Genomic DNA, 46,537 nt, shown 5'->3' on the forward strand with positions numbered 1-46,537 from the left:
GTGGCGGATTGATAAAAATCCGGCCCTGATGTGCATCGACAATCATTTCGACATCATCCAGGGTATTAATCGGCAGTTCGGTTACACCGACCACGGTTGGAATGCCGAGTGCGCGTGCCACAATCACCATATGCGAGTTCATTGCACCTTCGGTGGTAACAATTGCGGCAATTTTATCCACCGGTAATTCGACCAATGCTGCCGTGGAAATTTCTTCACCAATCAGAATACTTTCATCAGTCAGTTCCCGATGACTAGCATCCGCTTCTTGCAAGAACGCTAAAATACGGCGTCCGAGATCTTTGAGATCGGAAACACGTTCGCGTAAATAGCCATCTTCCATTTGTGCAAACAGGGCAATATGCTTGTCGATCACAATACGAACCGCACCTTGTGCCCAGTTGCCATCCCGAATTTCCGCTTTAATCTCGGCAGGCAGTGCATTTTCATCCAGCATGCGTAAGAACACACTAAATAAAGCACGTTCATCCGCCATTAAGGCATCTTGCATTTTGTCATCAAGAGATTTGATTTCTTCACGCACAGAACCAATCGCATGATCCAGCAGATCCAGTTCTTCACTGATATCATCTGCTTCACGGTCCGGTACAGAAGACAAGTCGGCAGGAGGATACAGAATTACAGCACGCCCTAGGGCAATGCCGCCAGAACCAGACACGCCTTGGAAGGTCTTATAAGCTGGCAGGTTGTTGGGTTTACGGAACACATCAATATTTCCGACCGCATGTGCGTGAGCAATCACTCCGGAAAGCTGTGCACACAAGGTGACGAGAAAAGATTCCGCCGCTTCACTAAAATCTTGCGATTCTTTATTTTGAACGACCAATACGCCCATCACCTTACGACGGTACATGACCGGAACCCCAAGAAAAGAATTATAAATCTCTTCACCGGTTTCCGGCAGATATAAAAAGCGTTCGTGCTTGGGGGCATTGTCTAAGTTGACGATTTCTTCACGTTGCCCGACTAGACCGACCAAACCTTCCCCAGTATGCAATGAAACGTGGCCTACAGCTTCCGCCTTTAAACCTTTAGAAGCCATGAGCAGGTAACGCTGGTTACGTTCGTCAAGCAGGTAAATGGAGCAGACATCAACCTGCATGGCATTTGCCACCTGATTGACCATAATGTCGAGTGATTCATGCAAACTGGTGGACGCATTGATTTCTTGTACAATGCGTCTTAAGGTGTCCAGTTGCATATTCGACATAAAATCTGCTCCAAAAAAAAGTATAAATCCATTTTATTTATAACAACATACTAATAAAAAATCTGTATTTTCATACGATTTTTTTATGCTTCTATGGAAGGTAACTGGTTACACAGTTCCACCATCGCTTTTCGGTATACATCGCGTTTAAAATTCACGACCTGTCCTAATGGATACCAATAACTTACCCATTGCCACTGGTCAAACTCGGGTGGATCAGACAAATCCAGCTGAATATTTTTTGCTGAAGCTGTCAGTTTGAGTAAAAACCACTTTTGTTTTTGACCAATACACACCGGGTCTGAATCCGAGCGTATATACCGTTGAGGCAAACGATAACGTAGCCAACCTTTTGTTTGTGCTACGATTTGAACATGTTCGGGCAATAAGCCAACTTCTTCTCTCAGCTCACGATAAAGTGCCTGTTCAGGGGTTTCTCCATACTGGATACCTCCTTGTGGAAATTGCCAAGCATTGTGTCCAATGCGTTTTGCCCATAAAACTTGTCCAACGTCGTTTGCCAAAATGATCCCGACATTCGGTCGGAAACCTTCTGAGTCGATCATTTGGCTACCTAAATCATATGTAATGTATGGCTTTATTTTCGGGGACTGTTATTTCTATATCCATCTCGAAAAAAAACACAGCTTAAATGTTAAAAATTGCTATGATCTTAACGAATTTCTATCGACTAGCGGAGATAGATTTACAATTTTTTTCTTAAATTGCAGTTTTTACGAGTATTTTCATGAAATTGGCTTTATTTGACCTCGATCACACCTTGCTAAACACCGATTCGGATTATTCATGGGGTGAGTTTCTTGTTAACGAAGGTTTAGTCGATCCAATCCGACATCGCCAAATGAATAACAAGTTCTATGAAGACTATAAAGCCGGGCAACTTGACCCGATTGCTTATAACGAATTTGTATTTGAGTTTTTAACCCAACATGAAAATGATTACTTAACTGAATTACATGAATTATTCATGAAAAAAGTGATTCGTCCACAAATGCGTCCTGCAGGTTTCACCGCGATTCGAAAACACAAAGAGGCAGGGCATGAGTTAGTCGGTATTACGGCTACTTCTGATTTTATTACTGCACCGATTTTTCATGAGTTTGGCATTACTGAAATTATTGCTACCAATGCAGAAGTCATTGACGGTAAATATACCGGTAAAGTCATCAATACCGCGTGTTATCAAAAAGGTAAACTGATCCGTTTGAAACAATGGCTTTCGGGGCGAAAGGTGGAAGAATCTTGGGCTTATTCAGATTCAATCAATGACCGTTTCTTGCTGGAACATGCCGACCATGCGATCGCGGTCAATCCGGATGAGCGGTTGGCGGTTTTAGCCAAAGAACAAAATTGGGAAATTCAGGACTGGTCGATTTAAGCATCTAAATCGTTCAAATCTGTGCACATATAAAAGCACAACTCAGGTTGTGCTTTTATATGTGCACAGATTCAAAGTGAAAAATCACCTATTGTCACATTACCTTGCTTCAGCTCATGCTAAGCTTAATTTGAATAATGAGAACAAGGGAAACTCAGAGGTAGTTGAAATGAACAAAGTTAGACCACGCATGACGCACCTATTTGAACAGTTGGGCCTGGATGCCAGCGAAGAAGGAATTGCGGCCTTCATTAACGATCATCAGCTGCATAAGGATTTTAATTTGCTGGATGCACCGTACTGGTCTGAAGCACAGCGCCAGTTTCTCGCTGAAAAAATCGCATCTGATGGTGAATGGGCCATCGTGGTGGACCAACTGAATGAATCCCTGCATGAGGATGTGATCAGCGAAATCTGAATGCACCTTAAAACCTAAAAAGCCAGTTCGATGATCTGCACCCCGAAAGTTGGATACTTCGTCTAATTTGGAGGGTGCTTTTCTATGGCTAAATATTCGAAAGAATTCAAACTTAAAGTTGTTCAATATTACTTATCAGGTTTTGGATCAAAAACAAAAACTGAAAGAGTTTGCTGGAAATAATGATGATTACGATGCAGATATTTTTCAGGAATTAGATGAAGGTGCTCCAGTTGTGTTTAATGGAGCGGTATTTCTATTTGGATCACTTTGGTTTTTTTACCGAAAAATGTTCCTCTTGGGCAGTATTATTCTGGTATGGCCGATGATCGCATTCGGGGTAATTTTATTTTCTCCTCACCAATATTCCGGTGAACTATTGTTTATTTTCTATATTGTATATGCTCTCAGTCATATCTTGCTGGGATTTTTTGCGAATACCCTGTATTGGAAAAAGTGGTCTGCCTATTTAAATTACATCTTCCTATGATCGACCCTCAAGCATAAGGTTAGGTACAACGCGAAGTTTGCCTGTATTCATTAGTATCTTTATCTATATTTATATTGTGGGTATATCTATTATTTTGCTTGCCGGGATGCAGCATTAACAGCCGTAGCCTATTTTACCCGCCGCCATAAAGTCACTTGCGATAAGGTGTGTTGATATTTACGTGCTGTTTCACGAATAACAAAGGCAATATCTTGAGGCTCAGCAAGCATTTCAAAATGCGCCTGTAATAATTCACGAATTCCATCCAGCGTGCCAAAATTTTCCCCGTTTTTTTTAAAGCCACCCAGCCATTCACTATACGCAGTATGTTCCTCTAACCAGGTATAAGGTGAACTCAGCATTAAAATCCCACCCACAGTTAATCGGGTGTGAATCTCGGCTAAAAAATCTTTTGGATGATGCAGGCGATCAATCAGATTCGCTGCAAGAATAAAATCATAGCCGCTAAAATGAGCTTTCAAGTTGCAGGCATCGGCCTGAAAAAAATCCACACGATTGGCATAGGCATCTAGCCCCAGTTTTTTTAAGCTGCAAGCTTTATAGTCGACCAGTTCGCCTTCGACTGGAAGGGTATAATGTAACGTTTCACCTTGTGCCAACTGTACCGCTTGCTGAATAAAGCGTGCGGAAAAATCCAGTCCGGTGACTTGATCAAAATAGCGTGCCAATTCAAAGCTGGCAAGGCCTGTAGCGCAGCCGATATCCAAGGCTTTATGGGCCGTAAGATGCTTGAAATAAGGTTGGGCAAGCTCAACCAGGCTTTTGGTGAAATTGGGAACATTAAAATATTCCACACCGTACTAAAATTCTAGATACTGAGAGATCAGCTGGTCAGTTTCATAGTGGGAGTGGAATTGCTTCAATTCTTGTGATGCAGCGACATAACGGAATCCCGCATGCTGGAAGAAATGCCGCCGAAAGGCATAACGTGCACTATGCAAAGCCTCATTGCCGGCAGAAATCCAGGAGCCGCCTTTGATTAAATTATGTCGTCCATCAAAAGTGGGCGTGCTGAAGTCATCATAAATGGGATGCACCTGAAAACCTTCAAAGGGATAAATTGGAGTTTCAGTCCATTGCCAGACATTGCCCTGAATATCGAAAAAATCACCTTGCTGAAAATAGTCCACCGGACAGGGCTGAGGTCCATATTTCAGTTCAATATTGGCCTGTGCAGGACTGGGCAGCTCAGGATCTAAACCGGCGACGTCATACAAACGGTACCATTCATCTTCGGTAGGCAAGCGAATACTTTGACCGGTTTTCTGTGCTTTCCAGTTACAAAAGGCTTTGGCCTCATGATAGTTAACTTCTACTGGCCAATTCCAAGGCATCGGAATCTCTTCCAGCATGATCCGGAGTGACCAGCCTAAAGCGGTTTTACGCCAAAAACTGGGATGTTCGACTTGGGTAAACTGTAACCAGGCTAGTCCTTCTTCTGTCCAGTAGCGGTCAGTTGAATAACCGTTATCTTCAACAAAACTGAAGAATTCCTCATTGGACACCAGATATTGCGATGCTGCAAAACTGGGTACTTCAGCTTGGTGTTGACCATATTCATTATCCCAGCCATAAAAGCAGCTGTCTAAACTCTTATTTAAGTTGATTTGCCCTTCGGGAACGGTAATTAAGCTGTTTTCTGGTGCAATACTGGTGGTGATATTGGCACGCCATTGAGGATGATTTTGGACATGCTCCAGTTGCTGCTGGCGAATCAGTACTGATGAGGTTTCAAGATGAATCCGTTCATGTTCAATACTCATGATGATGGACCACTAGGGATGCTGCCAGTTGATGGGCAAGCTCAATGGCGCATGTTCAATCACATTTAGCACTTCTGAACGAACCCGATGCCGATAAGTGCGAACCTGTTCTACACTTGGCCACTCATAATGGGCATCATTTAAGTCATCCCAGCTCATTTCATCGACACCCACCGCAAAAATATTTTCTAGCTGCGGATTTACACGTTCACTCATCAGTTTGCTTAACAGTAGTTTATTAATAAAAAAAGTCGCCGTATGACCAAAATAGAAAATCAATGGATGTCGTAAATTAATCGGTCTAAGGGAGTAAGCTTCCTGATTTTTCAGGCATTCAAACAACAGTTCATAGGTATTAAAAGTATTCAGGAAATATTCACGCAATGTACACCGTGCAGTCGCTTCGTCTGGAAAGTTTAAACTCGGGGCAGGCAGTAGCGAGGCATGGGCCGTTTGCCAGAGATCGGGATTGCGCTGTGAGCTTAAGGCTTGGCTTTTCTTGCAGGTTACAGATAATGAATCCATCCACATATGGCCATACTCCGTTGAGTTCTTTTTCTAGACTTGAAACTACATTCTTCATGTCTTCTGTCTAAAAGTACTCGAAAGCAAGCTGTCTGTTCTCAGGATTTAGGTAACAAAATGCTGCATCAGCTCAGATGCAGCAATAACAATTTAGATTTAAATCGTTTGTTGCATCATAGTAACCAGCTCTTGAGCTGCACGGGACTGGGTACGACCCGGATGCCAAACCATGCCGAGTTTGCGATTCATTTCAAAGTTGATATCCAGTTGCTGTAAATCCTGATTCAGCAAAGTTTTGGGCAATACAGACCAACCCAAACCAATGGAAGCCAGCATTCGAATTGATTCGAGTGGGTTATTACTCATGCTGATTTTTGGCTTCAAACCGCGTTTTTCAAATTCAGCCAAGGTAATTTGACTGGTATAGGTCTGCGCAGCCGGTAATAAACTTGGATAAAGCGTCAGATCTTCCAGTTGTAAATCTTTCTGATTGGCTAAAGGATGAAAAGGCGCTGCCACAAAAACCAGAGGATCGTTCCAGATGGTGACATAACTGAGACGAGCATCGCCCTGTGGGGGAAGGGTTAAAAATGCCAGTTCCAACTCACCGGCAAGCACTTTTTCATGCGCCTGTTCTGAATCGACAAAATGCACATCCAAAGTTACATTTGGAAATTCCTGAACATAATTCCGCAGATGGTTGGGTAAATGATGCAAGCCAATATGATGACTGGTGCCAATTTTAAGTTTGCCTTGAACCTGTCCTTGTTCATGACTTAAGGTATGGTGAATATCACCCAGTTCATTTAACCAGTTTTTGACTTTGGGTAACAGCGAATGCGCAGCATGAGTCGCTTGAACGCCACGACCTGCAGATTCAAAAAGTTTCACCCCGAAATATTCTTCTAGACTATGAATCCGTTTGGTCACTGCCGGCTGGGTAATAAACAACAGATCGGCCGCCATGGAAATCGAGCCGGTTTCCATGACTTTAACAAACGCTTCAAAAGCAGCAAGATTCATAGTAATAGTCTGGTTATGCAATAATGAAATAATTATAAAATATTTTTATACTGAAAGTGAATGAAATGATAAAAATCTGTACATAAAAATGTATAAAGATGTAAATTTAACTCGTAGAAATAAAAAATTACCCTAATTTGTTAGAGTGATTTTGATAAAGATGAGAACACCAGAACCCAAGATTTATATGTTTTAACCTCGGTTTAGCTGAGCATATTCTTGCTTTTCGGTATTCTTGGATGTTTTTGCTTCCCAAACTTTTTCATGGAAAAAGAAAGCAATGGCCTGAATAGATGGTTCAAGCAAGCTCAAGGTGAGGGCCATCCAGATACTTCCTGTCACGAAATAGCCCACCAACATGGCAATCGTGATGTGCATAATATAATAGCTAAATGTTTTCTTAAACATACGTTGGTTGTTGTCAATGAATTTTTGAATATACGCCATAGGGCAAGGTCTCAATCTTTACTCGGGATATGGATAAATGATAATCAGTCTTATTTAACTTGTAAAAACAAATATTTTGGATTTTTTAATCGGTTTTATAAATTGGAAGTGAGTTAATTAAAAACATAAATAAACAGTATCTACTACTGATGTACGACTAAAAGGATGTGAATGATGGATATTAAACATATTAAATATTTGCTGGATAGTTTTGAAGAAGCGGTTGAAAAACGCATGGGTGTCTATGAACTTGCAGATGACGAAGGGGATGAAAACAGAGCCGCTGCTGAGTGTAGCCAAGCCAAGGCTAAATTAATCAGGGCGATTGAACAGCTGGCAGAGAGTAAAGAGCAGTCTTCTAAATAGATGAGCTTTGTTAACGTATCTATTTTATAAAAGTTAAGTTTTTTCTATGAAGAAATAATCGATCTCAAATGGATCAAAAATCATGTGTAATTAGGGTTTTGGCTGGAAAAGTATGGATATGAAATTTTGCAGTAATGCAGGCTTTTATAGACTAAAAACAAATTCCAAAAAGTTTTCAAACTAATAAAAATGATAAATTAGATTTATGTTAATACGTGGTTATAATCGAAGTTAATGAAAGCATTACCCAGTTCTATGGAGCGCGTCGACATGGCAGGCAATACCCAAAAAGCAAAGACTTTGTATGACAAATTGTGGGATGACCATTTAGTAAAACAACGAGATGATGGCTCAGCCTTACTTTATATCGATCGTCATTTATTACATGAAGTAACGTCGCCCCAAGCTTTTGAGGGTTTACAGCTTGCAGGTCGTAAACCTTGGCGTTTAAGTGCCAATGTCGCAACTCCAGACCATAACGTGCCAACATCAAAAGCTGAACGCGATCAAGGGATTGCCGGGATTGAAGATGCAACTTCACGTATCCAGGTACAAACTTTGGATGACAACTGTGAAGCTTTCAATATTGTTGAATTTAAAATCAATGATATCCGCCAAGGGATCGCGCATGTGGTTGGGCCTGAACAAGGTTTGACTTTGCCGGGTATGACCGTGGTGTGTGGTGACTCACATACCGCGACGCATGGTGCATTTGGTTGCTTGGCACACGGGATTGGTACTTCAGAAGTTGAACATGTATTGGCGACTCAATGCTTGGTTCAAAAGAAAATGAAAAACATGTTGGTTCGTGTTGACGGTAAATTAGGTCAGGGCGTCACTTCAAAAGATGTCGTATTGGCGATCATTGGTAAAATTGGTACGGCTGGCGGTACAGGTCACGCAATTGAATTCGGTGGTCAGGTATTCCGTAACATGTCGATTGAAGGTCGTATGACCGTGTGTAACATGGCAATTGAAGCCGGTGCGCGCGTGGGTATGGTCGCTGTCGATGACAAAACGATTGAATATGTAAAAGGTCGTAACTACGCACCCAAAGGTGAGCAGTGGGATCAGGCAGTTGAATACTGGAATACCTTGCATTCGGATGAGGGCGCACACTTTGACACTGTAGTGGTAATACAAGGTGAAGAGATCGAACCGCAAGTGTCATGGGGTACATCACCTGAAATGGTGATTCCTGTTTCAGAAGCTGTACCGACTTTAGAACAAGCCAAAGATGACGTACAACGCAATGACTGGACCCGTGCTTATCAATATATGGGTTTAAATGCAGGTCAGGCATTGGCAGACATTCAGTTAGACCGCGTATTTATTGGTTCATGCACCAACTCTCGTATTGAAGATATTCGTGCTGCCGCTGAAGTGATTAAAGGTCGTAAAGTTGCCGCTTCAATTAAACAGGCGATGGTGGTTCCCGGTTCTGGTTTAGTGAAACAGCAAGCTGAAGCTGAAGGCTTGGATCAAGTATTTTTGCAGGCTGGTTTTGAGTGGCGTGAACCCGGTTGTTCAATGTGTTTGGCGATGAATGCTGACAAATTGCAACCGGGTGAGCATTGTGCCTCAACCTCTAACCGTAACTTTGAAGGTCGTCAGGGTAATGGCGGTCGTACGCACTTGGTGAGCCCAGCTATGGCAGCAGCAGCAGCCATTGCCGGTCATTTTGTTGACGTGCGTTCATTCTAAGTTTAAGCCCTCATTCCAGCCTTCGCCCTGAGCCATGAATGGCGCAAGAGAAGGGGTTTCCTCTTCTTGTAGGAGAGGGCTGGGGAGAGGTAACGGATTCATTGGGAAATAAACATGAAAAAATATACTGTTGAACAAGGTATCGTTGCACCATTAGACCGTGCCAATGTCGATACAGATTTAATTATTCCAAAACAGTTTTTGAAATCGATCAAACGTACCGGTTTTGGTGAAAATCTGTTTGATGAATTGCGTTATTTGGATGAAGGTTATTTGGGTTTAGATAATTCTAAACGTCCCAAAAATCCAGATTTTGCTTTGAATCAACCGCGTTATCAAGGTGCTTCTATTTTGATTTCACGTGCCAACTTTGGTTGTGGTTCAAGCCGTGAGCATGCGCCGTGGGCACTTGAGGAATACGGTTTCCGTACGGTAATTGCGCCAAGTTATGCAGACATTTTCTTTAACAACAGCTTTAAAAACGGAATGTTGCCTGTAATCTTATCTGAACAGATTGTGGATCAGTTATTTAAAGAGTGTGCTGCAACTGAAGGTTACCAGTTAACTATCGATCTTGAAGCCCAAGAAGTACGTACACCATCGGGTGAAAGCTTTAAATTTGAAGTTGATCCGTTTCGTAAACATTGTTTATTGAATGGTTTGGATGATATTGGTTTAACTCTTCAGGCAGCTGATGATATTCGTGCCTATGAAGAAAAAACCAAACAATCGCGTCCTTGGGTATTTCAGGAAATTCGCGGTTAATTGCTTGAATTTTCAGCCCTAGTAGTATCGGAGCCTAACTCTTGCTAATATCGAGTCCATAAAAATATCTCGTTGGCTTTAATTGGTGAGGGGGGACTCGAACAATGGCAAAGGTTTATGGTCGGCTTGCTGTACTTGGGCTTATGGTCGCATCATTAAGTGCATGCCAAGCCATTGATACAGCGCGTATTAAAAATGTGAAAGAAACAAAATCGACAGAATTGAATGCCTTGATTTTCTGTACCGGTACAGAACAATGCGAATTTGAGCGGTTGAATCAAATTCACATTGTTGATGCACAGAGTCATCGGGTGAGTCGTGAAGCCATTCAGCAAGGTCTGGTCCGTTTGCAGGCCAAGTCCTTAAATGAAGCGAATCCTTTATTTCTGTCAGTACCCGCAGGGCAGCATGAATTGGTGATTCGTTTCTATCCGATATCCAAGGATCGCGCTGAAACTTTGCATGTATTCCACAATTTCACGTCGCAAAAACCCTATACCTTTAAGATGTATCGTGACCGAACCCATCATAAAGGTAATTTGTTGAATGCATCTGCACCAGATCCACTCTGTGTTGAACTTCATCAAGAACAAAAGACCATTCGGCGTTTCTGCAAACCGTATAATGTCCTGAATGGCTTAGGCGAGTTTGTGGAACAAAAAAATTTAAAATCCCCCTCAGTCAAATGACTGAATTGAAAAATGGAAAATCTCATGTCTAAACATATTTTGATTTTAGCTGGTGACGGCATCGGTCCTGAAATTGTTAAAGCCGCAGAGCAGGTACTCACACGAGTAAATGAAAAATTCAATTTAGGTTTGACTTGGGAACAGGGTTTATTGGGCGGTGCAGCGATTGATGCACATGGAGCACCCTATCCTGAACAGACATCCGAACAGGCAAAAAGAGCAGACGCAATTTTACTCGGTGCGGTCGGTGGGCCTAAATGGGATGCCATTGAGCGCTCAATTCGTCCAGAACGCGGTCTGTTGAAATTACGTAGTGAACTCAATCTTTTTGCTAACTTGCGTCCTGCAATTTTATATCCGCAATTGGCTGATGCTTCAAGTTTAAAACCGGAAATCGTATCTGGCTTGGATATTCTCATCGTTCGCGAATTGACGGGTGGCATCTATTTCGGTCAACCTCGTGGTATTCGTGAACTCGAAAACGGTGAAAAACAGGGCTTTAACACTGACATTTATTCAGAGTCTGAAATCAAGCGTATTGCCAAAGTGGCGTTTGAGCTGGCAGGTCTGCGTGGCGGTAAAGTATGTTCTGTCGATAAAGCCAATGTGCTTGAAGTGACTGAGCTTTGGAAACAAACTGTGACTGCAATGAAAGAAGCAGAATATCCAGAGATTAACTTGTCACACATGTATGTGGATAATGCAGCAATGCAATTGGTACGTGCCCCTAAACAGTTTGACGTGATTGTGACCTCTAACTTGTTTGGCGATATTTTGTCGGATGAAGCGGCGATGTTGACCGGTTCAATCGGCATGTTGCCATCTGCATCACTAGATGAAAATGGTAAAGGTATGTATGAACCTTGCCATGGTTCGGCACCAGACATCGCAGGTCAAAACCTGGCGAACCCACTTGCAACGATTCTTTCGGTTGCCATGATGCTTCGTTACACTTTCCGTGAAGAAGCTGCAGCACAGGCCATTGAAGATGCAGTAGGTCAGGTCTTGGATCAAGGTTTGCGTACCCCAGATATTATGTCTGAAGGCATGAATAAAGTCGGTACGGTTGAGATGGGTCAAGCGGTAGTTACTGCATTGAACTAAGTTGGTTTTGATTAAAAAACGCAGCCTTGAGCTGCGTTTTTTATAGCTGGAATTTCGAATCTGAAAATGATTAACAGGTTCGACCTGAAGTACGGACAGCTGTTGCAATATTATTTTTTAATAAAAAAGTAATTTTACACTGTAGATCAATGTCATAGCTGTCTGCAGGACTGATAGGGATGGGGGCAGGTCCACTCCCTGCCGAAGGCAAAGGAATAGAAATAGGACGTTGTACCACATAGCTTAATTGCTTGGCGCTAAGTTTGGGGCCACTGACCTGTTGATAACCTAGGTGTTTCAGATCCAGATTTTGATCGATGAACTGGCTACTTTGTCCAATAAACTGTTGCAAGTAAGCTTCCCGTTCAGTTGGGGTAGTGGTTGGTGAATGTGTACAACCGGTCATGCCGATAAATATGCCCAAGAGACTCAGGGATACTCGATGAGATAACAACATAATTCACTCCTGCACAGGACTGACTGAAGACCAGTTTAGGCAGAAAATAGCAGGGTTATTGTTGTAATTTGACACGCGGTAGAGAGGACTATAATGAGTTGGGTCCCTCATTTAATCCAAATACAGGCTCTGAACTTCACTGAATGCAGTTCAGCAAGCTCTACCGGTATAACGAATGTCTTGAACAATTTCATCTTTCAAGTCAAACCAGATTTGGCATTTCATCTCAATATTATAACCCCCATTCGAGGGTGTCGGCATTGGTGCACCTATCGAGATGCTTTGACTAATATTAGGCGTACCCATCGGAATATTCATATCCCGGAAAATAGTGTAGCTGAGAAATTCTGTTGTCTGAATCGGTGTCTGGGAGGTTTTGAATCCCATTGCACGAAGATCAAGCTGGCTGCGAACCTGTACTGCAGTTTGACCGACATAGGGCTGTAAAGACTGATACAGATGCTGATTTCCGCCTGTGGCACATGCAACGAGAAACAAGCTGGGAAATAGGGTCAAGCACTTCATATTTATTGTTTTTATACAGGTTGTTTTAATTAAATGAATAGTCGTGAAATTATCGCCCTGTGTCAAATTGTTTTATTCATCGGTAAATAATTAAAGTCATAAAAAAAGCCACTAAAAGTGGCTTTTGCTTGCGCTAAAACTTAGCGTGCACGATAGGTGATACGACCTTTAGTCAAATCATAAGGTGTCATTTCAACCTTCACACTGTCGCCAGTTAAAATGCGGATATAGTGTTTACGCATTTTACCAGAGATGTGGGCAATCACTTCGTGACCGTTCTCTAAACGTACACGGAACATAGTATTAGGAAGCGTCTCGGTGACAACGCCTTCGAACTCGATGAGTTCCTCTTTATTGGCCATAGCCTACCTGAATGAATAAATTGGAAAGGCGCAAATTATAGTCAATTTTTTTGCATAAAACAAGGCACAATGCGGCTTTGCTCGATCATCTGTCAGTTAAATAAGCGAACCGTCGGTTTAAATTTTTTCTACAAAAAATTGTATTGTTCTGTTGTCAGTTTGGTCAATCACAGTTAATCTAAAATTAATCTTTTTAAATATAAATGAATAATATATAAGGAAGGTCTTTGCGTGGGTCAGTTAACTGATGCATCGGTTATTTTACGATTGGGTTACCAGGCCATTCGTCGTTCAGGTTTGCCAACTGAAGAAATTTTAACGAAAGCTGGTGTGGCATTAAATCAGGTCGAAACGAATGATCGTACTCCGCTCAGTGCCCAATATGCATTTTGGGTGGCTGCAGAGGAGGTGAGTAAAGATCCTGACATCGGGCTGCATTTAGGTGAACACCTGCCTTTATATCGCGGACAGGTGATTGAACATCTGTTTATTTCAAGTGAAAACTTTGGGGAAGGGCTAAAACGTGCCTTGGCCTATCAACGACTGATTAGTGATGCATTTCATGCAAAACTGATTATTGAAGATGACCGTTGCTATCTTACTAATGGTGAGCAGGGTGCTTGGTCGGACAATTTGGTCAATCGCCATTTTTCTGAATGTGCGATGTCTGGGGTATTGCGCTTCTTTAAATTTATTACCGAAGGTCGTTTTCAGCCGATTTATATTGACTTTAATTTTAGCCAGGGTGCATTCGATGAAGAATATTTTCGGGTTTACGAGTGTCCGGTGAGTTTAGGACAAAAGGAAACACGTTTATATTTTGATCCTGCCATTTTGGATTATCAATTATGGCAGGCAGAACCTGAATTATTACAGTTGCATGAGCAACTGGCGCTTGAAAAACTGCAAGAACTTGCACGTTATGATTTGGTCGGTGAGGTTCGCCGTGCCATCGGTTCAACCCTAGAAAGTGGTGAAACGACTTTAGAGACCGTTGCAACGCATTTGAATATTACACCGCGCCGTTTACGTACCCAGCTGAGTGAAGCCAATACAAGTTTCCAGCAAATCCTGTCCGATTATCGCTGTCGTTTGGCAAAAAAACTGTTAGCCAATACAGCGGAAAGTGTAGAACGGATTGTATATCTCACCGGTTTTTCCGAGCCAAGTACTTTTTATCGTGCCTTTAAGCGCTGGACCAATGAAACGCCAGTGGAATATAGAAAGCGTAAGCAGCGTTAAGATTAATATTTAAAAGAACCCTCCTAACCTACCTTTTTAAAAGAGAGGAATTCCCCTCCTTTCAGGAGGGGTTAGGGGAGGTATATATTCTAAAAAATGTAAGCTAAGCCTTATTCCGGCATATTTAACCAATGTGGTCCAAGTGGTGTTTTGGGTAAATCAAACTGTTCTGGGTAATGGGCTTGGATAAAATAAAGCCCATCGGGTGGAGCAGTGATCCCTGCAGCTTTACGATCTTCAGCTGCAAAAATTTCGTCAATATGGTCAATTTCATACATCCCCTGACCAATTTCAAGCAAGCATCCCATAATGTTGCGTACCATATGATGTAAAAAACCGTCTGCCTGAATATCTAATACCAAATAACAACCGTGACGGATTAAACGGCAATGGCTGACATGACGAACTGGTTGATTCGATTGACAGGATGCAGCACGAAAGCTCTCAAAGTTATGTGTACCTTCAAATTTCTTTGCAGCCGCAATCATCTTGTCGACATCAAGCGGGTAATACACGTGCGTCACTTGTTTATAGAGCAGTGCAGGGCGACTGGGCGAATTGTAAACGACATAGCGATAACGGCGTGATTGTGCTTTAAAACGGGCATGGAAGTCCGTATCCATCTCTTTAATCCACTGGATGGCAATGTCTTTAGGCAAAGTACTATTTGCGCCCATCAACCAACCCCGCAGTGGACGAATGGCAGAGGTGTCAAAATGTGCGACCATATTGGTGGCATGCACACCTGCATCTGTACGTCCAGCGCCATGTAAAATAATGGGTTCGTTGGCAATTTTGCTGAGGACGGTTTCAATCGTTTCTTGCACGCTACGCACGCCAGTTTGCTGGGTTTGCCACCCTCGATACTCAACCCCAGAAAACTCAATACCGACCGCAAAACGCTGCATATTTACCTCTATTTACACTGAATCATGCCAGTGAGCATGCCACTGGTCTACGCTGTCGTATTGTAAATACATTTTCAGTGCTTTTGCATAAAGATCTGCATGACCTAGGCAATCGTTTATCATAATATTGGCATGCTTTATCCATTCACTTACCGCATAGCGCTGGTCCATGGTGCCAAAAGGTACTTGAGTAGTGAGAATAATGGCACAGCCTTGTGCGTGTATATCATGAAGCGTCGCGAGCAATTCTTCATTCACCACCAAATTACCTGTACCAAAGGCCTGCAAAATCAGAAAATGAGGAGGATGTTGTTGTAAGTTTTTTAAGTTTTTAATCTGTTGTTCGATGGCGATGGGCTGTGCCATTAGGCTTAAACAGTTAAATGAGTATGCTTTCTCAATATCATGTTCATGAACGAGATAGCTTTGCTGATGTGTAATTAAGATTTCTTTGGCGTTTAATCCCGTGAATGCATCTAATTCAGTTGTATGCTGTTTCAATGCAGTTTGAGCGTGAATAAGCTGGTGATGAAAAGCCAAATAGACCCCGACAGAACTTTTTGCCACCGCATCGAGGGAAAAATTAAGGTTATCGATGGCATCAGTAAATTCACGGCTATTCGTTCCATTTAAGTTCAGTAATGGATATTGGCTACCGGTCAGTACCACATGCGCAGAGTGCCCGATAAAGCGTGCAAGTGTTGCACTGGCATAGCTGAGGGTATCAGTACCATGAATCACGACAAAATGTTGATAATTTTTAAGTTGTAAATTTTGAATTAGCTGAATCAGTTGCAACCAGTCAGTTGCAGTACAGGCACTGCTGTCTTTTATGCTGGGCGCAACAAAACATTGAATATTAAGATGCAAGGGAAGAATGCGTTGTAACTGGGGGATAAAATTTTCAGCAGGCATCGGACTCAGTGGCTCGCCAATACAGCCAAATGTACCGCCCATATAAATTAAAGCTATTTTTTTCATAATAAAAAAGCAGTCAATGATGACTGCTTTATAGTAGAGCGAAATAACTCAAGAAGCTATCTGGTTGCGTAACTGATTGGCTTGCTGGCGTTGTTCAGCTGTATATTCAGCTTCTTGCTCTGTTAATAATTCACGTGCTGACTCAAAAGCACCCAATTGAATATATTGCTGTGCAAGATCTAAATTCAGACTAATTTCATTGACTTCAACCAGTTCCGGAAAGGATTGAACCAGTGGATCATTTTGGTCTGCTTTAGAGGTAGATGAGCTGATATTGCTAATATCAAAATTCACACCTGAAGCTTTGACTGAAGCGGGTTCTACAGATTGTTGCTCGGTTGTCGTTGCTGGCTCTAAATTAAAGTCTAAATCTAAACTTGGTTTGGTTTTTTCAACTGCAATTTTTACTTCAGTCGGTGCAACAGCTTCTGCAGCTGAAAAATCAAAGTTAAATTTAGGTTTCTCATCAAGCACCGGTTCAGCCGTAATCGCTGCATCAGCTGTGGTGGTTTGTTCTGCTGCTGGAGTATCTAGACTAAAAGAGAAATCTAAAGGCTTGATTTCTTCTGCTATGGGAGCTGCTTCTTGCGTGGGAGCTGCTGCCGCAGGATTAGGTTCTAAAGAAAGTGTACTGAAGTCTAAAGGTTTGAACTCTTCAACTGTAGAGGCAGGTGCTTCTGCTTTTGTGTTATCTAAGGCAAAGGTATTGAAATCTAAGGGCTGAATTTCTTCAATTGCTTCGGTTTGGGTTAAAAGCGATTCTTGCTGTAATTGATCGAAAGATTGAGAAGGTACTGTCGCAGTTGGTACAGTAGTCTTCATGAGCGCATCAAAATCAGCCGTATTTTTTGGTTCAGTCGGTGCTGTATGCGTAGGCGCTGAAAACGAAACTTCTGGTTTGAAATCAATGGTATCTCTAGAACCTTCTGCTTCTTTGTCATGGGCTGCTTTTTTAGCGAGCGCTTGTTCTAAAAATTCATCTAGCTCTAATGAGCGGAGATGGTTAATCAGTTGGCTAATTGCAAACTCATCTTTTTGCAAGATGTGAATTTCGAGTAAAAGTAAATACAACTCATGCTGTGAATTGTCTCTGTTTAATGCCTGATTAATCTGTGCTTCAGCAGAAAAAAAGTTACGCTCACGGATTAAAGCTTCAATTTTATTGCGTATATCAGCAGCTAAAGGGGTGGTTTTTTTCTTTTCAACAACCGTATTTGCCACAATTTGAGTTTTTTGCGGGGTCTTTTTTGTTGAGTTTACTTTTTTAGCTTTGGTCTTAGATGTGGACGTTTGCTCTGCCTGTTTATTTGTGTCACGCTTTTTTAATACAATTGCGATCACTAATAATAATATAAACGGAATCACATAAAGCAGCATGTTGTTACCCCTTACAGGATTGAGTTTTTATCAATGAAACTCATCCAAAAAATCAAATTGTATAACACCTTAGTGTGTTGGCTTTTTCTCTACTTGTTGTGCTTTCAATTGTTGTTGCAATTGCGCAAGACGAGTATTTAATAATTGAATTCTGTGATCCTTGTGACGTAATGCCAATTCTAACTGTGTTACGTTTCTCTGTAATTTAACGGTTTTTTCACGCGATGTCATAACTTTTAATGATAACTCGTTCGATGTTTGATTTTTTTTTGTGTTCTTTTTAGCAGAACCACTGACTGAATCTTGTTCTTTCTCTGCAACCAGACTCATCTCCGCCTGATTTAGGCGGTATTTGGCTTTACCCGATTGGTTAGACGGCGTTTTTGCCAAGTGTGCAACACTGACTTTCTTGTCTTCTTTTTGACTATGGAGGGTATTTAGACTCAATGCCGCACCACGACGTAAGCGATTCATATCTCCCTGAATAAAGGCGTGTTCATTGTTCGCTTTAATCTGCTTCATGACTTCGCCGATTGGACGGTTCTGCTCAGTTGCAACCCGTGAAGCGATCGCCCAAAGCGACTCATTGGATTGCACCACATGTTTTGTGGTTTGAGCTGTAACTACATCTTCATTTTGCTGTTTGGGTGGCTTAGGAGCAGGCGCAGGTATTTCCGGTTTAGTTTTTGCAGCCGCTTGTTCTGCTGCTTTACTCGTTATTTTATTTTCGGCTATTTTTTGAGTGGGTGATTCTGCAAATTTCTTCACTAATGGGTCTGCAGAAGACATTGTATTAGACGTTGTTTTATTCGATGCAAGAGGCGTGTCTTTAATCTGATTTTTTGTCGTGATTTGTTCGGGTGCTGATGTTTTTATTTCAGCTAAAGCCGTGGTATTGGGTTGCGCAGAAGGCATATTCATTGATGAGATGACCACAGGTGCTGGAGTCATGGCATTTAAGCGAGGCGGCGCTGCTTTTTGCACCATCAATGGGGCTTCAAAGGATTGATCAGCTGCTGGTTGTGCTTTTGCAACCTGATATTGAGTGCTTTCAGGCAAGTGCAAGGCAATATCTTTTTCACTGACAATGGTAATGGGAGCTAAAGGTTTTTCATTGCTGGCAATACGTGCCTGAGTAGGGGTGCTGCCACGTTGTAACGGTGTTTTAATATGCTGTAAGCGCGTGGCATTGCCTTGCTGAATTTTGATAATAATATTCAGTTCAGCTTCAGTCAGTGGACGGGAAGAGGTAATGGTAATTACACCATTGCCAGAACCATCACGACGAGTAAAAAAATTAAGATGTCCAGGTGGTTGGTGTGCTACGCCTAAAGTGGAAATATCATCTGAGCTGGCTAAGCTGGCTTGTATTTGTGAATTAGGATCAGCTTGGCGGAAATTCATTTCTGCATAGAGTAATTCGCCTGGTGCAGATTGAATTTGAATAGGGTCAAGAGTAATCGCATGAATATGCTGTGAAGTAATAATGGCTAAAATGGCAATCTTTAATTTGTTATATGCAGTCATCTTAATTTTTAGCTCAATTTTGTATCGCATTGCGAAAGTTGTAGATTAACGAGATGTTGAATAATTGTAAAATACTAACATAAAGAATACATAAAAAAAGCCGGTCAAGGGTGACCGGCTTTTCGTTTTTTTAAACTTTAACAATTAAGCATTTTTATAATCAATAAGAATGCGAAGCATACGGCGTAAAGGTTCCGCAGCGCCCCACAGCAATTGGTCACCTACAGTGAATGCACCCAGGTATTCTTTGCCCATATTCAGTTTACGCAAACGACCCACTGGAACAGACAATGTACCTGTTACCGCGACAGGAGTCAGATCCGTCATCGATGCTTCACGGGTATTTGGAACCACTTTTGCCCATGGGTTGGATTGTCGAATCATGTCTTCAATCTCATCCAAAGGTACGTCTTTCTTAAGCTTCAAAGTTAAAGCCTGAGAATGGCAACGCATTGCACCAATACGCACACAGTGACCATCAATCGGAACAATTTGTTGGTTGCCCAAGATTTTGTTGGTTTCAACTTGCGCTTTCCACTCTTCTTTTGACTGACCATTATCAAGTTGTTTGTCGATATATGGAATGAGTGAGCCGGCTAAAGGCACACCAAAGTTGGCAGCAGGGAAGCCTTCACCACGTTGCAAAGATGCAATTTTAGAATCGATATCTAAAATTGGTGAACGCGGATCATCGAGCAAATCTTTGGTATTGTTATATAAATACCCCATACCCGTGATCAGTTCACGCATGTTTTGTGCACCTGCACCTGATGCTGCCTGATATGTCATTGCAGTCATCCACTCTACCAAATTGTTTTGGTAAAGCGCGCCCATGCTCATCAACATCAATGAAACGGTACAGTTACCACCGACAAATGTTTTAGTGCCATTCACCAAGCCATCTTTAATCACGTTCATGTTGACTGGATCAAGCACGATGATCGCTTCATCATCCATACGCAGTGTTGATGCCGCATCAATCCAGTAACCGTTCCAGTTTTCCCCTTTTAATTTAGGAAAAACTTCAGAGGTATAATCACCACCTTGGCAGGTAATAATGACATCCATCTGCTTCAGACTGCTAATATCTGATGCATCCATAAGTGCTGGGGCAGTCTTACCGCCAAACGCAGGCGCTTCACCACCGGCATTACTGGTAGAAAAATAGAATGGCTCAAAATGAGCAAAATCATTCTCTTCAACCATACGTTGCATAAGGACAGAACCAACCATCCCGCGCCAACCGACCAGACCTACTTTCATGTCGCTTTGCCTCGGTGCGTAAAAAATAAAAAGGGGGCTTGAGTGTATCAAAAGCGACCACAACTGCAAGTACTACACAATGAAAACATCAATATTATTGAGCGAAATATCTTGTTTATGTTACATAGAAAATTGATAAAGTTATTTCATCATAGAAAAACTAAAAGCAATACAAGAGCAGAGACTTATGATTTGGGTGGAGTTAATTTCGGTTTTTGTCATCTGGCTGACATTTTGGTCATTAATTCCGCGGGATGAATGGTGGATTCGAGGGACCGATTTTCCACGCTTGCAGATTTTAGTTTTAGGACTGATTTCTTTTGTGCTGTTATTGATCTGGGATCAGCCTTGGGATCTATGGCGTGAAATTGTCTTTATTGCGTTGATTGCGGCACTCGCTTATCAACTTAAAATGGTGCTGCCTTATACCTTTATCTGGAAAAAGCAGGTTAAAAAAGTCCGTAGGCATCAACTTCATCCAGATAAGCAAATTTCTTTGATTGTTAGCAATGTACTGACGCCAAATGATAAATACCATTTGCTGATTGAACAGATCCAGAAACATCAACCTGATCTGGTACTGACATTGGAAACGGATCTAAACTGGCAAAAAGCACTTTCCGTGATTGAAAAAGATTATCCTTATCGCGTGCCTGTGCCTTTGGATAATCTGTATGGGATGCATCTCTACAGTAAGCTTGAACTGAAAGATACTGAAGTGAAATTCATTTTAAGTGATGAAATTCCTTCCATTTATACCACAGTGATTTTACGTTCCGGCCAACCGGTTCAACTCTATTGCTTGCATCCTAAACCGCCAAGCCCAACCGAAGCCAAAGATTCCACTCTCCGAGATGCGGAACTTTTAATGGTCGGTGATCAAATTAAAGATTTGGATGAGAGCTGTATTGTAATGGGGGACTTGAATGACGTGGCGTGGTCAAGAACCACACGATTATTTCAGCGGATTAGTGGGCTGCTTGATCCGCGTGTAGGGCGACATTATATCAATACCTTCCATGCAGATTATCCATTGTTGCGCTGGTCTTTGGATCATATATTTCACAGTACCGATTTTGCCTTGGTTCATATGGAACGGTTGCCGCATGTCGGTTCAGATCATTTCCCGGTGTATGTCGTACTACAAACCGGTCGTGTTTTTGAGCAAGTTCAGGATGAGCTGGAACAAACCGATGCAGATGGACAAGAAGCTCAAGAAGCGATTCGGGAAGGCATTAAAAAAGCTGAAAAAGAAGGAAAGTTAGTCACCGATAAAATTGCCCAAGTTTATAAAAGTAATGCTCAACTACATTAAGGGAGTTAGGGGAAAAGTGTACGAAAATGCTTACATGGATAGAGGTCAGTTACGAATAGTTCTTTTTTCTATTTTAGCCTAACCTAGACTTATCAGCCAAGGAGTTGGGAACGGAAAATCCCATTATGGAAGGTGATATTGATAGGCTGAGGGATAGCCATCATGGATGATGCAGCAATGGATCGCACTAAAAAATAACAATACTAAGATTTGAAAGCACAACCTTATACACCCGAGTTTTGCAGGATGCAGAACTCGGGTTTTACTTTATAGAACATTCTAAAAATAAAATTTCAGCTCTGTATTTATTCAAATTCCAAGCACTTAAATTTTAATTGCTCAATTTACTGATTTGTCACGTGATGCTTTTGATATCTATGCAGGGTTATTGATATTTTTTTATAGGGACCTTTTTTCATTATCGTCAGTTGCAATTACACTTTGCCATTTGGGCTGGGGTGATTGTTGCTATCAGTGCAGAATTGTTTGATGCCCGAGATGATTTAATCAATCATGGGTTTTTGCGTATTGGAGCCAGTATGAACAATATTATAAATACCATTTTCTGGCCTTTGGCGAGTGGGTTAATGGTGAGGTTTAGAGCGTGGAAGGACTAATCACGTGATGACTTTTGAAATATCAATGCATGATCAGATTCCTGAAGCAGAAGTTTTAGAAATTTATCGGGCAAATGACTGGTCATCAGCGCAAAAGCCAGTTCAGCTGATGGCAGCATTACGTCATTCACATAGTCTGGTCACAGCCAGACAGGATGGACAGCTTATTGGTCTGGGAAATGCAATATCTGATGGGTATCTGGTGGTGGATTTTCCGCACCTACTCGTGCATCCCCAGTTTCAAAATTTGGGTGCGGGCCGCTTAATGATGCAAGCAATGTTGTTTAAATATAAAGATTTTCACCAAAAAATATTGGTTGCTGAACATCAAGCCATAAAATTTTATCAATCAATGGGCTTTGTTCGCGCAGGACAAACCGAGCCTATGTGGATCTATGCAGGAACAGAACATTGATCATTTTTAGATGATTTATTTAAGCTTGTATTTTATGCCCAACCTGTTTTTGTATGTCACGAAGACGTCATCCATAGACTGAGCTGAACAAATTTAATTTGAACTTAAAACCTGTTTATATAAATCAATGGTCTGATCACACATTTCTTTTAAGCTAAACATCGTGACTGGCTTAACTTCTTGAGGCTGATCAATATGATGCTTTACGGCATTTAAAAGTGCAGATTGATCATCTACCTCAATTAAGCCTTGCGGATAAACCTGGGATAGAATCTCTGCCACACCGCCACGATTCCAGCCAATCACGGGTGTACCTACCGATAATGCTTCTAATGCGGTACGACCAAAGGTTTCCGCCTGATTTGAAAGAGAAAGGACCACATCACTAAAGGCTAGCCATTCACGAATATCCGAACGATGACCAACAAAAGTGATATTGTCGCGTAAACCTTTGCTCTGAATGGTGTCTTGCATTTCTTGTAAGTAAGCAACCTTTTTCGAATCCGCGCCACCCACCACTACCGCATGCAGATTTGGATATTGGTTTTGCAGCTGTTGCATTAATTCAATTAAAGTTTCATGGCCTTTTAAACGGGTAATACGCCCAGGCAGGCAAATTAAAAACTTGTTTTCCAGTTGAGGGAAATCTTTAAAGCTTTGATTAATCCACTGTGCAGAAGGTTGATAGCCGTGAGGAAACTCTTGCGGTGAAATACCCCGATAAATTCGCACGATATTTTCAGGCGGACAGTTTTGATAATGCTCGGTAATGTATTGCACCACACTGTCGGAGACCGCAATGACTTTTTCCGCTTGCGTCATAATTGCGCTATAACGATTGGTCGAATAAAAGCCGTGTACTGTTGAAATGAGATGCGGGCGTTTATGTGCCGGAATGCCTTTTAAGGCAAAGTGCGTCAGCCATGCAGGTACGCGTGAACGGACATGCACGATGTCAGGTTGATGCTGTTCAATCAGTTTTCGCAAAGGGCGTATTTGCCAAAGACTGGATAAAGACTTTTTATGAATCGCTAAAGAGAGATGCTGTGAACCTTCTACTTCAAGTTGAGCGACCAGACGTCCACCATTGGAAACCACCATAGATTCGTGACCGTCTGCAACCAGTGCACGTGCAATTTCCAGTGTGCCACGTTCAACACCACCACTGTTCAATTCAGGAAGAAGCTGCATAATTTTCATAGATGTTATCTTCATTATTTTAAAGGGTGGGAACCATCAATAAATATTGTCATAGCCTTCAGGACGCGTTTTAAAGCGACGGTGAAACCACATGTATTGGGTGGGTGCAATGCGCAGCTGGTTTTCAATAATCTTGTTAATACGTACAGCATCATCGACTTCATCTTCACTTGGTAGATTTTCTACCGGAGCTTCAATTAAGACTTTGTATTGTGGATTGGCAATATCACCATCACGGTAAAAATACAGCGGAATTGCGGCGGCTTTGGTCATCTTTATTAATCGACGATGTGCAGTGACTGTTGCTGCAGGTATCCCAAAAAAGGGCGCCATCACGCCTTGTTTTAAACCGAAATCTTGGTCGGGGCTGTACCAGATTGCACGGCCATTTTTTAAATGACGAATCAGACCTCGCATATCATCATGGTCAATTTGATGGGTATAAATGGTAGCGCGGCAGCGGTAGATCAGCATATCCAGCAGCGGATTGTTTTGCGGGCGGTAGACTACATCTGGATCAAAATATTGGGCACACAAATAACCTCCTGCATCGAGTAATGTTGAATGTGTGCCTAACAGTAAAACACCTTTGCCTTCAGCTTGTGCTTTCTGAAGATGTTCCAAGCCTTCGATACTGACACGGCCTTTGAACCACTGCGGGCAATACCATGCATTTAAAGTTTCAAAAATTCCCATCATCTGATCGACAAAAACTTGTCGGGCATTTTCCTGAACCTGTTCGGCGGTCCATTCTGGAAAGCATAGCTCTAAATTCCGAATTGCTGTTTTACGACGTGATTTGAGCTGATTGAATGCAATGTTGCCTAAAAAAGTAGCTAAACGATTCTGAATGGCCCACGGTAAAATTGCCAGAATCATTAAAAATATGATTCCAATCCAAATGCCCCAATATTGTGGAAGAAGAAAAGACCATTGAAACTCACCCGGTTTGTAGTCTGGCTTTTTACTCATAATGACCGTTTATACCAAAAGTTATCTGCAGTTTAACATGAAGTTATTTTCTAAATAAAAAAGCACCTGCAAAATACTTTACAGGTGCTTTTATCACGCGGCTAAATTAGTTACCTTTGGTCAGGTTCTCTAATTCATCCCAACGTTCCAATTTTTCAAGCAATAGCTCGTCAATTTCAGCTAAACGTTGTGATGCTTGCGCTGCTGCATCGGCATCTTTAACAAACAAAGAGCCATCTGCAAGCTGCTCATTCAGCGCGGTCTGTTCTTTCTCTAATGCTTCAATTTCAACCGGCAACTGTTCTAAAGCACGTTGATCTTTATAGCTGAGCTTTACTTTTTTTGGCACTGCTGCTTCGGCTTTGGCAATGGCTTTCTTGGCATCGCTTTTCAGACCGACAGCAGTTTGATCTGGGCGTTGTTCCAGATAATCCTGATAACCACCAATGTATTCATCAATGTTACCTTTACCATCAAATACCCAAGTTGATGTGACCACGTTGTCCATAAATGCACGGTCATGCGAGATCAACAGTAATGTACCGGTATAGCCACCGAGCATTTCTTCCAATAGTTCAAGCGTTACCATATCCAGGTCGTTGGTTGGCTCATCCATCACAATTAAATTCGATGGTTTAAGCAGTAGCTTGGCAAGAAGAATACGGTTACGTTCACCACCCGACAACGCTTTAACCGGAGTACGGGCACGTTCAGGCGAGAACAGGAAATCTTGAAGATAACTGTAGATATGACGACGACCACCGTTAACATCGACAAAGTCTGAACCTTCAGAAATGTTGTCTTTAACCGATTTCTCTAAATCTAGTGCATTCCGCAGCTGGTCGAAATAAGCCACTTCCAGCTGTGTACCCGTTTTAACTGTGCCACCATGCTCAAGCTCACCTAAAATGGCTTTGATCAGGGTTGTTTTACCCACACCATTGTCGCCGACCAAACCAATACGGTCGCCACGAAGTACCAATGCAGAGAAATCTTTGATGATGGGTTCCTGATCGCCAAAAGCAACACTTAGATGCTCAATATCAAAGACCAGTTTACCCGAGCGGTTGGCATCTTGCGTTGCCATGCTCACTTTACCTTGTTGTGAACGACGTGCTTTCGACTCTTCACGTAAATCTTTCAGCGCACGTACACGACCTTCGTTACGGGTACGACGGGCTTTAATGCCTTGGCGAATCCAGACTTCTTCTTCAGCCAAACGTTTATCAAACAAAGCATTCTGCTTTTCTTCGGCTTCCATCTGCTGCGCTTTAAGCTCAAGGTAACGTGAATAGTTACCTTCATAACTCCGTAAAGTACCGCGATCCAGTTCGACAATACGCGTTGCAATGCTGTCGACAAATGAACGGTCATGTGAAATAAATAATAAGGTTAAATTATTTTGATCGAGCAGGAATTTTTCTAACCATTCAATACTTTCTACGTCCAAGTGGTTCGTTGGTTCGTCGAGTAAAAGTACATCGGGTTGCGTAAGTAAGGCACGTGCCAATAGGACGCGACGTTTACGACCACCGGATAAATCGGCTAAATCGGCATCCGGGTCTAAACCCATTTTGCTTAAAATAGAATTTACCTTGGTCTCCAAAGCCCAACCATCGACCTGATCGAGTTTGTGCTGCAGGTTGCCCATGCGGTCGCATGCTTCCATATCGCCAAGTACGCAAGCATCACTGGCTTCGTGATAGGCTTTGAGTACCGCAGCAGCTTCACCTGCGCCGTCGGCTACAATATCCGCAACTTTACCGGAATCCATGGGTACATCTTGAGCCAGCATGGAAATGGTGATGCCATTTTGTATAGAAACTTCACCACGATCTGGCAGTAAACTTCCCTCAATGAGTTTAAGTAAAGTAGACTTACCTTCACCGTTACGGCCAATCAAACAAACTCGTTCACCGCGTTCCAAATTAAAGTTCGCGCCGTCGAGCAGGGAAGGTCCGCCAAACGCGAGTTGGACATCCCTTAACGTAATATAGGCCATACTGTTTCCTGAAATCCAAAATGAGGACTTAAAATGACTAAACAAAAAAATCTTAATGATCAGGCGTCATTTTCCGCACCCATAGAAGATTTGCAAGTGCGAATTACATTTTTAGATGATTTAGTTGAACAATTAAATGCACAGGTATCTCTTCAACATGCCGAAATAGCTGATTTAAAGAAACAAATGCAGTTTTTGTATCAACGGATCGAGGCTGCCGATTTATCCGAAGGAATTTCTGCTTTTGATCCAGTGACCAATCGACCACCGCATTATTGAGTCAATGCTCATCGGGTTTTTTGCTGAATTGATTTGACCTTTTCATCTAGGCTCGCTCTAATGCGGGCTCACAGTTACCTTACTTGTCTATTGAGATTATGTCCAACAAAGTCGTTCTTCTTGATCTTGAAAAGAATATGCCCACCACACAACTGTTGCGTGACATTATTCAACACTATGCTGTAATTTACTTATTTAACTGCCAAGGAAAGTTTGAATACTCACTTGAAGATTTAACCGAGTTTTCAAGTTGGGTCAGCAGTGGACAAGTGGTGATTTTAGAAACCGCAGAAGTTGATCAAAAAGAGTTTGAATATGCTGTGGTCGTGGGACAGTTAATTGCACTGCTAGAACCTGACACGACCATCGAAGTCATTTCTGCCATGCCAAGCAGTGAAATCCTGATTGAAATGATGCAATCCTCAAACATGAACTGTCACCTGATTCAAATTCAGGCAGAAGCATCCTCTTTAAATTCAAAATATAAAATCCCAAGTGTCGAAACCATTAAGCAAAAACCAGATTTGCTGTTAAGCAAAAAATATTGTGATGCCTTGGCTAAAATGAAGGGCAAACCGAACTCGATTGAGAAGCTCAAAAACTCGATCAGTAATATTTTGCAAGTTGAAAGCGAGCAGACACAGCAGCTGATTGCTTTGCTGATCAATCTAAAAATTGTGAAATGTTATGATGAGAAAATTAGCTTCCGCAAAAAAGTTTTAAAACAATGGACGGAACTTGATTTAGAGCAAGCAACACCTTCAAAAATAGCACACAACATTTCTCCGATTTTTGCTCAACTACAGACAGAATCTACCTCAGATGAAGAACTGGAGCATTCAGATCCCGTTCATCATGCGCAAAAAGATTTATTTAAAAACTTCTCTAAAATTGATCCGGTTCAGGTCATTGTTGCGCGTAAATTGCGCGAATTAAAATCGGACAAGCCGAAAGATATTTATGCCTTGCGGGATTTACTGGAGCAGATGTTCCCGAAATCGGATGTCAGATTATTGCTTAAAGAATTGATTGAAAAGGGATATATCTACTGGAATGGCAGTGAAGTGCTGTATAGTCACGAGATGTTCTTGAATTAATTTCATCGTTGCAACTTGCGTTTTATATTCAGCTTATGCAACTCTAATAAAGGAATAGACAAGGTTGTAATATGGAAAACACCGGTATTTGGGTCATTGGCTTCATCATTCTATTTGTTTTGGGTTCGATTTTGGGTCTTCGCGTCAGTCCGCGAGAAAAAGCATTAGGCATGATGCGTGAGAAAGCACGCAAGATGGCGCTGCACCCACGTTTAGTCGCAGCTCCTGATTGGACAAAAATTCCAATGGCCTCTGAAAAGCGTGCCAGTATGGTGGCCTATTACAGTGTACTTATTCCAGATGCTCGCCTGCCTTTAATGCGTGCGCGTGTTGAAGATCAAAAGCTAAAACTTGTGCAGGGTGATGATAAGTTTAACGATTTTCCCATTGCATTAAAGGGCATTTATGCTATTGATATGCAGGCAAACTGTGTAGGACTCTATTGGGATGAAGAATCTGACCTTCGAGCAACTCAGTTAGATGACATCAAAACCTATTTACAGTCTTTGGCTGAACTTTAATTTATATACGAAACAAACAGGATTAACGGTTAACTATGGCGAACGCTCCTCGGTCTACATCCAAAAGCACCACAGCAAAATCACCGAGTGCTGCGAAAAAGCGTGCCTTAGTGATTGTGGAGTCGCCTGCAAAAGCGAAAACAATCAATAAATACCTCGGCTCAGATTACATTGTGAAATCATCCGTTGGTCATGTCCGTGACTTACCGACCGGTGGTTCTAAAAGTACAGAAAAAAAACCTGTATCACGTGTCAAACTGACCGATGAGCAAAAAGCTGAAAAAGCACAAACGGCTTTGGTTAATCGTATGGGTGTCGACCCTGAACACGATTGGAAGGCTCACTACGAAGTGCTTCCCGGTAAAGAGCATGTCGTTGCTGAACTGAAAAAACTGGCGTCACAAGTCGATGAAATCTATCTCGCAACGGATATGGACCGCGAAGGGGAAGCGATTGCCTGGCATTTAAAAGAAGTGATTGGTGGAGATGATTCACGTTACCAACGTGTAGTCTTTAACGAAATTACCAAAAATGCGATTCAGGAAGCCTTTAAACACCCATCACGCTTAGATATTGATAAGGTTAATGCCCAACAAGCACGCCGTTTCTTAGACCGCATCGTAGGTTTTATGATTTCCCCCTTGCTGTGGGAAAAAATTGCCCGCGGTTTATCGGCAGGTCGTGTGCAATCGGTTGCCGTAAAATTAGTGGTAGAACGTGAACGTGAGATTCGTGCTTTTATTCCTGAAGAATACTGGCAAGTGTTTGCAGATACCAAATCTTCAAGCGATGACATTCGTCTAGAAGCAGTCAAACAAGGTGGTAAAACCTTAAAACTGCAAAACAAAGCCCAAACAGATGCTTTATTAAAAATTCTGAACAATGCCCAATATAAAGTTAGCACGCGTGAAGACAAACCGACCAAGGTTAATCCTAGCGCCCCGTATATCACCTCGACCCTGCAACAGGCAGCAAGTACGCGTTTAGGTTTTTCTGTGAAGAAAACCATGACCATGGCACAGCGTCTGTATGAAGCAGGTTTTATTACCTATATGCGTACTGACTCAACCTTCTTAAGTGATGATGCGGTCAATATGGTACGTAATCATATCGAATTGGAATTTGGCGAGAAATATCTTCCTGCCAAGCCAAATCGTTATGGCAACAAAGCCGGTGCGCAAGAAGCTCATGAAGCGATTCGTCCATCCAATGTGGCTTTAAAAGGTGATCAGCTGGTAGGTGTCGATCGTGATGCACAACGTTTATATGACTTGATTTGGCGTCAGTTTGTTGCGTGTCAAATGACACCGGCAGAATACCTGTCTTCAACGATTTTAGTTGATGCCAATGGCGTGGAACTGAAAGCCAAAGGTCGTACTTTAGTTTTTGATGGTTTCACCAAAGTGCGCGCTGCAAACAAAGCAGATGACGATATTTTGCTACCTGCAGTTAAAGTGGGTGAAGTGCTTAAACTTGAGAAGCTTGATCCGTCTCAACACTTTACTAAACCGCCTGCACGTTTTACCGAAGCGTCATTGGTTAAAGAATTAGAGAAAAAAGGCATTGGTCGTCCATCAACCTATGCGGCAATCATTTCAACCATTCAAGATCGTGGTTATGTGAAGTTGGATAACCGTCGTCTCTTTGCCGAGAAGATGGGTGAAATCGTGACCGATCGTCTCGATGAAAACTTCAATAATCTGATGAATTATGCTTTTACGGCCGATCTTGAAGGTCAGCTCGATAAAGTGGCTGACGGACAGCGTAACTGGAAGGAATTACTGGATAATTTCTACGGTGACTTCAAGAAACGCTTAACCACGGCACAGGGCGAAAACGGCATGCGTCGTAATCAACCTGTTGAAGTTGAAGCGGTGCATTGCCCTGAATGCTCACGCCCAATGCAGATTCGTACCGGTACAACGGGCGTATTCTTAGGGTGTTCAGGCTACAACTTGCCGCCAAAAGAGCGTTGTAAGGGTACCTTGAACCTGACTCCGGTTGAGTCACTTGCTGCCTTGTCTGATGATGACGCGGCAGAAACTGCTGACTTGATGTCGAAAAAACGTTGCCCGATTTGTGAAACGGCAATGGACAGTTATGTGATTGATGGTGGTCGTAAATTGCATGTCTGTGGTAATAACCCGGACTGTGCCGGTTTTGAACTTGAAGAAGGTGAGTTCAAAATTAAAGGTTACGATGGACCAACCATTCCATGTGACAAATGTGATGGTGAAATGCAGCTTAAGACTGGACGTTTTGGACCTTACTTTGCCTGTACCAGTTGTGATAATACCCGTAAAGTATTGAAGAGTGGTCAGCCAGCGCCTCCACGTGTCGATCCAATTAGAATGGAACATTTACGTTCAACCAAACACGATGATTTCTTTGTTCTTCGTGATGGTGCAGCCGGCTTATTCCTGGCAGCCAGCAAATTTCCGAAAGTTCGTGAAACACGTGCACCGAAAGTCTCTGAACTTCGTTCTGTGGCTGAACAGCTTGATCCGAAATATCAGTTTATTTTGCAAGCTCCCGATGTAGACCCTGAAGGCAATCCGGCATTGGTAAAATTCAGTCGTAAGAATCAAGCGCAATATATTGGTTCTGAAAACGCTGAAGGCAAACAAACCAAGTGGAGCTTGGTTTACCAAGATGGAAAATGGGTTGAAGCCTAATTTTTAAGAAGTGAAAAAATGCTGACGAAAGTCGGCATTTTTTTATTTGTTGATAATGCGTAATTCAGCGGAGTCTTCTCGGTGTGCAATTTAATGCTTGGAGCTCACCTGTTACTTTGGTTTCGCCCAAATGTATATTTTGAGTTCGCAAGAAAGGCATTTGTCATCCACAAAACTCGTCAGATTTCTTATTTTGTCTAAAAAATCGCAGAAACATTATTTATAATAATTCAGTCTGCCTCGGACAGTTGCAGATGACTTTTTGCGGATCCAATTTTTGGATGGATTTTTAAAATGTTATTGCTTAATAATGAGAAAAAATAATGTGGAAAAAAATTCGGGTACTGTGTTTACTTATTATTTTATTTATCGTGGCAGTCAATGCTTACCGTGACCAGAACCAAGATTGGTCCAAACCTATTATTGTGATGCTGCATCCCATTAATGCCGATGGGCAGGTGGCTACCCAAAACTATATTCAGTCGCTGAACTTATCTGAATTTACCGATGCACAAGAATTCTTGAAACAGATGTCGACTGAATATCGTGGACAACCAATTTCTCTGTATTTTCAAATGGGTCGTGAACTCAAACAAACGCCTCCAAAAGTTCCTGAGCATACAAGCTTACTGAAGACCATTTTATGGAGTTTAAAGTTCCGTTTTTATGCATGGAAACAGCATGAAAGCAAAGATGGTGCACCCAGTGTAACCTTGTTTTTAAACTATTATGACCCTGCACAAAGCAAACAATTAAAGCATTCAACAGCCTTGCAAAAAGGGCGGATTGGTTCAGTCAATTTATTTGCATCAAAAAAACAGTCTGAACAAAATAAAATTGTACTGGTGCATGAATTACTTCATGCCTTTGGTGCGACAGATAAATATGATTTGGCGACCGGACAACCCCTGTATCCGGTGGGTTATGCGTACCCAAATCAAAAACCTTTATTTCCTCAAACCAAATGTGAGTTGATGGCGGGGCATATTCCGGTCTCACTCGATAAAAGTAAGATGCCAGATACTTTGCAACAGACATTAATTAATGAAATTACCGCGATTGAACTGGGCTGGAAAAATAAAACTGGCGGGTGACACTTGATTTATCCACAGTTTAATTTACTGAGGTAGATAAAAATGTCGCATATTCATAACAGACATATGTTTTAAAATATTGAAAAATAAACATGTTCCTAAACAAAAGAATTGAGAAGAATCATGAAAACTGTAGGAAATGACTTAGTTCGACATCAGCTGCATGAAAATCGAAAGTGGTACTTAGCTCTGGGTATTCTGCTTGTCCTATTCGGAATTGTATTACTTGTTTCTCTACCTTTTGCCACCCTTTCAGTGGTTTTTCTGTTTGGTATACTGATGATGATCGGTGGCGTTATACAGGTTATTGCAGCATTTAAAATCTTTGAAGGAGGATATCGCTGGTTGTGGGCATTATTCGGTGTACTGTATCTTGTAGCCGGATATTATGCTTTTACTACCCCCGTAAAGACTGCAATTGTATTGACCAATCTTTTAGCCATTGTGTTGATTATTGCGGGTGTGATTCGTATCGTGAGCGCCTTTGTTTTTAAAGTTTATCAAGGTTGGGGTTGGGTATTATTTTCCGGCATTCTGACTTTGGTGACAGGGATAATTATTTTGATGTCACCTGATGCACCGTTCTGGGTGTTGGGTCTATTCCTTGCAATCGATATTCTGTTTCAGGGCATTAACTATCTCACTTTGGCTTCTTATATCAAAAAGGAAGTGCCTAAAAGTTCTGCCGATATTTAAACCTAATTCGACTAAAGAGCGCTATATGCGCTCTTTTTTTATTGTATAAAAGATTATTCATTTTATTTTTTTCAAAATCATGCCTAAAACTTTTGTCCTTGCTCCTGATTCTTTCAAAGAAAGCATAACCGCTGAACAGGCTTGCCAGGCGATGCAACGCGGTATTCAAAAAATATTTGCAGATGCATATTTTATTCATGTGCCGATGGCAGATGGCGGTGAGGGGACAGTCGATACCTTGGTTTCCTGCTTAAATGGGCAGATAGTTGATTGTGAAGTTACCGGACCTTTACCGAATCAAAAAATAAAAACTTATTTTGGTTTAGTTGAAGATGGGCGAACTGCCGTGATTGAAATGGCTAAAGCCAATGGCATTCATTTGCTCGAGCTTTCCCAAAGAAATCCCTTGCTGACTAGCACTTTCGGTACAGGAGAAATGATTAAAGCAGCTCTGGATTTAGGGGTGTCTAAAATTATTATAGGCTTGGGCGGAAGTATCACCAATGACGCCGGTGCAGGTATGGCTCAAGCATTGGGAGCAAAATTTTTAGATGAAAATGGTCACCAGGTTGCAGTAGGTGGCGGGCAACTCGATCAAATTCGAATGATTGATATTTCAGGCTTGGATGCACGTTTAAAGCAAGTTGAAATCATGATTGCCAGTGATGTGAATAATCCTCTTACTGGAATAAACGGGGCATCGCATGTGTTTGGACCACAAAAAGGTGCAACGCCTGAAATAGTGCAACGGCTTGACCAGAACCTTAGGCATTTTGCAGAACTCATTGCTAAACAATTAAACATAGATTTAAAAGATATCGCGGGTGCAGGTGCGGCTGGTGGCTTGGGTTTTGGCTTGATGGTATTTGCCGGTGCAAGTATTCGTTCAGGTGTACAGCTTGTCATTGAACAGACCAAATTGGCAGAGAAAATTGCCCAAGCCGATTATGTGTTTACCGGTGAAGGCGGCATCGACTTTCAAACCAAATTTGGTAAAACCCCTTTTGGTGTGGCACAAGTGGCGAAGCGATTGAATAAACCTGTGATTGCCTGTACAGGCTATATTGGGGAAGGTGTAGAAGACCTTTACAATGAAGGTGTTACGGCAATTTTTGGCATTGTTGATGGGGTGTGTGATTTGCCAACGGCATTAGAAAATGGGGAGAGAAATTTAGAAAGACGTTGTGAAAATATTGCACGTTTGCTTAAATAATTTAATTAAAACAAAAACTTTTATTCTAAGGATAAGACATGAAGGCTTTATTGTTAGGGACGTTATTATGCGCTATTTCAGCATCTAGCTTTGCACTGCCTGAACATCATGAAAATATGCGTAATTATTTAAAGGAAGGCAAACGGATCTCTTTTAGATTCGATGATATGACAGTCCAAACATTGGTTTTTTTACTTGAATCAGAGAAAAAGGTAAAAGTTGTGTTGGACCAAAATATCGATACCCAACAAGGAATTCCTGTAAATATTCGGGACTTGCATTTTCTTGCTTTCTTGGAAATCAGCCTCAAAAAACTGGGTTTAAAATATGAGGTACTTGATTCTAAAACGATTCGGATTTACCGCTAGCATATGGGCGTGAATGGGCTTTGCTTATGTTAATATCTCATTTTTAAGCATTTGAGATTTGAAACGGCATGTCACTCGCACAGCTCATTGATGAATTAAACCCTCAACAAAAGCAAGCCGCAACCACCGAATCTAAGCACAGTTTGGTACTTGCAGGCGCAGGCTGTGGCAAGACCAAAACCATTGTGGCGCGTGCAGCTTATCTGATTGATCAAGGTGTGCCTGCCAATCAAATCCAGATTCTGACCTTTACCCGTCGTTCAGCCAGTGAAATTGTCTCACGTGTGGAACTGGCCTTAGGTGAACAAGCCAAAGGGCTTCGTGCGTCGACTTTTCATACCTTCTGTATGTACTTGCTGCGTCGTATTCCGAAAGCATTTGGCTTAGAACAATTCTCAATTATCGACCGTGATGATCAGTTGATGATGTTCCGCCTGATTCGGGGTAAAGATGACAAGAAGAATCCCAATGCCCTGCCAAAGCCGAAAGAGTTATGTGATCTCTATTCTTTTGCTCGGAATACGCGGCAAAAATTAAGTCTGGCTTTAGAAAAGCAAATGCCAGAATTTCTGGAATATAAAGACCAGATTGCGGAAATCATGAAAGAGTACGAAGCCCGCAAACAGGCGCGTAGCTTTCTGGATTATGACGATATTTTGGCGGTTGTTGCTTCAGCACTGGCACAATCAGAAGGTTTGGTGGATTACGTTTCATCCATTTGTCAGCACATGCTGGTGGATGAAATGCAGGATACCAATCCCTTGCAATGGGCTTTGCTGGAACCGCTGAAAGATAAAACCAGTCTGTTCTGTGTCGGTGATGATGCGCAGTCTATTTACGGTTTTCGTGGTGCCGACTTTGAAAATATTCACCATTTTAAAGAGCGTGTGCCCAATGCACAGATTTTTAAACTGGAAAAAAATTACCGGTCCACACAAGAAATTCTGGATTTATCCAACTGGTTGCTCGATCAAAGCCCAATTCAATATGACAAGCATCTAGAGGCTTATCGTGGTGAGGGCATCAAACCGCGCATGCATATTTTCCCAAATGAATTTGATGAAGCCAAATGGATTGCCATTGATATTAAAGAGCGGCATTTACTGGAAGGTTCAGCATGGCATGAACATATGGTTTTGGTGCGCTCAAGTTTTGCTGCGCGGCATATTGAAGCGGCATTTATTCAGGCCAATGTACCTTACCGCTTTATTGGCGGCATGAAATTGCTTGAAACTGCGCATGTAAAGGACTTGCTCAGCCTGCTACGTGTGATTGCCAATCCATTGGATGATATCGCTTGGATGCGCTTCCTGACGCTGTGGAATGGTGTAGGTGATGTCGGGGCAAGTAAACTGGCTCAACAGTTATTGCTTGAGCCTGAGACCGACCGCATTTTTGAAAAGTTAGAAAAATTTGGTCGTATTCCAGATAATACTTTGCTGATCATGAAACAAATGCTGGTGTTGAAAGATCATGTTCAGGCTTGTGTATCTCTGGGTATTGAAGCGCTAAAAGACCAGCTGGAAGAAAATTATGCCAAGAAGGACTGGTCAAAACGATTAGGTGATTTTGATCTGGTCAAACAATTGGCCTCGAAACATGATCAGCTGAGTGAGTTCTTGGAAGAATACGTTCTCGATCCCGTGTCGATCAGTGAAATTGAGCGTCAGTCGCAGGATGATGTGGTCACACTCATTACCATTCATTCTGCTAAAGGGACTGAACAGAAAGTCTGTTATGTAGCAAATGTCTCGCCAGGACAATTTCCACATGCACGTGCGCAGGGCAATTTTGATGAAGTCGAGGAAGAACGCCGTGTCTTGTATGTGGCCTTAACCCGTGCCAAAAATGAACTGATTTTAACCAAGCAGAATTTGAATTTATGGACACGTGATCAGGTGGATGATCAGGGCCGAAAGATTGAAAGTTATTTTCTCAATGAATTAAGCCGAAATTTGTGTATTACCGAAACCCATTACAAGCAACGTCAGCAAACCGTGAAAAGTGCTTTAATAGAACGGCAGTCGATTAATTTAGATTTTGGCATTGATCTCGATTAAACTATAGCAATTGCGTTATTTTGTTTTTTATTGCGAAGTTCAAAAAGTCGAGTAGGCGAGTGCTTTTTGATGATTTTGCCTATTTTAAGGTTGTAAGATGAAAATTTTAGTTCGTAGTTTAGAACGTACAGTAACAGAAGCTGAATTATTGAAGCTATTTCAAGATTTTGGCACAGTTGATTCATGCAAGTTGGTGCTTGACGCGACAACAGGTAAATCGAAAGGTTTTGCCTTTGTTGAAATGCCACATGGTCGTGAAGCGGTGAAAGCGATTAAAGGTTTAAATACGCTTCGTTTGCACGGACATGGTATTCGTGTAAAACAGGCTGATGATAAGCCTGAAAATGAAAGTAAAGCTGAAAACAAATAATCAAAGGAGCGAAAGCTCCTTTTTTTATCAATAAAATGAAATGGGGTTGAGGATTTCCCTAGGGGGTGTGAATGGAAAACGTAGCACTCACGGGACTAAGAGAATTAGAAGTTTCATCACAAGTAGGCTCGAACTTGCTGCAAATTGTAAAATCTATTTGATTGAAATGGATCATACATAATTTTTATTGTGAATTGACTTAAATAAAGTTTAATCTTAAGCATGTAACAAACGCCAAAATTTAGGAATATCGCTATGTCCCGTGTTGCTCGTTTCCATGCTGACCGTACCAATCAGAAATTGTATTTTGCACGTCTTTCATGCCAACAAGCTGAGCAAACTGACAATATTCAGCAGGTACAGGCACATCGTGAAGCTGCTGTATTCCATTTGCATGGTGCAGTCTTGGCATTTCTACAGGAACTGGTTCGTTATTATCGTTTAAATGACTTTATGCCGACACTCAAGTCGATTGAAGACAATATGGCGGAAAAAGGACAAGTATCTCCTGAAGTCAGCGTAATGCAGCAATTGTCAAAGCAGGGTTTTATTGCTGAACTAAAACGTGCATATCGGATGTGCCAATATGCACCGGAGCCAAGTGCCCCTGAACCGGAACATGAAACATCATCCAACTTAATTATTAAAGTGACCCAAACGCCTCAAGCCTGGTTGCCGGATACCAGAATTTTACGTGAATGGCATCGTGATTTAACCCAGCTGATTGATGGCTTTCGTAACGAGATGGTTGAGTTTTAATCTTTTTTCGGCTCTTGAAGTTTTTACTATCGGCCTTATATAAATAGTCTACGTAATGCAAAGTGCAACTGCCTTTGCCACCATGTTGAACATGGAGGAACTATGTCTATAGAACAATTGAAAGAATTATTTGGTAATCAAGAAGCTATTTTAGAATTGGTTCAACTTGAAGGTGGTGAGTTGGCATTGCGAAATGCAGGCTCTCAAAAAGAACCCTTGGTTAAAATTCAGTTTAATGATGAAGTGAAATCATTACTGGGTGATCAAATGCCTGAGATTGCACAGCATATGGTGCAAGCCGCTTTGTTTGCCATGATGGAAAAACAGGTTAATGAATGGCAGGCCGAGATTGTAGAGGATCAACCTAAGTATTTGAGCTGATATCTTCCCAATAAAAAAACGCACTCATGAGTGCGTTTTTTTACGATAAGAGTTTAATGGGTTGGATCTTGATGGTGAGCAATCTGGATTTGATTGAGAATATGATTGGTCATATTTTTCGCCATTTCCTCTTTGGCAAAATAGACTTCGCCAATCCCATCACGACGAATCACTTCAGCTTCCTCTTTACTCTCTGCCGAAATTAAAACCTGAATTTGCGGATTCAGGGTTTTGGCAATATCCACAATTTTATGGATATCTAAAATATCCATAGGTGACAGGACTAAAAGACGTGCATGTTGAATATGTGCTTGAATGAGTACACCTGCTTCAGTGGCATGACCGGAAACTGCAGCAATCCCCTTTTGTCGCAGGCTTTCTACAATTTCCCGGTTCTCTTCCGCAATGACCACTTTAATATCTTGAGCCATCAGTTCTTTGGTAATGCGACGACCGACTTCACCATGACCGATAATCACTACCTGATCACGTAAATACTCTTGAGATACTTCATCGGGCAGCATGGAAAGCGGGTCACCACTACGTTCCAGTAAACGCGCCAGATGTGAGCGTTCACGAATCCAGTTTTGTACCGGTTCTATAGCAGAGAACACAAATGAATTCAGCGTGATTGAAATAAGTGCGCCTGCCAGAATCAGGTTTTGCCCTTCAATTGAAAGTAAATTGAGTGAGAGACCCAAAGTCGCCAGAATAAAAGAGAACTCGCCAATTTGTGCAAGGCTTGCACCCACGGTTAATGCGGTATTAATCGGGTAACGGAAGAATAAAACCAAAGCCATCGCTGCAATGGTCTTGCCAATCATGATGATGCCAACCACAGCAAGTACATGTAAGGGTTGCTCAATCAAAATGCGAGGGTCGAACAGCATGCCGACAGAAACAAAGAATAAAATCGAAAAAATTTCACGCAGCGGTAAAGTTTCTTCTTCGGCACGGTGACTGAAATCAGATTCTTTAACCACCATCCCTGCGAAGAATGCCCCAAGTGCCATTGATACGCCAAAAACTTTATAAGCACCAAAGGCAATTGAAACTGCAGCTGCGACTACAGTTAAAGTGAACAGTTCACGTGAACCCAAACGTGCGACCATTTGCATAATCCAGGGAACCAGACGTTTACCGATAATCAGCATAAAGGCAATAAAGCCTGCAACTTTAAGCAGAGTAATTGCTAAAGTCATCCAGATATTGGCATCGGGATTGGAGCCTGCAACAGGTGTACCGCCAAGTAACACTGCCATGGCAGGAAGTAACACCAAGACCAGAACCATGACCAGGTCTTCAACCAATAGCCAGCCTACGGCAATTTTTCCATTTACAGAATTGAGCAAACCACGGTCGCTTAAGGCTTTAAGTAAAACCACCGTGCTGGCACAAGAAAGACTTAAACCAAACACCAGTGCAGAGCCAAAACTCCAGCCCCAGATCATAGAAACGCCTATTCCCAATAAGGTGGCTACGGCAATTTGTAAAACAGCACCTGGTAAAGCGATTCGACGTACTTGCATCAAATCATTTAGGGAAAAGTGCATCCCGACACCAAACATGAGGAACATTACCCCAAGTTCAGCCAGCTGGTTGGCAAGTTGAATATCTCCGACTACACCAGGGGTGTTCGGACTAATCAGGATGCCGGCAATGAGATAGCCGATCAGAGGGGGGAGGCGTATACGGGCTGCAATATAGCCAAAAATAAGCGCCAGTCCAAAGCCAACGGCTAATAATATAATGAGATCTACGTCATGAGGCACTAAAAACTCCTTAAGCCTAAGTTAAGGGTAAGATACAAAAGCACAAACGGTGCCAAAAAAGTAGCTAAAGTGTAGCAAGCCGGATAAAAAAAATGCAAAAAAAAACGACCCAGAAGGTCGCTTTTTTAAAGAAGGAAAAATTATTTAATTTTAGCTTCTTTGAAAATCACGTGTTGACGGATTTTTGGATCAAATTTTTTGATTTCCATTTTTTCCGGCATAGTACGTTTGTTCTTAGTGGTGGTATAGAAATAACCAGTGCCAGCTGAAGAAACTAGACGAATTTTATCACGCATGGTTCGAACTCCTTAGATCTTTTGACCTTGAGCACGTAGGTCAGTAACAACCTTTTCGATACCCAATTTGTCGATAATACGCATACCTTTAGTGGTTAAACGAAGACGTACAAAACGTTTTTCGCTTTCTAACCAGAAACGGTGGTGATGCAGGTTCGGCTCGAACCGGCGTTTGGTTTTGTTATTGGCGTGCGAGACGTTGTTGCCAACGACTGGACGCTTGCCGGTAACTTGGCAAACCTTAGACATGGTGAACTCCATTGCTAGACAGCACCAATTGTGCGGCTAGTCATTAAAAGTAAACGGATGAAATCATTCAAGGGGCGTTTTATATCAAAAATACGCTTAAAAGACAAGCGAATTTAATAAAAACCCGGCATGAACACGTGCAATAGCTCATGCCTTGATCAGTTAGCGAAGAAGGGTCTTCGAAATCAATTTATGAATCGGCTTGTTAAATGGTGGGAGAATGAATTTTAAGCTATAGAGCTTAGGATTAGACATCACCGACCGTTCATGAGACAAACTGAAGAAACCTTCTGGACCATGATACTTGCCCATGCCTGAAGCACCTACGCCACCAAATGGTAAATCGTCTTGTGCAACATGGGTTAATACCGTGTTTTGCCCAAAATGCCCTGAATGAGTATGCTGTGCGACATAGTCAGCACGCGCCTGATCAAAGTCGAAATAGTATAAAGCAAGTGGACGCGGACGGCTATTAATAAAGTCAATAACATCGTCAATTTGATCATATTCCATGATTGGCAGGATCGGACCGAAGATTTCTTCTTTCATAATCTGCATTTCAGGAGTTACGCCCGTCAATAAAGTCGGTGCAATTTTTCGAACTGCGGTCAAATTTTCATGTTGAGGATTAATTTCAATGGTTTTGGCCCCCTGAGTACGGGCATCTTCCAAATAACCTTGCAGGCGATTGTACTGTTTGTCATTGATAATTGAGGTGTAATCCTGGTTGTAGGCGATATCTGCATACATCTCTTCAACATACACTCTAAAGTGCTCAATGAATTCGGCCGTTTTGCCTTTAGGCAGGAACATATAGTCGGGTGCCACGCAGGTCTGACCTGCATTCCACAATTTACCAGCAGCCAGACGTTGTGCGACATCTTGCAAATCAATTGATGGATGAACCAGAGCAGGGGATTTTCCACCCAATTCTAAAATGACTGGCACTAAATTTTCTGAGGCAGCCGCCATCACGATTTTACCAATTTCAGTAGAACCGGTGAAAATAATTTTATCAAAAGCTAAATGGCTAAACGCATCAGAAATAGGACCGCCTCCATTAATGACTGCAACCAATTCGGTCGGGAAGGCTTCAGCTAAGGCCTTTTCAAGGGCGCGGCCAAAATTACTAGAGGAACTGGATATTTTGATCATGGCATTGTTGCCGGCCGCAATTGCACAAATCAGTGGACCTACCGACAATAATAAAGGATAGTTCCAAGGGGTAATAATCCCAACTACACCGAGCGGTTGGTATTGAACCCAAGCTTTTGCCGGTTGATGAATAATTCCGACATGACGTTTCGAAGGTTTCATCCAATGGGTCAAATGCTTGCTATAATATTTAATCTGTTCAAGACAGGTGAGTAATTCACCAATTTTGGTTTCGCCAATAGAACGGTTACCATAGTCTTGATTAATTGCTTCGGCAAATTGATCTTGATATTTAACTAAGATACGCTTTAAACGTGCTAAACGATCAATACGTTCCTTTGCGCTTGGTAAAGGATGACGTTGATAGGCATGTTTTTGCTGTTCCAGCACAGCATGTAAGTGCGGAATATCGAAAGAATGTGGTGTCATTGAAGTTGTTTTTGTATGACTATTCATGACCTGCTACCATTAAATAAAAGCGATTAATTTAATTTTTAGAGTAAAAGCTCTAAATAGTCAAGTTACTTTATGTGTTAGCTAGCTAACCTATTGAATGAATGGTTACTTTAGGATGTCTCACTCCAAAACGGTGAAAACCAAAGAACGTATTTTACAGCTCAGCTTACAGTTATTTAATGAGCGCGGTGAGCGTTCAGTTACAACCAATCATATTGCAGCTGAACTGAGTATGAGCCCGGGTAATTTGTATTACCACTTTCGTAATAAAAATGAAATTATCAAAGAGCTGATGGAGCAGTATCAAAAAGAAACTCTGGAAATGCTTGCATTACCAGACGATCGCTTGCTCGATGCTAATGATAAGATTCATTACTTCCAGGTGTTGAGCAGCCAGCTTTGGGCTTATCGCTTTTTGCATCGTGATGTTTATCATTTGGTTGAAAATAATGATGATTTTCGCAAAATGTACCCACGTTTTGCCGGTCAAGTAATGCAACAGGGGCAGAAAATTTATAAAGCTTTTGTAAATGCCGGATTGATGCAAATGACGGACTCGGAAATTGAGGCCCTGATTATTAACCTGTGGATTGTTTTGACCAACTGGACCAACTTCCTCTATATGTCGGGTCATATTACCGACTCAAACACTTTAGAAGAAAAATGGGTCTGGCAGGCATTACGTCAAATGGTGTTCCTAGAAGGGGCATATTTGCGTGGTGAAAGCCGTCAAACTTATGAACATTTACTTGAAACCTTAGGACCTTCAGAGCTATTTGAGAGTCTGTCTTCGAGTAAAAATCACGACGCGACATAGCCTATTTAGAAAGCCTTAAAAAAGCGTTAGAATACTCGGCTTGTTTTTCAATTTAACTGATTAGTGATATAAACCAACATGAATATGACCACTGCTAACACAGCACGTTTACTGATTACTTGCGAGGATAAACCGGGAATTGTGCAAGCTGTATCGAGCTTTTTGTATCATCAAGGAGCAAATATTACCGCACTTGATCAATACGCGACTGAAGCTCAGGGCGGGCGTTATTTCATGCGTGTCGAGTTTGAACTGGATAACTTGCAAAGCCGTAAAGAAAGTTTGACCCAAACTTTTGCGTCCAATGTGGCCGAGCGCTACAACATGAATTGGCGTTTGGCTCTGGTCAGCGATGTCAAAAAAGTCGGTATTTTGGTCTCTAAAGTCGATCATGCCTTGCTTGAGTTGTTGTGGCGTCATGCACGTGGTGGTTTACCTTGTGAAATCACCACCGTGGTGTCCAATCATGAAGATTTACGCGAATCAGTTGAAAATTTCGGTATTCCTTTTGTTGTGGTTCCAGTCAATAAAGACAACAAAGCAGAAGCATATGCCAAAATTGATGAAATCATGCAGGGTAATGATTTATTGGTTCTTGCGCGTTATATGCAAATTTTAAGCGAAGAATTTGTGTCTAAATGGACCATGAAAGTGATTAATATTCACCATTCATTCTTGCCTGCCTTTGTCGGTGCAAACCCTTATAAGCAAGCGTATGAAAAAGGGGTGAAGCTGATTGGTGCCACAGCGCATTATGTGACTGCTGATCTAGATCAAGGGCCGATTATCGAGCAAGATGTTGAACGGGTAAATCACGATTTTACTGTCGACCAGTTGCGTGAACTTGGACAAGACGTTGAACGTAATGTGCTGGCGCGTGCAGTGAAATGGCATTTGGAAGATCGTATTATTGTCGATGGCAACAAAACCGTAGTCTTCCAATAAAACAGCATTGACTGATTTTTAACAAAGGCATACTTTAAGTATGCCTTTCTTGTTTTATTGATTAAAAAAACTCATCAAAACTTACGATTTAATAGTTGCAAATGAAAACACTTCTCATTTATTATTGCGTTGCTTTAATTGTACTAACCGATGAGCCTGATTGTCTAAATCTGTATGGATCCACAATCGCTTGAATTAGGTAACTGATTTTAATGAGTCAATCTTCCGCTCTAAATATGCAAACTCCCAATCCGATGAAAAAGAAAATTATCACAGCGCTGATTGCCGTTGTGGTCGGTCACATGGGTGTGTTGTGGGCGGTGGGGCAAATAAAAACTTCCGAACTTAAACCTGTTGAAAAAGAACCTTTAAAAGTTCGTTTTGTTAAAATTCAAGAGCCTCCAAAACCTTTGCCACCGAAGCCGAAAGCTGCACCGAAAAAAGAAAAGCCCAAGCCTAAGGAAGTGAAAGAGGTTAAAGTTGTAGAAAAACAGCTTCCACCTCCGCCGAAAAAGGTAGAGAAGGTCCAACAAGTTAAAAAAGCAGAAACACCAAAACCAGTGGTGAAGCCGGTTGAAGCACCTCCTAAACCTGCTGTCACTACCACGATTTCTGAAACTAAAGTGGCTAAACCTGTATCAGTAGCTAAACCTACACCAGTTGCACCACCAGCACCTGTTACTCCACCAGCGCCAGCTGCACCGCCATCGCCAAAAAGCGTTTCTATTGGTGGCTCGGGCGTGCAATGGAGTCGTTCACCAAAACCTTCTTATAATAATAGCGATTTAGAAGGCCAAACGCGGGTTGTAGTGGTGCATATTGAAGCGAATGAAAAAGGGGTGATTACCTCAGCGCGTATTGCACGTTCGAGTGGTGTGCCTGCTTTAGATGAAAAGATTTTACGCTCAGTGCGTAGTTCCAAATTCAAACCGTATAAAGAGAATGGGGTGGCTTATCCAATTAGTGCTGACCAACCATTTGAATTGACATTGAATCCACACGGCTAACATTTTTTAGGAGTTCGAGTATGAACTTTTCAGTTTATTGGCAACACGCCGATGCAGTGAGTAAAACTCTGTATTTCGTGTTATTGGCAATGTCGATTACGACATGGACGATCTTCGTTTTGCGTTTAATGGGAACTCGCCAACTGAAGCAGCAAGCTTATGCTCAACTTTCTCAAGCGTTAAGCAAACTCAAAGCAAAATTTACCCCTTTGAATTTTGAACAACGTAAAGCCGTAGCGGAACAAGCTTTATTGCGTCAAATTTCTGCTGAAAAAGCCAATGCTGAAAAAGGTGTTGCAGTTCTAGGTACGATTGCTTCACTTGCACCGTTTGTGGGTTTGTTCGGTACAGTTTGGGGGATCTTCCATGCCCTAGTTGCGGTAGGCAAGAGTGGTCAGGCCGGTTTGGCACAAGTGGCGACCCCAGTAGGTGAAGCGCTGATTATGACTGGTTTAGGTTTGGCAGTCGCTATTCCTGCAGTATTGGCTTATAACATTTGTACCCGTGTGAATCGTGGGTTATCGCATGAATTACAAGACCAGGCACACAGCTTGCTGATTGACACCATGCTGCAACAAGATAGCTCGGCTCAAGTGACTGAAACTAAAGCAACAGCAAATAATTTGGTGGGAGGTCAAGCTTAATGGGCTTTCAATTGGGCGAAGACAACGATGTAGGCATGAATGAGATGAATCTCATTCCACTCATCGACATTATGTTGGTATTGATGATCATCTTCCTGGTGACAGCAACCGTTGCTAACCCATCAATTCCATTAACCTTACCAAAGACAACGGCAGATATTATTGATTTGCCCCCTAAAAATGTGACCATCAGTATTAATGCGGGGGGAGATGTAGCCTGGAATGGCGAGGTACTTACGCTTGATGAGTTACAGACAAAACTTAACGAAGCAGGTCAGGAAGAGCGTCAGCCGACCATTGTTCTGAAAGCAGATAAAGAATCACGTTATGACGCTGTTGCACAAGTGATGTCTCGTGCGAGCGAAGCCGGGCTCAGCGATATTGCTTTTGCGACTGATAACTAATCAAAGACATAAAAAAAGCGACCGAGAGGACACTACTGTCCCATAATTTTCATAAAGGGAAGCTCATTTGAGCTTCCCTTTGTTTTATGGGTATTTTATCTGGCATGAATAAAGCTTTTAAGGTTTTTCTCTCAAACAGGTTTACTTGGATCATTCTCAGTAACCGTTGAA

47 protein-coding genes and 2 pseudogenes (1 of these 49 running past the window's edge) are annotated in these 46,537 nt (G+C 41.9%); 28 read left to right on the top strand and 21 right to left on the bottom strand.

Annotated elements, in window-relative coordinates; all coding sequences use genetic code 11:
- Positions 1-1,231, bottom strand: the 5' portion of a protein-coding gene (ptsP, locus tag ACKI4H_RS12835; protein WP_407306317.1) for a phosphoenolpyruvate--protein phosphotransferase. It extends 1,067 nt beyond the left edge of the window; the window shows 1,231 of its 2,298 coding nt (coding positions 1-1,231); the start codon lies at positions 1,229-1,231; its stop codon lies off the left edge, out of view.
- An 83-nt stretch (positions 1,232-1,314) separates the two neighbouring features.
- Positions 1,315-1,797 (bottom strand): RNA pyrophosphohydrolase, encoded by a 483-nt coding sequence (locus ACKI4H_RS12840; RefSeq protein ID WP_407306319.1) that lies wholly within the window; start codon positions 1,795-1,797, stop codon positions 1,315-1,317.
- Between the two features lie 182 nt (positions 1,798-1,979).
- On the opposite strand from ACKI4H_RS12840, the gene ACKI4H_RS12845 reads away from it, so the two are divergent.
- The 3 genes from ACKI4H_RS12845 (at position 1,980) to ACKI4H_RS12855 (ending at position 3,538) form a co-directional block, all read left to right on the top strand.
- Complete coding sequence (locus ACKI4H_RS12845) at positions 1,980-2,630, top strand: HAD family hydrolase (protein WP_407306321.1); 651 nt, start codon at positions 1,980-1,982, stop codon at positions 2,628-2,630.
- 169 nt (positions 2,631-2,799) lie between these two features.
- Positions 2,800-3,048, top strand: a complete 249-nt coding sequence (locus ACKI4H_RS12850) for a DUF2789 domain-containing protein (protein WP_407306323.1) — start codon at positions 2,800-2,802, stop codon at positions 3,046-3,048.
- Positions 3,049-3,166: 118 nt separating this feature from the next.
- Positions 3,167-3,538, top strand: coding sequence for a DUF2628 domain-containing protein (locus tag ACKI4H_RS12855; RefSeq protein WP_407306325.1), 372 nt, complete (start codon positions 3,167-3,169; stop codon positions 3,536-3,538).
- A 128-nt stretch (positions 3,539-3,666) separates the two neighbouring features.
- Here ACKI4H_RS12855 and ovoA read toward each other — a convergent pair.
- The 3 genes and pseudogenes from ovoA to ACKI4H_RS12870 form a co-directional block, all read right to left on the bottom strand.
- Positions 3,667-5,847: pseudogene (gene ovoA / locus ACKI4H_RS12860) on the bottom strand (5-histidylcysteine sulfoxide synthase).
- A gap of 156 nt (positions 5,848-6,003) precedes the next feature.
- Positions 6,004-6,870: a LysR family transcriptional regulator gene (locus ACKI4H_RS12865; RefSeq protein WP_407306327.1), complete on the bottom strand. Its 867-nt coding sequence runs from the start codon at positions 6,868-6,870 to the stop codon at positions 6,004-6,006.
- Between the two features lie 192 nt (positions 6,871-7,062).
- A complete protein-coding gene (locus tag ACKI4H_RS12870) occupies positions 7,063-7,317 on the bottom strand; it encodes a DUF2061 domain-containing protein (protein WP_407306329.1) in 255 nt (84 codons plus the stop codon).
- Positions 7,318-7,488: 171 nt separating this feature from the next.
- Here ACKI4H_RS12870 and ACKI4H_RS12875 point away from each other — a divergent pair, with 171 nt between their 5' ends.
- From ACKI4H_RS12875 to leuB, 5 genes are all read left to right on the top strand, one after another.
- Entirely contained in the window at positions 7,489-7,683 is a 195-nt protein-coding gene (locus ACKI4H_RS12875) for a hypothetical protein (RefSeq protein ID WP_407306331.1), read from the top strand.
- A gap of 270 nt (positions 7,684-7,953) precedes the next feature.
- Positions 7,954-9,387, top strand: a complete 1,434-nt coding sequence (gene leuC, locus ACKI4H_RS12880; RefSeq protein WP_407306333.1) for a 3-isopropylmalate dehydratase large subunit — start codon at positions 7,954-7,956, stop codon at positions 9,385-9,387.
- Positions 9,388-9,501: 114 nt separating this feature from the next.
- Positions 9,502-10,152, top strand: coding sequence for a 3-isopropylmalate dehydratase small subunit (gene leuD, locus ACKI4H_RS12885; RefSeq protein ID WP_407306335.1), 651 nt, complete (start codon positions 9,502-9,504; stop codon positions 10,150-10,152).
- Positions 10,153-10,256: 104 nt separating this feature from the next.
- Positions 10,257-10,841, top strand: a complete 585-nt coding sequence (locus tag ACKI4H_RS12890) for a hypothetical protein (protein WP_407306337.1) — start codon at positions 10,257-10,259, stop codon at positions 10,839-10,841.
- Positions 10,842-10,865: 24 nt separating this feature from the next.
- Positions 10,866-11,945 (top strand): 3-isopropylmalate dehydrogenase, encoded by a 1,080-nt coding sequence (leuB, locus tag ACKI4H_RS12895; RefSeq protein WP_407306338.1) that lies wholly within the window; start codon positions 10,866-10,868, stop codon positions 11,943-11,945.
- Positions 11,946-12,015: 70 nt separating this feature from the next.
- On the opposite strand, the gene ACKI4H_RS12900 is transcribed toward leuB, so the two are convergent.
- The 3 genes from ACKI4H_RS12900 to infA all read right to left on the bottom strand — a co-directional run bounded on the left by ACKI4H_RS12900 (position 12,016) and on the right by infA (position 13,289).
- Positions 12,016-12,402 (bottom strand): hypothetical protein, encoded by a 387-nt coding sequence (locus tag ACKI4H_RS12900; RefSeq protein ID WP_407306340.1) that lies wholly within the window; start codon positions 12,400-12,402, stop codon positions 12,016-12,018.
- A gap of 150 nt (positions 12,403-12,552) precedes the next feature.
- Entirely contained in the window at positions 12,553-12,933 is a 381-nt protein-coding gene (locus ACKI4H_RS12905) for a hypothetical protein (RefSeq protein WP_407306411.1), read from the bottom strand.
- 134 nt (positions 12,934-13,067) lie between these two features.
- On the bottom strand, positions 13,068-13,289 hold the full coding sequence (gene infA / locus ACKI4H_RS12910; RefSeq protein ID WP_001284370.1) for a translation initiation factor IF-1: 222 nt from the start codon (positions 13,287-13,289) through the stop codon (positions 13,068-13,070).
- Between the two features lie 231 nt (positions 13,290-13,520).
- Here infA and ACKI4H_RS12915 point away from each other — a divergent pair, with 231 nt between their 5' ends.
- Entirely contained in the window at positions 13,521-14,531 is a 1,011-nt protein-coding gene (locus tag ACKI4H_RS12915) for an AraC family transcriptional regulator (protein ID WP_131267178.1), read from the top strand.
- 110 nt (positions 14,532-14,641) lie between these two features.
- Here the strand turns inward: ACKI4H_RS12915 and truA are convergent, their stop codons facing one another.
- The 5 genes from truA to asd all read right to left on the bottom strand — a co-directional run bounded on the left by truA (position 14,642) and on the right by asd (position 20,587).
- Positions 14,642-15,439, bottom strand: a complete 798-nt coding sequence (truA, locus tag ACKI4H_RS12920; protein WP_407306345.1) for a tRNA pseudouridine(38-40) synthase TruA — start codon at positions 15,437-15,439, stop codon at positions 14,642-14,644.
- A 12-nt stretch (positions 15,440-15,451) separates the two neighbouring features.
- Positions 15,452-16,420: an asparaginase gene (locus ACKI4H_RS12925; protein ID WP_407306347.1), complete on the bottom strand. Its 969-nt coding sequence runs from the start codon at positions 16,418-16,420 to the stop codon at positions 15,452-15,454.
- Positions 16,421-16,468: 48 nt separating this feature from the next.
- The gene (locus tag ACKI4H_RS12930) at positions 16,469-17,797 is read right to left on the bottom strand and encodes a hypothetical protein (protein ID WP_407306349.1); all 1,329 of its coding nucleotides are present in this window, start codon (positions 17,795-17,797) and stop codon (positions 16,469-16,471) included.
- Positions 17,798-17,866: 69 nt separating this feature from the next.
- Positions 17,867-19,324, bottom strand: a complete 1,458-nt coding sequence (locus tag ACKI4H_RS12935; RefSeq protein ID WP_407306351.1) for a hypothetical protein — start codon at positions 19,322-19,324, stop codon at positions 17,867-17,869.
- Between the two features lie 144 nt (positions 19,325-19,468).
- Positions 19,469-20,587: an aspartate-semialdehyde dehydrogenase gene (asd, locus tag ACKI4H_RS12940; protein ID WP_407306353.1), complete on the bottom strand. Its 1,119-nt coding sequence runs from the start codon at positions 20,585-20,587 to the stop codon at positions 19,469-19,471.
- A 187-nt stretch (positions 20,588-20,774) separates the two neighbouring features.
- Between asd and ACKI4H_RS12945 the strand changes: the two genes are divergently transcribed.
- A complete protein-coding gene (locus ACKI4H_RS12945; protein WP_407306355.1) occupies positions 20,775-21,902 on the top strand; it encodes an endonuclease/exonuclease/phosphatase family protein in 1,128 nt (375 codons plus the stop codon).
- Between the two features lie 624 nt (positions 21,903-22,526).
- Positions 22,527-22,934 carry a GNAT family N-acetyltransferase gene (locus ACKI4H_RS12950; RefSeq protein WP_407306413.1) on the top strand — a complete coding sequence of 136 codons (408 nt, stop codon included), beginning with the start codon at positions 22,527-22,529 and terminating at the stop codon, positions 22,932-22,934.
- A gap of 93 nt (positions 22,935-23,027) precedes the next feature.
- Here ACKI4H_RS12950 and ACKI4H_RS12955 read toward each other — a convergent pair whose 3' ends face one another.
- From ACKI4H_RS12955 to ACKI4H_RS12965, 3 genes are all read right to left on the bottom strand, one after another.
- Complete coding sequence (locus ACKI4H_RS12955) at positions 23,028-24,134, bottom strand: glycosyltransferase family 4 protein (RefSeq protein WP_407306357.1); 1,107 nt, start codon at positions 24,132-24,134, stop codon at positions 23,028-23,030.
- Between the two features lie 36 nt (positions 24,135-24,170).
- Positions 24,171-25,106 (bottom strand): LpxL/LpxP family Kdo(2)-lipid IV(A) lauroyl/palmitoleoyl acyltransferase, encoded by a 936-nt coding sequence (gene lpxL, locus ACKI4H_RS12960; protein WP_407306359.1) that lies wholly within the window; start codon positions 25,104-25,106, stop codon positions 24,171-24,173.
- A gap of 106 nt (positions 25,107-25,212) precedes the next feature.
- Positions 25,213-27,108, bottom strand: coding sequence for an ATP-binding cassette domain-containing protein (locus ACKI4H_RS12965; RefSeq protein WP_407306361.1), 1,896 nt, complete (start codon positions 27,106-27,108; stop codon positions 25,213-25,215).
- 33 nt (positions 27,109-27,141) lie between these two features.
- Between ACKI4H_RS12965 and ACKI4H_RS12970 the strand changes: the two genes are divergently transcribed.
- The 12 genes from ACKI4H_RS12970 to ACKI4H_RS13025 all read left to right on the top strand — a co-directional run bounded on the left by ACKI4H_RS12970 (position 27,142) and on the right by ACKI4H_RS13025 (position 38,621).
- A complete protein-coding gene (locus ACKI4H_RS12970) occupies positions 27,142-27,387 on the top strand; it encodes a SlyX family protein (RefSeq protein ID WP_407306363.1) in 246 nt (81 codons plus the stop codon).
- A 98-nt stretch (positions 27,388-27,485) separates the two neighbouring features.
- Positions 27,486-28,484, top strand: a complete 999-nt coding sequence (locus ACKI4H_RS12975; protein WP_407306365.1) for a hypothetical protein — start codon at positions 27,486-27,488, stop codon at positions 28,482-28,484.
- Positions 28,485-28,555: 71 nt separating this feature from the next.
- The gene (locus tag ACKI4H_RS12980; protein ID WP_407306367.1) at positions 28,556-29,005 is read left to right on the top strand and encodes an ammonium transporter; all 450 of its coding nucleotides are present in this window, start codon (positions 28,556-28,558) and stop codon (positions 29,003-29,005) included.
- A 35-nt stretch (positions 29,006-29,040) separates the two neighbouring features.
- Complete coding sequence (topA, locus tag ACKI4H_RS12985) at positions 29,041-31,680, top strand: type I DNA topoisomerase (protein WP_407306369.1); 2,640 nt, start codon at positions 29,041-29,043, stop codon at positions 31,678-31,680.
- A 323-nt stretch (positions 31,681-32,003) separates the two neighbouring features.
- Entirely contained in the window at positions 32,004-32,774 is a 771-nt protein-coding gene (locus ACKI4H_RS12990; RefSeq protein ID WP_407306371.1) for a hypothetical protein, read from the top strand.
- 123 nt (positions 32,775-32,897) lie between these two features.
- A complete protein-coding gene (locus tag ACKI4H_RS12995; RefSeq protein WP_407306373.1) occupies positions 32,898-33,470 on the top strand; it encodes an HdeD family acid-resistance protein in 573 nt (190 codons plus the stop codon).
- A 79-nt stretch (positions 33,471-33,549) separates the two neighbouring features.
- The gene (locus ACKI4H_RS13000; protein ID WP_407306375.1) at positions 33,550-34,683 is read left to right on the top strand and encodes a glycerate kinase; all 1,134 of its coding nucleotides are present in this window, start codon (positions 33,550-33,552) and stop codon (positions 34,681-34,683) included.
- 38 nt (positions 34,684-34,721) lie between these two features.
- A complete protein-coding gene (locus tag ACKI4H_RS13005; RefSeq protein WP_407306377.1) occupies positions 34,722-35,051 on the top strand; it encodes a hypothetical protein in 330 nt (109 codons plus the stop codon).
- A gap of 68 nt (positions 35,052-35,119) precedes the next feature.
- A complete protein-coding gene (locus tag ACKI4H_RS13010) occupies positions 35,120-37,111 on the top strand; it encodes an ATP-dependent helicase (RefSeq protein ID WP_407306379.1) in 1,992 nt (663 codons plus the stop codon).
- A 97-nt stretch (positions 37,112-37,208) separates the two neighbouring features.
- Entirely contained in the window at positions 37,209-37,481 is a 273-nt protein-coding gene (locus ACKI4H_RS13015; protein ID WP_407306381.1) for an RNA recognition motif domain-containing protein, read from the top strand.
- Positions 37,482-37,736: 255 nt separating this feature from the next.
- Positions 37,737-38,240, top strand: a complete 504-nt coding sequence (locus ACKI4H_RS13020; protein ID WP_171535650.1) for a DUF6586 family protein — start codon at positions 37,737-37,739, stop codon at positions 38,238-38,240.
- Between the two features lie 102 nt (positions 38,241-38,342).
- A complete protein-coding gene (locus tag ACKI4H_RS13025; RefSeq protein ID WP_407306383.1) occupies positions 38,343-38,621 on the top strand; it encodes a hypothetical protein in 279 nt (92 codons plus the stop codon).
- A 53-nt stretch (positions 38,622-38,674) separates the two neighbouring features.
- Here ACKI4H_RS13025 and ACKI4H_RS13030 read toward each other — a convergent pair whose 3' ends face one another.
- The 4 genes from ACKI4H_RS13030 to ACKI4H_RS13045 all read right to left on the bottom strand — a co-directional run bounded on the left by ACKI4H_RS13030 (position 38,675) and on the right by ACKI4H_RS13045 (position 42,549).
- A complete protein-coding gene (locus tag ACKI4H_RS13030) occupies positions 38,675-40,393 on the bottom strand; it encodes a cation:proton antiporter (RefSeq protein ID WP_407306385.1) in 1,719 nt (572 codons plus the stop codon).
- Between the two features lie 140 nt (positions 40,394-40,533).
- Positions 40,534-40,689, bottom strand: coding sequence for a 50S ribosomal protein L33 (gene rpmG / locus ACKI4H_RS13035; protein ID WP_001205031.1), 156 nt, complete (start codon positions 40,687-40,689; stop codon positions 40,534-40,536).
- 12 nt (positions 40,690-40,701) lie between these two features.
- Positions 40,702-40,938, bottom strand: a complete 237-nt coding sequence (gene rpmB / locus ACKI4H_RS13040; RefSeq protein ID WP_010325866.1) for a 50S ribosomal protein L28 — start codon at positions 40,936-40,938, stop codon at positions 40,702-40,704.
- A 162-nt stretch (positions 40,939-41,100) separates the two neighbouring features.
- On the bottom strand, positions 41,101-42,549 hold the full coding sequence (locus tag ACKI4H_RS13045) for a coniferyl aldehyde dehydrogenase (RefSeq protein ID WP_407306389.1): 1,449 nt from the start codon (positions 42,547-42,549) through the stop codon (positions 41,101-41,103).
- Positions 42,550-42,664: 115 nt separating this feature from the next.
- Here ACKI4H_RS13045 and ACKI4H_RS13050 point away from each other — a divergent pair, with 115 nt between their 5' ends.
- The 5 genes from ACKI4H_RS13050 to ACKI4H_RS13070 all read left to right on the top strand — a co-directional run bounded on the left by ACKI4H_RS13050 (position 42,665) and on the right by ACKI4H_RS13070 (position 46,366).
- Entirely contained in the window at positions 42,665-43,366 is a 702-nt protein-coding gene (locus tag ACKI4H_RS13050; protein ID WP_407306391.1) for a TetR/AcrR family transcriptional regulator, read from the top strand.
- Positions 43,367-43,444: 78 nt separating this feature from the next.
- The gene (gene purU, locus ACKI4H_RS13055; RefSeq protein WP_407306393.1) at positions 43,445-44,311 is read left to right on the top strand and encodes a formyltetrahydrofolate deformylase; all 867 of its coding nucleotides are present in this window, start codon (positions 43,445-43,447) and stop codon (positions 44,309-44,311) included.
- Between the two features lie 212 nt (positions 44,312-44,523).
- Positions 44,524-45,318 (top strand): energy transducer TonB, encoded by a 795-nt coding sequence (locus ACKI4H_RS13060; RefSeq protein ID WP_407306395.1) that lies wholly within the window; start codon positions 44,524-44,526, stop codon positions 45,316-45,318.
- A 20-nt stretch (positions 45,319-45,338) separates the two neighbouring features.
- Positions 45,339-45,962, top strand: coding sequence for a MotA/TolQ/ExbB proton channel family protein (locus ACKI4H_RS13065; protein WP_407306397.1), 624 nt, complete (start codon positions 45,339-45,341; stop codon positions 45,960-45,962).
- Entirely contained in the window at positions 45,962-46,366 is a 405-nt protein-coding gene (locus tag ACKI4H_RS13070) for an ExbD/TolR family protein (protein WP_407306399.1), read from the top strand. Before ACKI4H_RS13065 ends, ACKI4H_RS13070 begins: the two co-directional genes overlap by 1 nt.
- A gap of 49 nt (positions 46,367-46,415) precedes the next feature.
- Here the strand turns inward: ACKI4H_RS13070 and ACKI4H_RS13075 are convergent.
- Positions 46,416-46,537, bottom strand: a pseudogene (locus tag ACKI4H_RS13075) (IS4 family transposase); the annotation flags it as partial.

Source organism: Acinetobacter sp., from assembly GCF_045628685.1.
Classification (GTDB): Bacteria; Pseudomonadota; Gammaproteobacteria; order Pseudomonadales; family Moraxellaceae; genus Acinetobacter.

What these genes read in the sequence shown, in the direction of transcription:
- ACKI4H_RS12840 (WP_407306319.1), bottom strand. Translation starts at nt 1,797, where the DNA reads ATGATCGACTCAGAAGGTTTCCGACCGAATGTCGGGATCATTTTGGCA.
- ACKI4H_RS12845 (WP_407306321.1), top strand. Translation starts at nt 1,980, where the DNA reads ATGAAATTGGCTTTATTTGACCTCGATCACACCTTGCTAAACACCGAT.
- ACKI4H_RS12850 (WP_407306323.1), top strand. Translation starts at nt 2,800, where the DNA reads ATGAACAAAGTTAGACCACGCATGACGCACCTATTTGAACAGTTGGGC.
- ACKI4H_RS12865 (WP_407306327.1), bottom strand. Translation starts at nt 6,870, where the DNA reads ATGAATCTTGCTGCTTTTGAAGCGTTTGTTAAAGTCATGGAAACCGGC.
- ACKI4H_RS12870 (WP_407306329.1), bottom strand. Translation starts at nt 7,317, where the DNA reads ATGGCGTATATTCAAAAATTCATTGACAACAACCAACGTATGTTTAAG.
- ACKI4H_RS12875 (WP_407306331.1), top strand. Translation starts at nt 7,489, where the DNA reads ATGATGGATATTAAACATATTAAATATTTGCTGGATAGTTTTGAAGAA.
- leuC (WP_407306333.1), top strand. Translation starts at nt 7,954, where the DNA reads ATGGCAGGCAATACCCAAAAAGCAAAGACTTTGTATGACAAATTGTGG.
- leuD (WP_407306335.1), top strand. Translation starts at nt 9,502, where the DNA reads ATGAAAAAATATACTGTTGAACAAGGTATCGTTGCACCATTAGACCGT.
- ACKI4H_RS12890 (WP_407306337.1), top strand. Translation starts at nt 10,257, where the DNA reads ATGGCAAAGGTTTATGGTCGGCTTGCTGTACTTGGGCTTATGGTCGCA.
- leuB (WP_407306338.1), top strand. Translation starts at nt 10,866, where the DNA reads ATGTCTAAACATATTTTGATTTTAGCTGGTGACGGCATCGGTCCTGAA.
- ACKI4H_RS12900 (WP_407306340.1), bottom strand. Translation starts at nt 12,402, where the DNA reads ATGTTGTTATCTCATCGAGTATCCCTGAGTCTCTTGGGCATATTTATC.
- infA (WP_001284370.1), bottom strand. Translation starts at nt 13,289, where the DNA reads ATGGCCAATAAAGAGGAACTCATCGAGTTCGAAGGCGTTGTCACCGAG.
- truA (WP_407306345.1), bottom strand. Translation starts at nt 15,439, where the DNA reads ATGCAGCGTTTTGCGGTCGGTATTGAGTTTTCTGGGGTTGAGTATCGA.
- ACKI4H_RS12925 (WP_407306347.1), bottom strand. Translation starts at nt 16,420, where the DNA reads ATGAAAAAAATAGCTTTAATTTATATGGGCGGTACATTTGGCTGTATT.
- ACKI4H_RS12930 (WP_407306349.1), bottom strand. Translation starts at nt 17,797, where the DNA reads ATGCTGCTTTATGTGATTCCGTTTATATTATTATTAGTGATCGCAATT.
- ACKI4H_RS12935 (WP_407306351.1), bottom strand. Translation starts at nt 19,324, where the DNA reads ATGACTGCATATAACAAATTAAAGATTGCCATTTTAGCCATTATTACT.
- asd (WP_407306353.1), bottom strand. Translation starts at nt 20,587, where the DNA reads ATGAAAGTAGGTCTGGTCGGTTGGCGCGGGATGGTTGGTTCTGTCCTT.
- ACKI4H_RS12945 (WP_407306355.1), top strand. Translation starts at nt 20,775, where the DNA reads ATGATTTGGGTGGAGTTAATTTCGGTTTTTGTCATCTGGCTGACATTT.
- ACKI4H_RS12950 (WP_407306413.1), top strand. Translation starts at nt 22,527, where the DNA reads ATGACTTTTGAAATATCAATGCATGATCAGATTCCTGAAGCAGAAGTT.
- ACKI4H_RS12955 (WP_407306357.1), bottom strand. Translation starts at nt 24,134, where the DNA reads ATGAAAATTATGCAGCTTCTTCCTGAATTGAACAGTGGTGGTGTTGAA.
- lpxL (WP_407306359.1), bottom strand. Translation starts at nt 25,106, where the DNA reads ATGAGTAAAAAGCCAGACTACAAACCGGGTGAGTTTCAATGGTCTTTT.
- ACKI4H_RS12965 (WP_407306361.1), bottom strand. Translation starts at nt 27,108, where the DNA reads ATGGCCTATATTACGTTAAGGGATGTCCAACTCGCGTTTGGCGGACCT.
- ACKI4H_RS12970 (WP_407306363.1), top strand. Translation starts at nt 27,142, where the DNA reads ATGACTAAACAAAAAAATCTTAATGATCAGGCGTCATTTTCCGCACCC.
- ACKI4H_RS12975 (WP_407306365.1), top strand. Translation starts at nt 27,486, where the DNA reads ATGTCCAACAAAGTCGTTCTTCTTGATCTTGAAAAGAATATGCCCACC.
- ACKI4H_RS12980 (WP_407306367.1), top strand. Translation starts at nt 28,556, where the DNA reads ATGGAAAACACCGGTATTTGGGTCATTGGCTTCATCATTCTATTTGTT.
- topA (WP_407306369.1), top strand. Translation starts at nt 29,041, where the DNA reads ATGGCGAACGCTCCTCGGTCTACATCCAAAAGCACCACAGCAAAATCA.
- ACKI4H_RS12990 (WP_407306371.1), top strand. Translation starts at nt 32,004, where the DNA reads ATGTGGAAAAAAATTCGGGTACTGTGTTTACTTATTATTTTATTTATC.
- ACKI4H_RS12995 (WP_407306373.1), top strand. Translation starts at nt 32,898, where the DNA reads ATGAAAACTGTAGGAAATGACTTAGTTCGACATCAGCTGCATGAAAAT.
- ACKI4H_RS13000 (WP_407306375.1), top strand. Translation starts at nt 33,550, where the DNA reads ATGCCTAAAACTTTTGTCCTTGCTCCTGATTCTTTCAAAGAAAGCATA.
- ACKI4H_RS13005 (WP_407306377.1), top strand. Translation starts at nt 34,722, where the DNA reads ATGAAGGCTTTATTGTTAGGGACGTTATTATGCGCTATTTCAGCATCT.
- ACKI4H_RS13010 (WP_407306379.1), top strand. Translation starts at nt 35,120, where the DNA reads ATGTCACTCGCACAGCTCATTGATGAATTAAACCCTCAACAAAAGCAA.
- ACKI4H_RS13015 (WP_407306381.1), top strand. Translation starts at nt 37,209, where the DNA reads ATGAAAATTTTAGTTCGTAGTTTAGAACGTACAGTAACAGAAGCTGAA.
- ACKI4H_RS13020 (WP_171535650.1), top strand. Translation starts at nt 37,737, where the DNA reads ATGTCCCGTGTTGCTCGTTTCCATGCTGACCGTACCAATCAGAAATTG.
- ACKI4H_RS13025 (WP_407306383.1), top strand. Translation starts at nt 38,343, where the DNA reads ATGTCTATAGAACAATTGAAAGAATTATTTGGTAATCAAGAAGCTATT.
- rpmG (WP_001205031.1), bottom strand. Translation starts at nt 40,689, where the DNA reads ATGCGTGATAAAATTCGTCTAGTTTCTTCAGCTGGCACTGGTTATTTC.
- rpmB (WP_010325866.1), bottom strand. Translation starts at nt 40,938, where the DNA reads ATGTCTAAGGTTTGCCAAGTTACCGGCAAGCGTCCAGTCGTTGGCAAC.
- ACKI4H_RS13045 (WP_407306389.1), bottom strand. Translation starts at nt 42,549, where the DNA reads ATGAATAGTCATACAAAAACAACTTCAATGACACCACATTCTTTCGAT.
- ACKI4H_RS13050 (WP_407306391.1), top strand. Translation starts at nt 42,665, where the DNA reads ATGTCTCACTCCAAAACGGTGAAAACCAAAGAACGTATTTTACAGCTC.
- purU (WP_407306393.1), top strand. Translation starts at nt 43,445, where the DNA reads ATGAATATGACCACTGCTAACACAGCACGTTTACTGATTACTTGCGAG.
- ACKI4H_RS13060 (WP_407306395.1), top strand. Translation starts at nt 44,524, where the DNA reads ATGAGTCAATCTTCCGCTCTAAATATGCAAACTCCCAATCCGATGAAA.
- ACKI4H_RS13065 (WP_407306397.1), top strand. Translation starts at nt 45,339, where the DNA reads ATGAACTTTTCAGTTTATTGGCAACACGCCGATGCAGTGAGTAAAACT.
- ACKI4H_RS13070 (WP_407306399.1), top strand. Translation starts at nt 45,962, where the DNA reads ATGGGCTTTCAATTGGGCGAAGACAACGATGTAGGCATGAATGAGATG.